This is a genomic window from Gemmata sp. (genome assembly GCF_051859125.1).
GTDB lineage: Bacteria > Planctomycetota > Planctomycetia > Gemmatales > Gemmataceae > Gemmata.
In genome coordinates, this window is sequence record NZ_JBHYGG010000242.1 from 1 (window position 1) to 57,671 (window position 57,671).

General features: G+C 70.3%; 42 protein-coding genes (1 of these 42 running past the window's edge). 14 read left to right on the forward strand and 28 right to left on the reverse strand.

Annotation, left to right across the window (positions count from 1 at the left end; all coding sequences use genetic code 11):
* The first annotated feature begins 50 nt into the window (after nt 1-50).
* Nucleotides 51-215 carry a hypothetical protein gene (locus ACTIGN_RS19780; RefSeq protein ID WP_439626972.1) on the forward strand — a complete coding sequence of 55 codons (165 nt, stop codon included), beginning with the start codon at nt 51-53 and terminating at the stop codon, nt 213-215.
* Nucleotides 216-522: 307 nt separating this feature from the next.
* Here ACTIGN_RS19780 and ACTIGN_RS19785 read toward each other — a convergent pair whose 3' ends face one another.
* The 4 genes from ACTIGN_RS19785 to ACTIGN_RS19800 all read right to left on the reverse strand — a co-directional run bounded on the left by ACTIGN_RS19785 (nt 523) and on the right by ACTIGN_RS19800 (nt 4,362).
* Nucleotides 523-807, reverse strand: coding sequence for an FAD-dependent oxidoreductase (locus ACTIGN_RS19785; RefSeq protein WP_439626974.1), 285 nt, complete (start codon nt 805-807; stop codon nt 523-525).
* An 87-nt stretch (nt 808-894) separates the two neighbouring features.
* Complete coding sequence (locus tag ACTIGN_RS19790; RefSeq protein ID WP_439626976.1) at nt 895-1,440, reverse strand: DsbA family protein; 546 nt, start codon at nt 1,438-1,440, stop codon at nt 895-897.
* Nucleotides 1,441-1,489: 49 nt separating this feature from the next.
* Nucleotides 1,490-3,292: a PAS domain S-box protein gene (locus ACTIGN_RS19795; RefSeq protein WP_439627054.1), complete on the reverse strand. Its 1,803-nt coding sequence runs from the start codon at nt 3,290-3,292 to the stop codon at nt 1,490-1,492.
* A complete protein-coding gene (locus ACTIGN_RS19800) occupies nt 3,199-4,362 on the reverse strand; it encodes an aldo/keto reductase (protein WP_439626978.1) in 1,164 nt (387 codons plus the stop codon). The genes ACTIGN_RS19795 and ACTIGN_RS19800 overlap by 94 nt, the downstream gene beginning before the upstream one ends.
* A 158-nt stretch (nt 4,363-4,520) precedes the next feature.
* Between ACTIGN_RS19800 and ACTIGN_RS19805 the strand changes: the two genes are divergently transcribed.
* Nucleotides 4,521-5,414, forward strand: a complete 894-nt coding sequence (locus tag ACTIGN_RS19805; RefSeq protein ID WP_439626980.1) for a formylglycine-generating enzyme family protein — start codon at nt 4,521-4,523, stop codon at nt 5,412-5,414.
* A gap of 25 nt (nt 5,415-5,439) precedes the next feature.
* Here the strand turns inward: ACTIGN_RS19805 and ACTIGN_RS19810 are convergent, their stop codons facing one another.
* The 8 genes from ACTIGN_RS19810 to ACTIGN_RS19845 all read right to left on the reverse strand — a co-directional run bounded on the left by ACTIGN_RS19810 (nt 5,440) and on the right by ACTIGN_RS19845 (nt 13,567).
* A complete protein-coding gene (locus ACTIGN_RS19810) occupies nt 5,440-5,589 on the reverse strand; it encodes a Fe-Mn family superoxide dismutase (RefSeq protein ID WP_439626982.1) in 150 nt (49 codons plus the stop codon).
* Between the two features lie 25 nt (nt 5,590-5,614).
* Nucleotides 5,615-6,940, reverse strand: coding sequence for a hemolysin family protein (locus ACTIGN_RS19815; RefSeq protein WP_439626984.1), 1,326 nt, complete (start codon nt 6,938-6,940; stop codon nt 5,615-5,617).
* Between the two features lie 76 nt (nt 6,941-7,016).
* Nucleotides 7,017-7,490, reverse strand: coding sequence for a cation diffusion facilitator family transporter (locus tag ACTIGN_RS19820; RefSeq protein WP_439626986.1), 474 nt, complete (start codon nt 7,488-7,490; stop codon nt 7,017-7,019).
* Nucleotides 7,491-7,632: 142 nt separating this feature from the next.
* Nucleotides 7,633-9,162 carry a SulP family inorganic anion transporter gene (locus ACTIGN_RS19825; RefSeq protein ID WP_439626988.1) on the reverse strand — a complete coding sequence of 510 codons (1,530 nt, stop codon included), beginning with the start codon at nt 9,160-9,162 and terminating at the stop codon, nt 7,633-7,635.
* Nucleotides 9,163-9,244: 82 nt separating this feature from the next.
* Nucleotides 9,245-10,912, reverse strand: coding sequence for a peptide chain release factor 3 (locus tag ACTIGN_RS19830; protein ID WP_439626990.1), 1,668 nt, complete (start codon nt 10,910-10,912; stop codon nt 9,245-9,247).
* 1,073 nt (nt 10,913-11,985) lie between these two features.
* A complete protein-coding gene (locus tag ACTIGN_RS19835) occupies nt 11,986-12,612 on the reverse strand; it encodes a DJ-1/PfpI family protein (protein ID WP_439626992.1) in 627 nt (208 codons plus the stop codon).
* Nucleotides 12,609-12,968 (reverse strand): nuclear transport factor 2 family protein, encoded by a 360-nt coding sequence (locus tag ACTIGN_RS19840; protein ID WP_439626994.1) that lies wholly within the window; start codon nt 12,966-12,968, stop codon nt 12,609-12,611. The genes ACTIGN_RS19835 and ACTIGN_RS19840 overlap by 4 nt, the downstream gene beginning before the upstream one ends.
* A gap of 95 nt (nt 12,969-13,063) precedes the next feature.
* Nucleotides 13,064-13,567, reverse strand: coding sequence for a hypothetical protein (locus tag ACTIGN_RS19845; protein ID WP_439626996.1), 504 nt, complete (start codon nt 13,565-13,567; stop codon nt 13,064-13,066).
* 440 nt (nt 13,568-14,007) lie between these two features.
* Between ACTIGN_RS19845 and ACTIGN_RS19850 the strand changes: the two genes are divergently transcribed.
* Complete coding sequence (locus ACTIGN_RS19850; protein ID WP_439626998.1) at nt 14,008-14,748, forward strand: hypothetical protein; 741 nt, start codon at nt 14,008-14,010, stop codon at nt 14,746-14,748.
* A gap of 31 nt (nt 14,749-14,779) precedes the next feature.
* Here the strand turns inward: ACTIGN_RS19850 and ACTIGN_RS19855 are convergent, their stop codons facing one another.
* From ACTIGN_RS19855 to ACTIGN_RS19880, 6 genes are all read right to left on the reverse strand, one after another.
* On the reverse strand, nt 14,780-15,652 hold the full coding sequence (locus ACTIGN_RS19855) for a hypothetical protein (protein ID WP_439627000.1): 873 nt from the start codon (nt 15,650-15,652) through the stop codon (nt 14,780-14,782).
* Nucleotides 15,649-16,338: a hypothetical protein gene (locus ACTIGN_RS19860; RefSeq protein WP_439627002.1), complete on the reverse strand. Its 690-nt coding sequence runs from the start codon at nt 16,336-16,338 to the stop codon at nt 15,649-15,651. The genes ACTIGN_RS19855 and ACTIGN_RS19860 overlap by 4 nt, the downstream gene beginning before the upstream one ends.
* Before the next feature lie 458 nt (nt 16,339-16,796).
* The gene (locus ACTIGN_RS19865) at nt 16,797-17,315 is read right to left on the reverse strand and encodes a hypothetical protein (RefSeq protein ID WP_439627004.1); all 519 of its coding nucleotides are present in this window, start codon (nt 17,313-17,315) and stop codon (nt 16,797-16,799) included.
* A 247-nt stretch (nt 17,316-17,562) separates the two neighbouring features.
* Nucleotides 17,563-17,718 carry a hypothetical protein gene (locus ACTIGN_RS19870; protein ID WP_439627006.1) on the reverse strand — a complete coding sequence of 52 codons (156 nt, stop codon included), beginning with the start codon at nt 17,716-17,718 and terminating at the stop codon, nt 17,563-17,565.
* A gap of 43 nt (nt 17,719-17,761) precedes the next feature.
* Nucleotides 17,762-18,187 (reverse strand): hypothetical protein, encoded by a 426-nt coding sequence (locus ACTIGN_RS19875; protein WP_439627008.1) that lies wholly within the window; start codon nt 18,185-18,187, stop codon nt 17,762-17,764.
* Nucleotides 18,188-18,755: 568 nt separating this feature from the next.
* Nucleotides 18,756-19,808 (reverse strand): hypothetical protein, encoded by a 1,053-nt coding sequence (locus ACTIGN_RS19880; RefSeq protein WP_439627010.1) that lies wholly within the window; start codon nt 19,806-19,808, stop codon nt 18,756-18,758.
* 368 nt (nt 19,809-20,176) lie between these two features.
* On the opposite strand from ACTIGN_RS19880, the gene ACTIGN_RS19885 reads away from it, so the two are divergent.
* From ACTIGN_RS19885 to ACTIGN_RS19905, 5 genes are all read left to right on the forward strand, one after another.
* Entirely contained in the window at nt 20,177-21,637 is a 1,461-nt protein-coding gene (locus ACTIGN_RS19885) for a hypothetical protein (protein ID WP_439627012.1), read from the forward strand.
* Entirely contained in the window at nt 21,634-22,950 is a 1,317-nt protein-coding gene (locus ACTIGN_RS19890) for a reverse transcriptase domain-containing protein (RefSeq protein WP_439627014.1), read from the forward strand. Before ACTIGN_RS19885 ends, ACTIGN_RS19890 begins: the two co-directional genes overlap by 4 nt.
* Before the next feature lie 195 nt (nt 22,951-23,145).
* Nucleotides 23,146-23,970, forward strand: coding sequence for a hypothetical protein (locus tag ACTIGN_RS19895; RefSeq protein ID WP_439627016.1), 825 nt, complete (start codon nt 23,146-23,148; stop codon nt 23,968-23,970).
* A 270-nt stretch (nt 23,971-24,240) separates the two neighbouring features.
* Nucleotides 24,241-24,645 (forward strand): hypothetical protein, encoded by a 405-nt coding sequence (locus tag ACTIGN_RS19900; RefSeq protein WP_439627018.1) that lies wholly within the window; start codon nt 24,241-24,243, stop codon nt 24,643-24,645.
* Nucleotides 24,606-25,256, forward strand: a complete 651-nt coding sequence (locus tag ACTIGN_RS19905) for a hypothetical protein (protein ID WP_439627020.1) — start codon at nt 24,606-24,608, stop codon at nt 25,254-25,256. The genes ACTIGN_RS19900 and ACTIGN_RS19905 overlap by 40 nt, the downstream gene beginning before the upstream one ends.
* A 645-nt stretch (nt 25,257-25,901) precedes the next feature.
* Here the strand turns inward: ACTIGN_RS19905 and ACTIGN_RS19910 are convergent.
* Together ACTIGN_RS19910 and ACTIGN_RS19915 are read right to left on the reverse strand one after the other, a co-directional pair.
* Nucleotides 25,902-28,358: a hybrid sensor histidine kinase/response regulator gene (locus ACTIGN_RS19910; RefSeq protein ID WP_439627022.1), complete on the reverse strand. Its 2,457-nt coding sequence runs from the start codon at nt 28,356-28,358 to the stop codon at nt 25,902-25,904.
* A 186-nt stretch (nt 28,359-28,544) separates the two neighbouring features.
* Nucleotides 28,545-35,942 (reverse strand): HAMP domain-containing protein, encoded by a 7,398-nt coding sequence (locus ACTIGN_RS19915; RefSeq protein WP_439627024.1) that lies wholly within the window; start codon nt 35,940-35,942, stop codon nt 28,545-28,547.
* Between the two features lie 931 nt (nt 35,943-36,873).
* On the opposite strand from ACTIGN_RS19915, the gene ACTIGN_RS19920 reads away from it, so the two are divergent.
* The 3 genes from ACTIGN_RS19920 to ACTIGN_RS19930 are packed head-to-tail and all read left to right on the forward strand — an operon-like array spanning nt 36,874 to nt 40,463.
* Nucleotides 36,874-37,308 (forward strand): hypothetical protein, encoded by a 435-nt coding sequence (locus ACTIGN_RS19920; protein ID WP_439627026.1) that lies wholly within the window; start codon nt 36,874-36,876, stop codon nt 37,306-37,308.
* A complete protein-coding gene (locus tag ACTIGN_RS19925) occupies nt 37,305-38,822 on the forward strand; it encodes an RAD55 family ATPase (RefSeq protein WP_439627028.1) in 1,518 nt (505 codons plus the stop codon). The genes ACTIGN_RS19920 and ACTIGN_RS19925 overlap by 4 nt, the downstream gene beginning before the upstream one ends.
* Nucleotides 38,823-38,831: 9 nt before the next feature.
* Nucleotides 38,832-40,463, forward strand: coding sequence for an ATP-binding protein (locus ACTIGN_RS19930; RefSeq protein WP_439627030.1), 1,632 nt, complete (start codon nt 38,832-38,834; stop codon nt 40,461-40,463).
* Between the two features lie 146 nt (nt 40,464-40,609).
* On the opposite strand, the gene ACTIGN_RS19935 is transcribed toward ACTIGN_RS19930, so the two are convergent.
* Together ACTIGN_RS19935 and ACTIGN_RS19940 are read right to left on the reverse strand one after the other, a co-directional pair.
* Nucleotides 40,610-42,853, reverse strand: a complete 2,244-nt coding sequence (locus tag ACTIGN_RS19935) for a bifunctional SulP family inorganic anion transporter/carbonic anhydrase (protein ID WP_439627032.1) — start codon at nt 42,851-42,853, stop codon at nt 40,610-40,612.
* 124 nt (nt 42,854-42,977) lie between these two features.
* Entirely contained in the window at nt 42,978-43,328 is a 351-nt protein-coding gene (locus ACTIGN_RS19940; RefSeq protein WP_439627034.1) for a hypothetical protein, read from the reverse strand.
* Nucleotides 43,329-43,573: 245 nt separating this feature from the next.
* On the opposite strand from ACTIGN_RS19940, the gene ACTIGN_RS19945 reads away from it, so the two are divergent.
* Nucleotides 43,574-45,625: a protein kinase domain-containing protein gene (locus tag ACTIGN_RS19945; protein WP_439627036.1), complete on the forward strand. Its 2,052-nt coding sequence runs from the start codon at nt 43,574-43,576 to the stop codon at nt 45,623-45,625.
* 46 nt (nt 45,626-45,671) lie between these two features.
* Here ACTIGN_RS19945 and ACTIGN_RS19950 read toward each other — a convergent pair whose 3' ends face one another.
* From ACTIGN_RS19950 to ACTIGN_RS19970, 5 genes are all read right to left on the reverse strand, one after another.
* Nucleotides 45,672-46,421 carry a DUF4058 family protein gene (locus ACTIGN_RS19950; RefSeq protein ID WP_439627038.1) on the reverse strand — a complete coding sequence of 250 codons (750 nt, stop codon included), beginning with the start codon at nt 46,419-46,421 and terminating at the stop codon, nt 45,672-45,674.
* A 62-nt stretch (nt 46,422-46,483) separates the two neighbouring features.
* A complete protein-coding gene (locus ACTIGN_RS19955) occupies nt 46,484-49,648 on the reverse strand; it encodes an efflux RND transporter permease subunit (protein ID WP_439627040.1) in 3,165 nt (1,054 codons plus the stop codon).
* 52 nt (nt 49,649-49,700) lie between these two features.
* Entirely contained in the window at nt 49,701-50,078 is a 378-nt protein-coding gene (locus ACTIGN_RS19960) for a four helix bundle protein (protein WP_439627042.1), read from the reverse strand.
* Between the two features lie 52 nt (nt 50,079-50,130).
* Nucleotides 50,131-51,285, reverse strand: coding sequence for an efflux RND transporter periplasmic adaptor subunit (locus ACTIGN_RS19965; protein ID WP_439627044.1), 1,155 nt, complete (start codon nt 51,283-51,285; stop codon nt 50,131-50,133).
* Between the two features lie 149 nt (nt 51,286-51,434).
* Nucleotides 51,435-52,163, reverse strand: a complete 729-nt coding sequence (locus ACTIGN_RS19970) for a TetR/AcrR family transcriptional regulator (protein ID WP_439627046.1) — start codon at nt 52,161-52,163, stop codon at nt 51,435-51,437.
* A gap of 722 nt (nt 52,164-52,885) precedes the next feature.
* Here ACTIGN_RS19970 and ACTIGN_RS19975 point away from each other — a divergent pair.
* On the forward strand, nt 52,886-53,866 hold the full coding sequence (locus ACTIGN_RS19975; protein WP_439627048.1) for a DHH family phosphoesterase: 981 nt from the start codon (nt 52,886-52,888) through the stop codon (nt 53,864-53,866).
* A gap of 107 nt (nt 53,867-53,973) precedes the next feature.
* On the forward strand, nt 53,974-55,734 hold the full coding sequence (locus ACTIGN_RS19980; protein ID WP_439627050.1) for a hypothetical protein: 1,761 nt from the start codon (nt 53,974-53,976) through the stop codon (nt 55,732-55,734).
* Between the two features lie 187 nt (nt 55,735-55,921).
* On the opposite strand, the gene ACTIGN_RS19985 is transcribed toward ACTIGN_RS19980, so the two are convergent.
* Nucleotides 55,922-57,671, reverse strand: the 3' portion of a protein-coding gene (locus ACTIGN_RS19985; RefSeq protein ID WP_439627052.1) for a protein kinase domain-containing protein. 473 nt of this gene lie beyond the right edge of the window; only the last 1,750 of its 2,223 coding nucleotides appear in the window; its start codon lies off the right edge, out of view; it ends in the stop codon at nt 55,922-55,924.

Consider the following 57,671-nt stretch of genomic DNA (forward strand, 5'->3'; position numbering starts at 1 on the left):
AAGTACTCCAAGGACTCTCCACGCATAGTGCGTAAGCCCTACCCCCGCCCGTGACCGGCGGCCCGGCCGGGCCGCGGGCGGGCGTCCTACTGGTGGACGACCACCCGTCCAACCTCCTCGCCCTGGGGGCGGTCCTGGGCGACCCGGGCCTCGACCTCGTCAACGCCGGGTCCGGCGAGGAGGCCCTGAACACTGCGAGCGACGACAGGCCGTGAAACACGAACGCGTCGGCGTGGCCGAGGCGGGCGAGCCGCCGATCTGCGGACCGACTGACAGGGGTCGTGTCGATCACGTTCAGCCCGGCGTCGAGTGCCCGGCGGGCCGTTGCCACGCACGTCTCGGCCGGCACCGCTCGGTCGGCCAGGTCGCCGATGCCGGGAGCGGGGGCGACGAACCCGGTGCGGCCGAGTTCCCGATGGGGGCGAATCATTCACGTTCGGTCACGACCGTCCCGTCCGAGGCGAAGGTGAGTGACGCCGAGTTCGGACCGGGCCGCAGGCCGCCCGGCGAGACGTGCCCGGGTCAGGGGCGGGCGTGGGCCGCCAGTGCCGACGCGGCCGCCCGCTCGCCGGACACGACCGCCCCCTCCATGCTGGCCACCCACGGCTGCTTCGTGTAGTCCCCGGCCAGGGACACCCCCGGCACCGGCGTCGCCGGGGTCGGCCGCAGGGCCTCCGACCCCGGCCGCAGGGCGTAGAAGTCGTGCGGGTGGCGGACCGCCCGGTACGCCCGCACCCGCCCGGCCAGCCGGACCCCGATCCGGTCGAGTTCCACCGCCGCCCGCTCCAGGATCTTCCCGTCCTCCATGCGGAGGAACTCGCCGGGCGGGTAGAGAATGACCGACAGCCGCCCCGGGGCGTGGGTGAACGTCGTCCGCGACTGCTCGGCGAAGCATCACGCCGCGGTGGGCGAGAAGTTCGTCCGGTCCGCCGGCAGGGCCGGGCCGTCCAACTCCAGTTGGAGGGTCACCGCGGACGGCGTCTCCAGCGACAGCATCGGGGCGAACCACGGGTGGCCCGGGAGGGCGGCCCGGATCGGTTCCTGGGCCGGCCACAGGGCGGTCGCCAGGACCACGTGCGCGGCCGGGACCACCTCGTCCCCGACGGCGACCCCGGCCAGCCGGATCAGCCGGTGGGCGTCGAGGGGTTCGGCGTCCGCTCGATCTTGTCGAAGGCGAAGGTGATGCCCTCGCCGGCCCCGACCGCCACCAGCTTGGCGTCGAGTTCGAGCGACCGCTCCTGGCTTCCGAACTTGGCGGTCCGGTACGCCCGCCGCGCGATCCCCTCGCGGGGGCATGTGCGGGTTCAACTGGAACGGGTGACACCGGACGACGACATCGTGCTTCCCGGCGACAGCCGCGACCGCCTTCTCCAGCCGCCGCTTGCCGATCCAGCACCGCGGGCAGATCACGTCCGGGATCACGGCCGCCATCGGCGTCATGCCGGCACTCCTCCGGTAAGAGTTCGCTCCTCGCCAGCCCCGGTGGCCGTCACTTCTTCGCCGCCGACAGTCCCTCCAGCAGCTTCATCAGGGTGTGCGGGTCCACCGGCTTGACCATGTGGTGGTCGAACCCGGCCTCGTGCGACCGGCGGCGGTCGCCCTCCTGCCCCCAGCCCGTCACCGCGATGAGCACGACCCCCGCCCCCCACGGCTGCCCCCGGATGCGGCGGCACGCCTCGTACCCGTTCAACCGCGGCAGCCCGATGTCCAGGAGCACCACGTCCGGCCGGAACACCCCGGCCAGGTCCACCCCGGCCTGCCCGTCGTGGGCCGTGCGGATGTCGTTGCCCATGATCCGCAGGAGCATCCCCACGCTCTCGGCGGCGTCCCGGTTGTCGTCCACGACCAGGATGCGGAGCGACGACCGGGGGGCGGGCGGCTCCGGCCCCACGGGGGCCAGCGGCCCGGACGCCTCCACGACGACCGGCAGCCGCACGACGAACTCCGACCCCCGGCCCGGCCCGTCGCTGCGGGCCTCGATCCGCCCGCCGTGCATCTCGACCAGCCGCTTGACCAGCGTCAGCCCGATCCCCAGCCCGCCCTGTGACTTGTCCAGCGAACCCTCGACCTGCGAGAACATCTGGAAGATGTGGGGCAGCTGGTCGGCGGCGATCCCGACCCCGGCGTCCCGGACCGACACCACCGCGTCGCTCCCCTGCCGCTCGACGGCCAGCCAGATGCGACCGCCCCGGTCCATGTACTTGGCGGCGTTGTTGAGCAGGTTGCAGAACACCTGCCCCAGCCGGGCCGGGTCGGCATCGACCGTGAGCGTCTGGCCCGGGGCGGACACGGTCAGCTCGTGGCCCATCTGGTCGATCAGCGGGCCGCTCGCCTCCATCGCCCGGTCGAGGACCGCCCGCAGCGGCACCCGCTCCGTGCGGAGTTCGAGCTTGCCGGTCGAGATGCGGCTCACGTCCAGCAGGTCATCGACCAGCCGCACCACCTGATCCAGTTGCCGGTGCATGAGGGCGTGTACCCGGTCCTGCACGTCCCGGGCGGGGGAGAGCCGGAGGATCTGCAGGGCGTTGCGGATCGGGGCGAGCGGGTTCCTCAACTCGTGGGCCAGGGTCGCCAGGAACTCGTCCTTGCGGCGGTCGGCCTCCCCCAACGCCTGCTCGGCCCGGACCCGGGCCGTGATGTCCGTGCCCGTCCCGAACCACCGGACGACCCGCCCGCCGCCGTCCCGGACCGGCTCGGCCCGGGTGAGGAAGTGGCGGAACTCGCCGTCCCGGCCCCGGATCGGGAACTCCATGTCGAACGGCCGGCCGGTGGCGATGCACCCCAGCCACCGGTCCAGCACCCTCGGCTGCACGGCGGCGTCGAGCACGGGCACCCACCGGAGCCCCTTCATCTGCTCGTGCCCCCGGCCGGTGTACTCGACCCAGCGGCGGTTGTACCACACGATGTGGCCGTCCGGGTCGGCCGTCCAGCACAGGTGCGGGATCGCGTCGGCCAGCGTGCGGGCCTGCTCCTCGGCGTCCTTCCTGGGGGAGATGTCCTCCACGACCGAGATGAAGTAGTCCGGCCGGCCCCGGGGCGTGCGGGCGAGCGAGACGGTCAGGTTGACCCAGACGGGCGACCGGTCCTTGCGGACGTACCGCTTCTCCATCGCGTAGGTCGGGATGTCGCCGGCCAGGAGCCGCTCGACGTGGGCGAGGTCGGCGGCGAGGTCGGCGGGGTGGGTGATGTCCTGGAAGGTCAGGCCCAGCAACTCGTCGTGGCCGTAGCCCAGGATGTCGCACAGCTTCCGGTTGACCCGCAGCCACCGCCCGTCCGGGCGGACGTGGGCGATCCCGACCGCCGCCTGCTCGAACGTGGCCCGGAACCGCTCCTCGCCCTCGTGGGCCGCGTCCGCGTCCCCGCCCCGTCGCAGTGGGTTGAACTCCGGCATCGGGCTTCCTCATTGGCCCGGCCGCACGCTCCAACCTGCGGCGTTTCGGCCGGGAACGGTAACATTATCACCATTCGACGCCCCGACGCCAGAGAATGCCCGGCGAGCACGCTCCAGCGGGCGGGACCGTCGCCCGTCAACGGTGCCGCCGTGCAGTTCGACCAGCCCCCGGGCCACCGCCACCCCAGACCGAGCCCGCCCTTCGTCCGGGCCAGCCCCTGATCGGCCTGCTCGAACGACCGGAACAGCCGCGGCAGGGCGGCCTCGCTCTCGTCGGACCCGCCGCTCGACGGCTTGCCCCGCGGCCGGGCCTTGAGCGGCTGGTTGTACCCGCTGGTGTCGCCCACCAACTTGCCGGCACCGAACGCCTTGAAGCACACCGTCCCGACGCCGAGCGACTTCGCCAGCGGCAAGACCTCGGTCACGTACCGCGTGTCCACGAACGGCCCGACCGGGAACAGGACCACGTCGCACACGCCCGCGTCGAGGGCCGCACGCAGGACCTCCGGGCTGTGCGACGAGACCCCGCGGAACCGGCACCTCCCGGCCCGCACCGCGTCGGCCAGTTGGTCGAACCCGCCGCCCGGCCCGCTCAGGCGGTCGAACGCGTCCATCGCGGACAGCCCGTGGAACACGAACAGGTCGGCGTGGCCGAGTCCGAGCCGGGCGAGGGAAGCGTCGATCTGCGGGCCGACCGGCCGGTCGTGGTGGTCGACCTTGTCGATCACGAACACCGAGTCCCGCGGCCGTTCCCGGACCGTCCGGCCGACGATTTCCTCGGAGTACCCGTCCTCGTAATTCGGGGCCGTGTCGATCACGTTCAACCCGGCGTCGATGGCCCGGCGTTCCTTGGCCACGCACGTCTCGATCGGCACGCCGCGGTCGGCCAGGTCGCCGATGCCCAGGGCGGTTGCGACGAACCCGGTCCGACCGAGTTCGCGTCGGGGAGCGAACGGCTCGTTCTCGACCATGACCACACCTGCCGGCACGGGACGTCGACGCCACGTCCATCCGACACGGCCGGGCGGGGGCGAGGCGTACACGCCAACACCCAGAGGTTGCGTGTGCGGCGTTCCGTCCGACCGTAAACTGTCTCACTTCCACTCGCCCTCGCACCGGAGTCGCCGTCATGCCGTCCCCAGGCCGCTGGGTCGCGTACGTCGTTCCGGCTTGCGCGGCACTCGCGACGTGTTTCGTCCCGGCGAGCGTTGCCCCGGCCGACGACAAGCCGAAGCTGCCCCAGGCCCCGCGGTTTCCGTTCGGCGAGGAGCAGGCGAAGACGTTCCGGGACGACTACGCGAAGGCGGCCGGGCTGCCGAGGGAGGTGACCAACTCCGTCGGGATGAAGCTGGTGCTGGTCCCGCCGGGCAACTTCGAGATGGGGCCGAACGGCAGCACGTACCGCGTCACGCTGGCGAAGCCGTTCCACGCGGGCGTCACCGAGGTCACGCTCGGCCAGTACCGGAAGTTCAAGGCGGGGCACAACGTCGAGGGGGCCGACGACGAGTTCAACGAGGACGATCGCCCGGCCGCGATGGTGAGCTGGGACGACGCGAGGGCGTTCTGCGCGTGGCTGTCGGCCCAGGACGACGAGAAGAAGGCGGGGCGCATGTACGCGCTCCCCACCGAAGCCCAGTGGGAGTGGGCGGCACGGGCCGGTACTTCCACGTCCCGCCACTTCGGCGAGACGGACAAGGAGCAGGCGAAGTTCTCGTGGTTCAACGCCACCTACACGCCCAACCCGAAGAATGAGGCGAAGGGCCGCGGGCGACAGCCCGTGGGCAAGTTGCCGCCCAACGCGTGGGGCCTGCACGACACGCTGGGAAACGTGTGGGAGTGGTGCGGCGACCGCCGCACCGACGAGGCCACGGGCGAGGCCCGCGACCCGGTGATGCGGGGCGGGTCGTGGCGGTCGGGGGCGTTCCACTGCACCGCCGTCGCCCACGACCCCGGCTCGCCCGGCACCAAGGGCGACAACATCGGGTTCCGCGTCGTCTGCACCGTCGCGGCGGGGGCCAAGTGACGCCGATCGACGCCCGGCCACACGGTCAGCCCTTGACCACCGCCCGGTACCGCTTCTCGGCCTCGGCCCAGTCGGCGAACGTGAGGAACGTCTCGACGTACTCGGCCCTGTTGTTCCGGTAGTCGACGGAGAACGCGTGCTCGTACGCGTCGACGACCACGAGCGGGGCGGCCACGGTGCGGCTCCCGGCCAGGGAACCGTCAGCGGGATCGTTTCTCGATTTGGGCTTCCAGAACCTTGTGCCGTCGCACCTTGCGGACCACGACCCGTATTCCGTCCTTCTCGATGACCTCGCCGCCCCGTAACGGCTGTGTCCGTTGCCTGCCAACCCAGTCACTCAGGTGCCGCAGCGGCTCCTGCCCGTCCGCGACGGGCAACTCGATCCCGGTCGCCCCGCGGAGCGTATCCGGCGAAATGCCGCCACCGACCACCCAGCCCCGCCCGCTGATGACGGCGTGGACGGGCAGGTGGTCGTACTCGTCCTCGATCTCTCCGACCAGTTCTTCGAGCAGGTCCTCAAGCGTCACCATTCCGATGACCGCGTTCTGCCGGTCGCGGATCAGGGCGATGTGGACGTGATCGCGGATCAGTCGCTCCAGACAGCGGGACACGGGCGTGTCGTCGGGGAAACTCGGGATCGCCCGCGAGATCGCCCTCACGGTCGGGCTGTGCGGGGCCAACCGCATGTGGGCCACGATGTCCTTGAAGTTGACGTACCCCACGATGCTCTGTGGGTCGCCTTTCCGCTCGGTCAGCGGGAACCGGGTGTGCATGTCGAGGTGGGCGGCGATCAGGCACTCGGCAACGGGGGCGTTCGCGTCCAGCACACTGATCTCGCCCGCCGGGAGCATGACCTCCCGCACCGGGCGGGAGGACAGCCCGGCGGCACCCAGGATGATCTTCTCCTCCTGGGTGCCGATCATGCGGGAGGTCCGGGCGATGGCCGCACTGGCACGCAGTTCTTGCAGTTCCGCCCCCTCGGACTTCTCCAGCCCGGCGATCCGCCCCTGGAGTCGCCGCTCGACCCAGGACATCAGCGTGCTGACGGTCGTTTCGAGGCACCAGACGACCGGCCGGACCAGGGACACGAACCACTTCATCGGGGGCGACAGTTTCAGGCAGACCCACTCCTTGTTCCGCAGTGCGAAGACTTTTGGAATCAACTCCCCGAAGATGATGGTTGCGACCGTCAGCGGCAGAACGACCGTGGCGATGGCGATGACCTCGGCCACGCCCGCCGACACCCCGAGCCACTGCTGGTACGTCGGGGCCAGTTGCTCTTCCGCCCCGGCCCCGCCGGTCGCCGCCGCGACGGCCCCGACCAGGGTGATCCCGAGTTGCACACCGGCCAGGCTGCCCTCCATGTTCTCCTTCATGTACGCCGCTGCCTTCGCCCCGTTCCGGCCCTCTCCCACGAGGACGTGGAGCCGGGCGAGTGTGACGGAGGCCAGGGCGATCTCGAACGCGGCGAAGACGCTGTTGAAGAGAACCATCACCGCCATGACCAGCAGTTCGATCCCGAACATCAGTTGTTACCCTCCGGAACTGTGTTGATCGGCCTTGGCGGCGATGGACTGGGCTTCCACGAAGAGGTGCCGGACGTCAGGGTGGGCCGCTCGGATCGCCTTGTCCATCCGGTCGATTGTCCTCGAACAGGACCGTGAAGGTGGTCGGGTCTTTGCCCTCGCGGACGACCTGGATGAACGACCTCCGCCCCTTGCGCTCCTGGAACGCCCGGAACGCGACGACCCACGCGGCCCCCTCGAAGAGAAATGCGAACCCCAGGACGGCGTCGTTCACGGTCGAGTTGGTCTGCTGGTCCGGGCGTCGGACGTGCTTGATGCCCTCGTAGATCGAAATGCCGCCGCCGAGTGCGAAGATCAGCACGGCCACGATGAGCGTCCAGAAGTACAGTTCCTTGCCCCGCCCGAACGGGTGCCGGTCGTCGGGCGGCTTCGCCGCCTGTCGGACACCCCAGAGGAGGAGCAAGCCGTTTCCGGTGTCGACGAGTGAGTGGACGCCTTCCGAGATCATCGCTGCACTGCCCGTAACGAACGCCGCGACAAACTTCGCCACCGCCACCGCCAAGTTACCAGCGATGGCCGCGAAAATCACCGGTTTGGAACCGCCCGCAGCCATGTCGCGTATCCCCATCGCACCCGGCCGACTGAGAACGCAGGTCGCCGGCCCCTCGAAGCAGCAGGCAGACGTCACCGGGTCAGTCGAGTTCGTCGTCGGCCACCTTGTACTTCGGGTCCTCGTGGATGTTCACCTCCACCATGTCCCGGGCGTCGTGCAGGAGCTTCCGGCAGTCCTCGCTCAGGTGCCGCAGGTGCAGGCTCTTGCCGTGCTTCCGGTAGCTCTCGGCCACCCACTGGACGGCCTCGATGCCGGAGTGGTCGAACACCCGGCTGTCCGCGAAGTCGATGACGACCTCCTGCGGGTCGCCGGCCGGGTCGAACAGCTTGCGGAAGCGGTTCGTGCTGGCGAAGAACAACGCCCCGTGCAGGTCGTACTCGCGGCTGCCGTCCGCGTGGTCCTTCACTTCTACCTCGATCTTCTTGGCCGACTCCCACGCGAACACCAGGGCCGACACGACGACGCCGAGGACGACCGCGACCGCCAGGTCGGACACCAGCGTCACCACGGTCACGAACAGGATCACGAAGGCGTCCGACCGCGGCACCCGCCGCAGGGTGCGGAACGTCGCCCACTCGAACGTGCCGATCACGACCATGAACATGACCCCGACCAGTGCGGCCAGGGGGATGCGTTCGATCACGGCCGCCCCGAAGAGGATGAACCCGGCCAGGAACAGGGCCGCGGCGACCCCGGACAGCCGGTGCCTCGCCCCGGAGTTGATGTTGATCATGCTCTGCCCGATCATCGCGCACCCGCCCATCGTGCCGCACAACCCGGCGGCGACGTTGGCGACCCCCTGGGCCACGCACTCGCGGTTCGGGTGGCTCCGGGTCTCGGTCATCTCGTCGATCAGGTTGAGGGTCATCAGCGTCTCGATCAGCCCGATGGCGGCGAGGATGCCGCTGTACGGGAGGACGACCCTCAGCGTCTCCAGGCCCCACGGGACGGCCGGCAGGGCCGGGGCGGGCAGGGTGCCGGCGATCCGGGCGATGTCGCCCACGACGCGGGTTTCCAGCCCGAACGCCCAGACCGCGAGCGTGGCCCCGGCGATCCCGACCAGACCGGCGGGGACGGCTTTCGTCAGCTTGGGCAGGAGGTGCATCACCGCCATCACGCCCGCGACGATCCCGAGCATCGTCCACAGGGTCGGCCCCTGCACCCACTGACTGCCGCCGTCCGGGGTGGCGGTGCGGAACTGTTCGAGTTGGGCCGTGCCGATCACCAGGGCCAGCCCGTTGACGAACCCGAACGTCACCGGCAGCGGGATCAGGTGGACGAACTTGCCCCACCGCATGACGCCGAACGCCAGTTGGAACACCCCGGCCAGGATCACCGCCGCGAACAGGTGGTGGACGCCGTGCTGCACGACCAGGCCGGTCATGACGACGGCCATCGCCCCGGTGGCCCCGGAGATCATCCCCGGCCGCCCGCCCAGCACGGACGTGGTGAGGCACACGATGACCGCCGCGAACAGCCCCACGAGCGGGTCCACTTTGGCGACGAACGCGAACGCGATGGCCTCGGGGACCAGGGCCAGGGCCACCGTGAGGCCGGTCAGAACCTCCAGTTGGGCGTTGGGAAACCACGACCCGATGCGATCCTTCACGAACCACCTCCATGGCGAACAACAGAAACAGCGGGCGGCGAACGAGGGGCCCCTTCAACGCGGTGCGGGGTCGGTTCGCCCCTCACTCCGAGGGGGCGAACAGGTTGTCCGCGAACGAAAGGAGGCCGAGACCCGGCTCCTGTTTTTGCAGGTAGCGGATGCTGAAAGGGTCTTCGGCCAGCACCACGGCCCGTCCCAGGTGGTCGAACGCGACCTTCATGTTGCGGACGAGGCCGTGGACCGCGAGGGCGTCCGCGGACGCCGCGACCCACGCCCCGGCCCGGTACGGGAGCGGGGCGATCTCGGCCCGGACGCCGTACTCCGACTCCAACCGGAACTTCACCACGTCGAACTGGAGCTCCCCCACGGCGGCGAGGATGAGTTCACGGACGGCCTCGCGGTCGGTGAAGACCTGAACCACGCCCTCGTCGGCCAACTGCCGGAGGCCGTCCGTGAACTGCTTCCGCCGCCCGGTGTCCGGGCACCGAGCGGCGGCGAAGCACTCCGGGCTGAACTGCGGCAACGCCTCGAAGTGGCACGTCGGCCCCGCGCAGAGTGTGTCGCCCAGCCGCAGCCCCCCGGTGTCGGTCAGGCCGATGATGTCGCCGGGGTACGCCTCCTCCATCGCCTCCCGCTCCCGGGCGAACAGCCGGTGCGACCCCTTGATGCGGAACTTGCCGCCCGTGCGGGCCAGCGTCAGGTCGGCCTCCGGGTCGAACCGCCCGCAGCACACCCGCACGAACGCCACCCGGTCCCGGTGCCGGGGGTTCAGGTTCGCCTGGATCTTGAACACCTGCCCGGCGAACGCCCGGCGGTCGGGCGGGACCAGCCCCCGGTCGCTCTTCCGCGGGCCGGGCGGCGGGGCCAGCCGCAGGAACGCGTCGAGGAACGGCCCGACGCCGAAGTTGGTCATCGCGCTGCCGAAGAACACCGGGGTCATCCGGCCCGCGAGGAACCGCTCGCGGTCGAACGGCACGCCGGCCCCGTCGAGGAGTTCGAGTTCCTGTCGGACGCGGTGGGCCGTCACGGGCGGGCCGCCGTCCAGGGCGGCGGCGAGGTCGAGTTCGTCGGTCGGCACCTGCGTGGAGCCGTGGCCCGCGGGCCGGAACAGCAGGGCCGACCGGCGGCCCCGGTCGTACACGCCACGGAACTCGTCCCCCAGGCCGAGCGGCCAGTTCATCGGCACCGCGTCGATGCCCAGCACCTGCTCGATCTCGCTCAGCAGGCTCATCGGGTCGCGGCCCAGCCGGTCCATCTTGTTGATGAAGGTCAGGATCGGGACCCCCCGGACCGAGCACACCTTGAACAGCTTCCTGGTCTGCGTCTCGATCCCCTTGGCCGCGTCGATCACCATGACGGCACTGTCGGCGGCGGCGAGGGTCCGGTAGGTGTCCTCGCTGAAGTCCTGGTGGCCGGGCGTGTCGAGCAAGTTGACGACGCGGCCCTGGTAGGGGAAGCTCAGGGCGGTCGAGGAGATGGAGATGCCCCGCTCCCGCTCCAGGTCCATCCAGTCGGACGCCACCGCCCGCTGGGTCTTTCGCCCGCGGACGGCCCCGGCCACGTCGATCTGGCCGGCGTAGAGCAGGAACTTCTCGGTGAGCGTGGTCTTGCCCGCGTCCGGGTGGGAGATGATGGCGAACGTCCGCCGCCGCGACCCCTCGTCCCGCACGGTCGGGTCGAGGGTGCCGGGCGGTCCCTCCTCCCCACCGCCTCGTTGACAGTCCCCACCGGCATCACTGGTCGATCGCATCGGAAACCCCGCCGAAGGCAGCACGCGGAACGTCCCGTCGCGGTCGGACCGCGGGGACGATGGGTGGGTGGACCGGGTGAATACGTTGCCCCGCGAAGGCCCGCGGGGAAAGCGACACGAACGCTCTGCCGGCGGCGGCAAAACGAACGACGGGGTGCTCGTGCCGACCCGCCCGGTGCGCAAACCCGACGACAACGAACCGGGGACGACGACGGAGTCGTCAGCCACGCATCCGGGCGAACCGGGCATCAACGGTTAGGGTGGAGAGACGGCCGAGTGGCGGTCCAGAGCCGGGAACGACGAGATCACGGGGGATGTGGTGCGGCTGCGATCCGGCAGGGGTCGTGCGCTAACGAGTCGATCAGCAGTTGTCAGGATGTCGAGGGCCATGTCGCCGGAGTGTCCGAGACGCGAGTTGGGAAGCTGGAATCATAGGAACGCGTGCGGCAAAAGCAAGCAGCCTTCACTTTGCCAGAGGGGCTCGGTGCGGAGAACGTCGGTCCGCATGAGGGTCCTGCGGGACTGCGACGACCCCGACGCGGACCCTGGTGAAGACCGAGGCCGTCACCGTGGTCCGCATGGTGGTTCTGGCCGGCAAGGAGATCCCGACGCACAGGGCGAAGGGCGAACTGGTCGTGCAGAGTCTGGAGGGGAAGATCGCCTTAACTGTCCGAGCGGTCATCAACGGCCGGGAAGGAACGGCACGCGGGATCGGGCCCAAACTCAAAAGTGGTTTTGGAGAGTGCCCTCGGAACACCGGGAGGTCCGGGGGCCGGGATCGCACCGTCTGCCGGAGGGCGATTTGAGGCCCCTAGGAGGCTCCAGGAGGGCCAATCGCCATCCCGATGCGACCTTCCGTGGCATCATCGCGAAAACCAGCCCCAGGGCCTCCCCAGCCGCTGTACCTACACAAGAAAATTATTGCTATGGCGTAATTTCAGGGCCAATCACCGGAATGGCGGAATGTCGGAAACCGAAACGGTCGGGTCGAGGTTTACGCTTCCGGGTCGGGGTTCCACCGAGTACCGCCGCCAGCAGACGTGGCCGGGTTGGCACCGCGTCGCGTCCGGCCCTCAGGTCGGCACCCGGCGGTCGTTCCCCTCCGGGTACGGGTACTCCATGTGGGGCGCGGTCGCCCGTGCGACCGCCTCCCCGCAGACCTCGGCCACCACTCGCAACGCCAGGTCGATCCCGGCCGCGATCCCGGCCGAGGTCCACACCGCCCCGTCCCGCACGACGTGCAGCCGGCCCTCGACCGCCACGCCGGGGAACGCCGCCCGCATCCGGTCGAGCGACTTCCAGTGGGTCGTCGCCCGCTTCCCGTCGAGCACCCCGGCCGCCCCGAGCAGGAACGACCCGGTGCAGACCGATGCCGTCAGCCTCGCCCCGGCCGCCTGCCGGCGGACCCAGTCGATCAGCCGCGGGTTGTCCACCTCCCGGCGGGTTCCCCACCCGCCGGGCACCACCAGCAGGTCGAGCGGCGGACAGTCGTCGAGCGCGTGGTCCGGCAGCACCCGCAGCCCGCCGGATGCGGGCACCGGCCCGGCGGCCTCGGCAATCACCCGCACATCAAACGGCGATGGCCCCTCCCGTCGCCGGGCCTCGTCCCGCCGAACGGCGGCGAACACCTCGAACGGCCCGCAGAAGTCGAGCACCTCGACCTCGGGGAACACCAGGATGCCGGTCAGCAGGCGGGTCACGGGCGGGCCTCCGCGACAGTCCAAGCGTAGTGGCCGTTCACCCGACCGACCTTCCCACGCGCGTCGAACTCGAACGCCTCGGCGGCCGGCAGGTCCTCGACGCTGTCGTACACGAGGACCAGGCTGTTGACGCCCGAGAGGGCGTGCCGCAGGCGGAAGTGCGAGTCGGGGAACTTGCTCAGGGCGGCGGCGAAGTAGTCCCGCAAGGCGTCCGTCCCGCGAACCGTCCCGTCGCCGGTCGGCCGCACCCCGAACGGGGGCGTGAACACCACGTCGTCGGCGTCGTGCGTCAGGACGGCGTCGAGGTCGTGGCGGTTCCAGGCCGCGACCCACTCGACCGCGAACGCATCGGTCATGTCGGCTCCAGGGCGGTGGGACGGCGGGAGACGGGTCGGACACGTCCCGGCCGCCGCGGGTTCACGGCCGCGGGTCACTCCACATCCCGCAACACCTACGCGGCGGTCACCCGGTTGTGGGGGTGCACGCGGCCGTCTACGCCAATGTAGAGGCCGCACGCCCGGCCGAGCAACTGCACCGTCCCGCCGTCGTTCGGGAGGCACCGGACGGCCCGCAGGAACCGCTCCCGCCGCTCGCGGGGTGCGAGCGCGACCGCCACGCCGCCCGCCGACGAGGCCAGGAGGAGCGGCAGCACCCGCCGCGTGGTGCGTCTCGTCGTGTCCGTGCCGACGCCGAACATCAGCCCGACCTCCGGCCCGGCCCGGAACCGGGCCTTGATGAGGGTGAGGAGGAGGCGGTCGGCGACGCGGAGCCGCGGCCTTCGCCCGCCCCCGGGAGCCCGCCGCCGGTCGGGGCGGTCCAGACGGGCCTCCTCGGCGTCGTCGAGGGCGAGCCGGACCTCCGCGACAAGTGCGGAAAACGCGGCGGGCGACATGCCGGCGAGGGCCTCGAAGGCGACCGGGTAGCGGGGGAAGGTGCCGGCGTCGATGACGTCCATGTCTGCCTCGAGGTCTGGGGTTGTCGAGTTCTTGTACTCTGCTTGGTCACGGGGCTGATACCTGGCGTTACCCGCTCGAACCGCCAGGGGGAGTCCTGGGGCGAGGGGCGACCGGGCCGGGTCGCCGGTGCGAGCTATCGCACGAGTAGTGCACACGCGTGCCGGCCGTGCTCCGGCCGTGCCCCGAACCGTCGTGCATTCCAGCTAAAACCTACCCTCCGTGCGGGTCGTTGGGCAATGGGAACGAGCCGTTCTGCGGCTGCAAACGCCCCCGGCCCCCACCGACGGAGCACCTTCCGAGGGCGAACTCACCTCCGCGAACCGTCCGGGGTCTCGAAATGCACTCCGGCGCGCGCCGCCGGTCGGGTGCTATCCTGTCCTCGTGCCGCCACCAACTGACGTCCGACGCCCGGTAGCCACGGTCCTGCGAGGGGGAAGCGATGAGTACGGCGAGGGGCAGGCGTGTCGCGGAGGCCGTCCGTGCGATCCGGGAGCTACACGCCGCCGGCCGCAAGGTGCCGCCCAAGCAGTCGCACCGCGACGCATACAACCAGGGGACCGTGCAGGTGGCCGGCGAGCAACTCGGCCTGAGCGCAGAGGCCGCCCGGCAGGCCCGGCAACTCGCCGACCCGGCGGCCGGGTACACCGCGGACGAACTCCGCGAGCTGTGCGACCTGATCCGCGAGGTGCAGCCCGGCCAGGGCGACGACCTGCCGGTGTTCGGCAAGACGCACCTCGTCAGGATGCTGACGGTGCCCAAGCCGCGGCGGCCCGTCCTCCAGCGTGCGGCGGTCCGCGGGGCGTGGTCGACCGCGAGGCTGGAGTCGGAGATCGCGGCCAAGTTCGGCAGCCGGCGGGCCGGGGGCCGGAAGCGGCGGGTTCCACAGGACGCAAACGGGCTACTCATCCAGATCGAGGGCATGTGCGAGGCGTGGCGGCGGCTTCTGACCGAGATCGACGTGGACGTCGGCGAGGAGAACCCTGGGCACGCCGTTCTGGCTGACCTGCCGGTTGCCGTCGCCCGGCAGGTCCGGGCCGCGGGGCGCACCGTGGCCGCACTCCAGGAGGTCGTGACGGAGGAGCTGCGGGAGCGGCTCCCCGCCCGGCACGTGCGGCACCAGTTCCGCGACGACGAAGGGGATGCGGGCGAGCCACCCCGAACAGCAGCCCGCCGGGCCTGATGCGCCGACCGCGGCGCAACGTCACCTCAACTCACACCGCATCCGGGGGCACGATCACGATGTTCGTGACGCCGTCGCCGCGGTCGGAGATGATCAGCCCCTCCTGCCTGAGCCTTCGCATCCCGCTCTTGACCTGGTCGCGGCTCAGCCCCGTCTCGGACGCGATCTCCTCCTGCGACGCGGCGACGTACCGCCCGCCGCCCGCCGAGCGGCGGACCCAACTGCGGTCACGGGGCGCGTCGGACGCGAGGACCGCGTACAACCAGCCGAGGGCGATGGCCGGGCCGGTGCCCAGGCGTCGCACCATCCACGGCTGGACCGCCGCCGCCAGTGGCGGCCTGGGTTGAGCGACCGGCAGGGCGACCGGAACTTCGGAGCCCGGCGACCAGTCGCCCCCGGACAGGTGGGAGAGCAGCCGGGCGAACGGCTCGACAACAACCCGGTGCGGCGGCCCGTCGGCGAGCCCGTACGTGTACCAGTCGCTCCCGGATCGGAACGCCCCGTCGTGTAGAACTACCCCGCCGCGGAGCCTGCCGAACGGCAGGACCAGGGCGACGGGGCGGTCCCCGGCCTCGTCCGCGTGCGTCGCGTACGCCTCCAGGTAGAGGTCGGTCATGAACACCTTGCCGGGCCGGCGGAACAGGTCACGCCGCTCGACGGCATCCACGAGTCCACCGACGTGCCGGGCGTCCAGCACGACCGGGAACGTGGGGAAGAGTTGGCGGAACCCGGCGAACGTCAGCCGGCGGGAGCCGAACTCCTGCTCGTGGGCGTCGAGCAGGTCCCACTTCTTGTCGGCCAGCCCGAACGCGTCCAGGACCATCTTCACCCGGCCCTCCTCGAAGTGATGCTGCGCGAGGGTCGGGCTGAGTGCGGACTGGAACGTCTGGTCGCGTGACTTCATGACTTCACCCCCTCCGCCACCCCACGGGCGTGCTGCGCGATGATCTGGGCGTAGAACCGGGCCGCCTTCTCTGCGAACCCGTCCGGCAGTGCGTCGTCGCTGTCGTAGGCCGCTCCGTACTCGTCCGGGTCGCGGCTGAACTGGAACAGGGCCTCGTCCTCGTACTTGCCGGCCACCCGCATCATGCGATCGCCGCCGATGCTGCGGGCCAGGGCGAACCGGAACAGCGGGCTCAGGTCGAGGGAACTGGTCGTTACCGTGAACAGGTTTGCGACGGCGGGTTCGTCCCCGTGCGCACCCTGTCGGCACAGGATCATGGTGCGTGCCTCCCGCTTCTCCAGGGCGAACTTCGCCGCGATGCGCCCGCGCACCTTCGGCCGGTCGGCCGCGTAGCGTTCCATCCGCGCGCGCTCCAAGAGGCGGTTGGGCTCCGGCACCTCCGGGGGGTAGCCCACCTGCGGGACGTCGAGCGACCAGCGGACGTAGCGGGCCGGGTCGATGCGGTGGTTGCGCGCGAAGGTCGCGAGCTTCCGCCAGACCGGGTGGCCCGGCCGCCAGCACGGGGGCAACCTGTACCCGTCGCCGCCGACGGGGAAGTTCTTCGCCAGCAGGTCGCGCTCGAACTGGTACACCCAGGCCAGGAAGCCGACCGTCCGGTCGGGTGGTGTGATGTTGCGTGTCGCCAAGGTATGTCCTCAAAAGTGATTTTTGGATCGTGGTAAGTGGGAAGGACTCTGCCGGTCGGTGCCCGAAGGATCCGATAGTGTCGGGCAGATGCTCCGCGTCGCGTGCTGAACGAGGTCGGTTTGGCGGCTGCGCGCTCCCGGGCACTGCGCTGGTCCCCAGCGGGGGACCGGGGGGCCGTCGGGTGAATGGCACCGTGGCGAGCGCACCGTCGGGTTGGTAATGCAGTTCATTCTTCGACATGAGAGAACTGGGTCGGGCTCCCGGCGGAGCCGGAGCCCTGTTCTGTTTCTCCTCTTCAAGGTCATCATGGTTGTAGTCTCTTGGGTATTCTCTCTTAGATGGACTGGCGGACCACACCACCCCCCTGGCGTGGTACGCCACACCCCTGGCGTACCACGCCACCCCCTCCCGGCGTACCACGCCACCCTCTCGGTGCGATTTCGCACTGTCACGCCGATCAGTTTTCGTCGCCGCCGACGTCCCGGCCCTTCCGCATCGCCTCTGCGATCCGCCGCTCGGCGGCCTCTTCCAGTTCGGCGACCACCACCGGGTCGATGCGGTACAGCTTCAACTTCCGCCGCGACGGGTCGTAGTCGGTGATCAGGATGCCCTTCTTCGTGAGCGACCTGACCGCCCAGCGCACCTCGTGGGGCGTAAGCACGCGCACGTCCTTGGCGAGGCCCCGGTAAAATTTGTATAGCCACCACCGATCATTCCAGAACTCACGGACGTAAGGCTTGCCGCTCTTCGACTCGGCGAACCACGACGCGATGCGGGCGAGCACCAGATACTCGGCCTTGTTCGTGCCGGTGACGAGGGCGACCCAGTCGTGGGCGAAGGTGCCCTGTCGGTCGTCGCCGACGACTCGCTGGTACTTACTTCGGACGAAGTCGGGGGGCCGGTCCTCGTCCTCGTCCACCGACAGCGTGTTGACGGTGATGGACTGCCGCGGGAGCCGGGTCGGCTTGTTGCCCACGGCCGGGGCGGGCGGGGGCTCCGGGGGGCACGGCTTACCGCCCGAGGCACCGCTGCCTGCCGATCCAAAATTCGCTTTTTGAGTCTTGGGCTTGGGTGGCCGTTCTTGACGCCACCCCCGTCATGGGGTACGCTCACGACTGACTCCTCTGAAACGCCGGTCGAGCGACCTCGCCAAAGACAGCTCGGCCGGCGTTCTTCATTGGTGGTTTCGAGCGGGTCAGCCTATCCCAAGGCCCGCCCGGCGGTCAACAGATGCGGCCCCGTGCGAGCGGCATCAGCTGGTCGTACCAGCCCGCCGCGGCCCAGCGGCCGACGCGGTTGGGCACCACCTTCTCCCATGCCTCGCGCAACCCGTGGCGGCGATCTCGGAGCAACTGGACGAACCCCGGGGTCAGCGGCACGCCCTCGGCCTTCAAAAGGGAGACGATGTCCTCGCAGATTCCTTTAGCCGCTGTGATCTGCGGATGTCGAGATGGCACCGTCCACGACTGCGGCGAACTCCGCGTACTCTGGTTTCTTGAGAACGTAGGGCATGAAATCGTGCCGCATGATTGCCCGGAAGCGGTCCGCGTCACAACACATCAGTTCGCGAAGCCAGCGTGCCCCGACAGGCGGGGCCACGGCGCAGTAGAGGTACAACGGCACTTTCTGGACTGTGCGAGAGGCTCGCAGCGACCGCAGTGCGATCGCTTTCCAGCGGTCGAGCCCGAAGAGTGGAAACAGGAACCGCCCCCGGCAGCAGTCCAGGGCCGAGCGAATCTTCTCCTTGCTTTGCCGTTTCGCCGAAATGCGGTACGCCAACCGATAAGGCGACAGGTCCCATCCCCATTCGTCGTCTTGGCCCGTGACCGAGCGGATCGCGGCGGCCACGGGTGCCGGGGTACACCCGCCCCCGCACGCCGTTGACCCGGCGGACGGCACACCACTCCCGCCCGGCCGCGAGCGGGATCTCCTCTCCCGCACGGGGCACGACGTCCGGGACGACGCCGGGGGTAGCCAGGTCCGCCGCCAGGTCGGCCCGGTCGTCACCCCGGTCCCGCAGCCAGTCCGACAGGACGCCGATCGCGGTCGCGTCGCGGGTCGCCCGGTAGAGCAGTTCGACGAGTTCGGCGTGATCGTCGGGGACGGTCAGCCGCCCGACCCCCGGCACCACGCGGACCTCAGGTCCTACGTTGAGGGCCGTTGCGTTCAGTTCTCGACTTGTCATTGTTGCCTCTAGCAATGAGGGATGGGGCTGGTGAGTTTCAATAGGCATGAGCACCGTGGGTGTTGGGGACGAATCCGCGACGAAGCCAAGGCACAGTGGGTGGTGAGCCTGGCTGCTTCGTTCGTGGACTGGGCGGCCGGTACACGGCAGGGGCAACTCCGGGTTTCCGCGTTTCCGACTTTTGGGATCGTGAGTCGGAAACGCGGAAACCCGGAAAGCCGGAACATCGTCTCAGGCTCCTTCGACCTCGGCCTTGCGGGCGTAGAACGCGCTCTGCTCAAGGCCCGTGCGCTCACGCCACAGCCGCAGTTGCTCTTTAAAGTCCTTTGCCTGCGCGAGGATCTCCCGCACGATCTGTTGGTGTTCCGCCTTGCGTTCCGCACGACTCGGCGGCTTGTGCACCGTCACCGGCCGCGTGAACACTTGGGGCGACTGCTCGCGGACGATCGCCCGGATGACGTCCCGCCAGTGCACACCGCTGTTCCCCATCGCGTGCTGGACGAACGCGGGGAACCCACCGTCGATGAGCAGACGCATGCTCAGGGGCGACCGCATGGCGTGCAGTTCCTCCTCGACGCACGCACAGACCTCGCCGCACTGCTCCGGGGTCATCGAGTACCCGTTGAGTACAAAACCCTTCGAGCTGACGCTCCGCATCAGGGCGCGCAGCTCCTCGTCGGTCATGGCCAGTTGGAGGGTTTTGAGCCGCGTCTTGAGGGCCTGCACTTCGGGCTTGTGCGACGGCAACTCCGAGTTGCTGAGGATGATGATGCCGCCGGAGAAGAACACCTCCTTCGGCTTCTTCGCGGCACTGTCGCCGCTCCACGTCACCCACCGCTCGATCGGCCCGCCGGCCTCGCCCCGCTGGCCGTCGAGCGCGCTCCGCAGGACGCCGATCGCCCGCGGGTCGCGGTACATGCTCTCCGCGTCCTCGATCAGGTGCACGTGGCTGGGGTACTTCTCCAGGTTGTTGATCAGCCCCCAGCCCGTCACCCGCGAGTTCCACACCTTGTAGTTGGCCTCCAGGGCGGCCAGCTCGCGGGTGACCGTGTGCGTCTTCCCGATCCCGCCGCTGCCCCACAGGAAGAAGCCGGTCATAAAGTGCTCCGCCACCGCACGGGTGAAGGTCCGCACGAGTTGCAGCTTCTTCTCCAGGGCTTCGAGGTGCTTGTTCGAGAACTGTGCCGGCCCCGGCTGGTTGGGGTCTAACTCGGCCGGAAGCAACTGCGCCAGCGTCGCGTGCTGTCGAGGCCCCGTACCGTTCCGATTCATTCGCGTCGTCATGCTGTCGTCTCCTGTCGGTGTGCGGCGAGCCCCTCGACTTGAGTGACACCGATCGCCTGCACGTCGCCCGGCGTTGTTGCCGGGCAGATGATCACGCTACCACCGCCATCCAAACGAGAGCGAGCGTTCCAGCGTTCCGAAACACGGCCTCTGCGAAGGTGGCCAGGCACCGCCCCAAGTTGGTTGGGCGGGACTGAGTACGGAACGCTGGAACGCTCGCGGCAGGTTCGCGGCCGTGTTCCCATGGCTGGCGACGGGCTGGCGGCGTGGCCCGACCGCCCCGCCGGGGCGGACACGCCGCCGCGTCAGTTGCGAGGGTTCGTGTGGGAGTTGCAAAGAAGTCAATGGAGCCACAGGCGGGGCGTGTGGTGCTCCAGCGAGACGGGCAGTACGTCTCACTGGAGCCGGTCGAGGGACTGGCTGAAGATTTCTTAACCGTTCGGCATGTACCCGACCCGGACGGCGGGCGGGTGCTGGCGGTGCCCCACCCGCTCGTGTGGACGCAAGACGTCCGCCGCGGACGCCGCCTACTCCAGACCTTCGCGGGACTGGAGCCGCTTCTTGCTGACTGGCTCGAACGCCGGGGGCATCAGGTGGAGTTGACAGGGGACCGCCCGCCGGCATGGCCCGCACCCGACTCCGGTCGGCTGGCCGACTACGAAGGCCCCCTCGACGCGCACCTGCTCGACTTCGTCAGCGGCCGGGATCGCGGGCTGGTGCGCCACGGCCCGGCCGTCGATCCCGCCCGGCTGGTCGCGCAGGTCGCCCTCGGCTGGCGGCGGGCACGTGTCCTGGTGATGGCCACCCGGCGGCGGGACGCGAAGGACTTCCGGGACCGCCTGCTCGCGTTTCTCCCCAACGTGTCCCTGTTCGCGGGCACCGCCCCGGTGATGGCGGGCCGCGTGACGGTCGCAACGGCGGGCTATGCGCGAGCCGGGGCGATCGGGATCGAATCCAGGACCGTGCTCGTGGCCCTTGACCCGGCCGAGTTGTTCCCCACCGGGGAGCTGGCCAGTCCTGTGGACGCCTTGCGCCAGGCCCGGCGGGCACGCCTGTACGGGATCATGCCCGTCGGTCACGAACTGCCGCCGTACACCCGGTCGCTCGCCACGGCCCTCTTCGGCACCGACGAAGTTGTCGTCCCCCGCCACGGCCACGTCGTCCGGCGGATCGAGGCCGCGTTCGTCCGCGTCGAGGGCGGGCCGCGGGTACAGGACGACGACCCGGTTCGCCTCATGCGCTCCGGCGTCTGGCAGCACCCGGTCCGCAACCGGCGGATGGCTCGACTCGCCGGCCTGCTCGCCGCGGGCCGGTCCGCAGAGGTACGGGAACAACTCCCGCAACTAGCCGATGTTCGTCTTCGACGGCACGGAGGCCGCGTCGTACTGCTGGCGGCCAACGTCGAACACGCCCTCGCCCTGGCCGACTACCTGTCGGACGCGCCGATTGCGTGCGGAAGCGACCTGTTTCGGGCGGGCCTGAAGCCCGAACAGAAACTGACGCTGACGCGGAGCGGGTGCGCCGACGACGCCGAGCTGGTGATCGCCACTCCCGCCGGGCTGCCGACCGTCGGGCTGATCGACGTCCTCGTGCGGGCCGACGCCGGCCGCGGGCTGCCGCCGGTCCCGGACGACCACCTCGTCGTCCCGCACGGGACGGAAAACCGCCTCCTGGTCATCGACACCGCGGACCGCCACCACCCGGCACTCCGCACCGCCGCCGGGAACCGGAAGGCAGCGTACCGGGCGTCCGGGTGGAGCATTGTCGGCGAACCTGCGTTGTCGCCGCTGGACCGCTTCCTGGCCGAGCGGCCGGAGGTGCGGGCATGATGAGCGACTTCTGGAACCGCCGCCGCAGGCCGGCGAAGACGCCCGAAGACCACTACCGCGAGCGGCGGGCACGGCGGCGGCGGCAACTCACCGTGGACTCCGTGTTCCCGGTCACGGTCGCGATGATCGCCGACCGCGACAACCTGTACCACTGCTACCGAGAGCTTCGCCGCGAGGGCGGACAGGCTCCGGGCATCGACGGGCTGTGCTACCCGGACCTGAGCCCCGGCGAGACCGGCGAGTTGCTCGCGGACCTGTCGCGGCGGGTGATGACGTTCTCGTACCGGCCGCAGCCCGCCCGGCTGGTCGAGATCCCCAAGCCCGGCACCACCCGAACGAGGACGCTGTCGATCCCGGTGCTCCTGGACCGCGTCCTGGCCAGGGCCGCGTACGAGGCACTGTCGCCGTTCTGGGAGGACATCTTCCTGGACTGCTCGTGGGGGTTCCGGCATGGGCGGAACGCCTGGGGCATGCTGCTGGCGGTCGAGGAGGTGATGGAACTGACCGGGTTCTCGGTGCTGGCGATCGACGATGTAAAAAGTGCTTTTGAGAAAACGCCGCTCGACCCGGTCCTGGACTGCCACCTCCGGCTCCTGGACCGGATCGGGACGAACGCCCCGCCGGTCACCGGCCGGACCCAGGTGACGCGGCGGGACGAGAAGAAGAAGGTGCTGTGGCTCGTGAGGACGGTACTGGCCGGCGACGACCCCTCCCGCACCCGCGGGATGCCGCAGGGGAACAACTACTCCCCGACCGGACTCAACGGCCTTTTTCACGACTACCTCGACGTGCCCGCTGCGGGTACACTGAAGCATCCACTCTGGAACAGGTACGCGGACAACGTCTGCCGCCTGTGCCGGAGTGTGGCCGAGGGCGAACAGGCCCTCGCCGCGATCCGCCAGCACCTCGCCCCGCTGGGCATGTCCCTGAAGGGCGAGGACGGCGTGTTCGACCTGAAGAACGGGGACGAGGCCCAACTCCTGGGCTTCACCCTCTCACTCGGGGAGAAGAAGTTGACCCACGGCCTCGGCAAGAGGGCACGGGGTCAACTGCGGCGGGGTCTGGAAAGGGCGCACGAGACCGGCCACCCGGACCAGACCGCCAGGCGGGCACTGGAAGGGTGGATCACCTCGTGCGGCCCGGCCTTCGAGACCGGCGAGGCCGACGTCGCGACGATCCTGTCCGACGCCGCCGAGTACGGCTTCCGGGAGCTTGCCACCCCACAGGAAGTCCGGCGGCTCGCACAGGAAGCACGCGACGCCTGGATCGGGTTCCGTAAACGGGGCCGGGTCCAGTCACGTCCGTCGGGGTAACACCCGTGGGGCGTGCGGCACAGCCGCCGCTACCGGCCGGTTCTGCCCACGCAGAGCCGAGGCCGGAGTGCCGGGATGACCGGCACCCCGGCTACTTTTTCACGCCCCAGTTGCGCGGCCCCTCCATCTCGAAGAACACCTACCCCGGCTCACGATTCACCGGGAGCAGCCGAGTGACCTCGGCCGGGGGTGCGGATGGCGGGTCAGCAACTCCACGAGTACAGCCTCGACCTGTGCGATTACGTCCTCGGCCAGTTCCGGCCCCACCTTCGTGCGCTCCCCGAACGGCCCCGGCCGCCGCTCCCGAAACTCGACTACGGCGGGTTTCAAGGCCTCACCCTCGCCGAGTGGCTGGGGCGGGGAGTTGCGTCGCTACCCGGCCCGCTCGCCGATCACGTGTGGGCGGGGGTGACCGGCGACAAGATCCTGTTACCCCTCAACGACCGTGAACTCTTCGCCCTGGCGAGCGTCGTCGATGACCCGCCGATCCGCTGCGAGGACGATGCCCGCTGGGAACCGTTCCCCGGACTCCACCGACGAGCCGTCGAGTACGTGTGCGACATCCGGTCGAGGTTGACCGAGTACCACGTCGAGGAGTGGGCCAGGGACTCCGCAACGTTCAGCGACCGTCTGTGCGAGGAGGGGCTGTCACTCGCCGACGGCGTGGCCACCGTCCACGAGTGGCTGTGGTGCGTCCGCCGTCTGCTCCAGGCCATGGGTGCGGCGCAGTACCTGCCCGCCCCGATCGGGTTCCACCCCACCCCGACGATCCCCGTGGCCGCTGCGGCCCCGCCGAGCGACCTGGACATCACCGAGGAACGGTTCGCGGAAGTCCTCGGAGACCTTCGGAAGGCGATCAGCGACTTACCCGAAGGGAGGACAGCGATCCCCGATGTCGTCGTCAAACAGGCGATGGTTCAAAGGACGATCGGGCGGCTCGTACTGCGCTGGCTGGAAGCCCGCGGCGAGTACAGCGGCTTCACCCGAAAGAAGCCGGCCCGCTATCGCCGCAGCGAGTGACCCATCTTTCCATTCAACTCGACCCAGCGTTCCCATTTAGGGAACGCTGGAACGCTCGCCGTCCCCACTTCCGCACGAGTACGCTGACCAATGTGGCGGTTTCCCTGCCACGGTACGACGAATCCCGATTCGATGCCCGCGAAGCAGGGGGGAGCGCACCGCGATGATCAGCAAGTGCTCCCTGGTAGACGAGTGAGATGAGATGAACACGTGCAACCAGCTACTCAGGACGCGAACGAACGAGTCGGAGAAAGACGTGGCGGTCGTCGGATGACACAAGGCGAACTCCTGGGCGGCCACGCCCACGAGACTGCGAGCGGGAAGACGGTGTACGTCTGGCGGCGGGGCGAGCGCTACCTCGCCAGGGGACGCTGGAACGGCCGGTACTTCGGGGAGACACTCGGCAACGACACGGCGACCGCCGCTCGGAACCTGCGCCGGCTCCTGAACGCCGTCGAGGACGGCGCGTACCGGCCGCCGAGCGAAGCACGGGCGAGGCAACTCTCGGACTCGCCCGTGCCGAGGCTCACCTTCCGCCAACTCGCTGATGAGTTCCTGACGGCCAAGCGGAAGCAGGTCGGGGTGCAGACCGCCGCGGACTGCCGGTGGAGGTGCGGGCCAGGCTCGTGGGGCGGATGGACTGCTGGCAGCTCTGCACCCTCGCCCCCTCTCTGATCCTTCCCATGCGGCCCGACGAGGCGGTCGGACTGCTCATCCAAGACGTCGACTTCGATCACCAGGAGTTGCTGTTCGGGGTGAACCTGGGGGACGTCAACTTCACCAAGAAGAAGGTGTCGTTCCGGCTGCCGTTCCCGGACGAGTTGCGTCCGATCCTCATCACGGCGATCGGCGATCGTGGGGGCGGGCCGCTGCTGCGGAGCCGCCGTGTGTTCGACACCGACGCGCAGGGCGTCGCCTCACTGGAGGAGTTGAAGACCCTGTTCGACGAGCGGCTGCTTGCCGCGAAGTCCGGCGTCGTGCAGACCGACCACGCCCGGAAGTTACATTTCCGCCGCCTGCTCCGGGAGCTGGGAGGGGCCTCGGAGGACGCCATGAACTGGGAGTTCAAGTCGCTCCTGGCCGCGGCGGGGATCAGTAACGGGGCGACGCTGTACACGCTCCGGTCGTCGGTGACGACGTCCATGAGCACCGGGGCGAAGCTCGCCCACCTGGAGCTGACGTACCTGACGTCGCACAGCACGAAGGACATCCTGAACCGCTACACGAGCCTCGACGTCCACGGGGAGATGCGGCGGTACTTCGACCACATCCGCCCGCTGCTCTAAGCGGTGAAGGCGAGGTGGGAGACGCTACGTGATGTCCCGGGCTGAGTTCGACGACATGGTTTCGCGGCACCCGTGAGGAGGCGGGTGCCGTCGCTGTTGGAGGACCCTTCTCCGCGTTTACGCGGTGCACAGTTGGTGCACGTTTGGTGCACACGGAACCCGTTATGGCCCCTACAATGGCCCTCGAGCCGGGCTCGTAGCTCGGTCGATAGGATGCTGCGAACGCCTTGTTTTTCCAGTGGATCAGTGCGATCAGGCGGTAGTCATCGGGTGGGGCAAAAAGTGGGGTTGGGAGATTCCCGCCCTCTCCGCTGAGTTGGCGACGGGACACTCGGAAGCCCCTGGGAAACCAGGGGCTTCTCATTCTTCACGGCGGTGGGGCTTCGCGACGCCTCGGGGCGAGCCGAAGCCGAGGCCCGGTAGGCGACCGCCCCGGCGACCGCCCCGACCACACCACGCGACGACCTCGCGGGCCACGCCACGAACTCACTGGTCCCACTTCGCGCGCGACCCTCACCACTCGTAGGGATTTGTCGGGCACCGTTGGAGGTGGCACGCGAGCGCACGGCCGCGGGCGGGAGTGGCCGCCCACGACGCCAACCGTCGCTCCGGCCAACGGGCGGGCGCACGCCCGAGCGCGCCCCGTTACGCCCTCACGCCGTTCAACCCGGACAGCATCGTCATCAAGGTTTGCGGGTCCACCGGCTTCACCATGTGGTGGTCGAACCCCGCCTCCTGCGACTTCCGCCGGTCCTCGTGCTGGGCCCACCCCGTCACGGCGATGAGGACCACGTTCCTCCCGAACCCCTGCGCCCGGATCTGGCGGCAGGCTTCGTACCCGTTCAGCTTCGGCATGCCGATGTCGCACAGGACCACGTCGGGCTGGAACTCCGCGGCGGCCGCGACCGCCGCCTCGCCGTCGAACACCGTGTGGACGCTGTTGCCCATCATCCTGAGAAGGACCGCCAGACTCGTGGCGGCGTCCCGGTTGTCGTCGGCCACCAGGATGCGGAGGGCGGAGGTCGGCATGGCGTCGACCGGGTCCGCCCCGCGGAGGGGGGCCTGGTCCGGGACGATCGGCAGGCGGACGGTGAACACGCTGCCCTTGCCCACCCCCTCGCTCCTGGCCTCGACCGACCCGCCGTGCAACTCGACCAACCGCCTCACCAGGCACAGGCCGATGCCGAGGCCCCCCTGCGACCGGGACAACGCGCCCTCGACCTGGGAGAACATCTCGAAGATGGTCGGGAGCTTGTCGGCCGGGATGCCGATGCCCGTGTCCCGGACCGACACCACCATGTCGCTGCCCTGCCGCTCCGCCCGCAGGTCGATCCGCCCGCCCCGCTCCGTGTACTTGGCGGCGTTGTTGAGCAGGTTCAGGAACACCTGGGCCAGCCGGGTCAGGTCGGCCTCGAGGACCACGGGCTCGGTCGGCAGCGTGGCCGCGAGTTCGTGGCCCATCTGGTCGATCAGGGGGCGGCTCGCCTCGACCGCCCCCTGCACCACCTTCGCGAACTCGACGCGCTCCCGCTTGAGTTCGAGTTTGCCCTGGTTGATCCGGCACACGTCCATCAGGTCGTCGATGAGCCGGGCCATCTGCCGGATCTGCCGGTCGATGACGTCCCTGGCCCACCGCACCTCCTGGGTCGGCGGCCCCTTGACGTGGAGGACGTGCGCGGCGTTCCGCATCGGTGCGAGCGGGTTGCGGAGCTCGTGGGCCAGGGTCGCCAGGAACTCGTCCTTGCGCCGGTCGGCGTCCTGCAGGACCGCCTCGACGCGCTTCCGCTCGGTCAGGTCGGTGTGGAACCCGATGCACCCCCGGACGGTGCCGGCGGCGTCGAACAGGGGGACCGAGCTCTCGCTCAGGACGCGGGTCGTCCCGTCCGCGAACACCACGTGCAGCTCCTCGTCGATCACCGGCCGGCCGCTGGCGACGGACCGCCGCATCGGGAGGTCCTGGGGCGGCACCTCCGCGCCCTGCCGCAGCACCCGGAACGGGGGCCGCTCGCCCGCCCCCAGCCCCGCGGACGGGTCGGACCCCTCGGGCATCCGGAGCAGCGCGCGGAGGGCGGGGTTGGCCCAGACGGTGCGGCACTCCGGGTCCCCGGCGACGGCGATCCCGACCGGGCTCACCTCGAGGATCGTCTGCAGCTCGCGGACGCGGTGCTCGAGCCGGCGGTTGAGGTCGGCGACCCCCTCCTCGGCCCGCTTCCGCTGGGTGATCTCGATCGACGTGCCGATGATCTGCCGCACGCCCCCCGCCGCGTTGCGGGCGAAGACGGCGTCCCGGCTGTGGAACCAGTGCCACTCGCCCGCCCGGTCGCGCAGCCGGTGTTCGAAGTCCACGACCGCGCCGTCCGCGAGGGTGCCCACGACCCGCAGGTGCTCCTCGAACCGCGGCACGTCGTCGGGGTGCATCAGGGCCGGCAGGGCCCCGGACCCGGCCGCCTGCACCTCGGCCGCACTGTACCCCAGCACGGCCGCGACCGAGCGGTTGACGAAGACGCTGCGGCGCTCCTCCACGTCGAAGATGTGGATCACGCCCGGCGTCACCTCGGTGACGCGCTGGAGGAAGTGCTCGCTCTCCCGCAGGGCCCGGGTCCGTTCCTCCACGCGCTGCTCGAGCGTCTCGTTCAACTCGCGCAGGCGCTCCTCGGCCCGGCGCCGCTCGGCCACCTCGGCGAGCAGGGCGCGGTTGGCCGCGACGGCCTCGCGGTTCTTCCGGTGCAGCTCGGCGAAGACGGCGACCTTCGAGCGGAGCACGGCCGCGTTCACCGGCTTGTGGAGGTAGTCCACGGCGCCGGCCTCGTAGCCCTCCAGGACGTGCTGGTCCTCGTTGTGGTACGCGGTCAGAAAGATGATGGGCACGCGGGCGGTCTTCTTGCGGTCCTTGATCATCTGGGCCAGCTCGAAGCCGCTCATGCCGGGCATCCGGATGTCCAGGATGAGGAGGGCGAACTCCTCGGCGACGAGCGCGAGCAGCGCCTGGTCCGCCGACCCGGCCCGGACCAGGCGGTAGCCCGGGTCGCTCAGGACGGTTTCGAGGACGATGAGGTTCTTCGCCTCGTCGTCGACGATCAGAATGTTAATCGGTTGATTCATGAATGCGGCGCGGTGGTGCCAGGGTCGTCGCGGCGGAACGGCGGCGGTCAGCTCCCGGTAGGCAGTGTACGGCCCCCGGGGCCCGGGTTCGTAGGGATCTTCAGGAGCCCGGGGCCCTCCCCCCGCGGGGCCGCGGCCTTTCACCGGTGCGGTTCGGCGAGGGCCGCCCCCGGCCCCGGCCCGGCGTCACCGGAACAGCCACACCCGCATCAGGGACAGGAGCTGGGAGGTGTTCACCGGCTTGGCGATGTAGTCGCTGGCGCCGGCGTCGAGGCACTTCTCGCGGTCCCCCTTCATCGCCTTCGCGGTGAGGGCGAGGATCGGGAGCGTGCTGAACTCGGGCGCCTTGCGGATCTCCCGCATCGTCTCGTACCCGTCCATCTCGGGCATCATGATGTCCATCAGCACCATGCTCAGGTCGGGGGTGCTCTTGAGGAGGTCGATGGCCTGGCGGCCGTTGGTCGCGCTGACCACCTCCACCTCCTGGTTCTCGAGCAGGGAGGTCAGGGCGAAGATGTTGCGGGCGTCGTCGTCGACCACGAGCACCTTGCGGCCCCGCAGGACCTCCTTGGAGCTGTGCAGCTGCTCGAGCATCCGCTGCTTCTCCGGCGGCAGGTCGGTGACGACCCGGTGGAGGAACAGGGCGGTCTCGTCGAGCAGCCGCTCGGGCGACCGGACGTCCTTGAGGACGATGCTCTTGGCCAGCGCCTTGAGCTGCGTCTTCTCGTCCGCGGCCAGGTCCTTGCCGGTGTAGACGACGACCGGCACGTCGGCCAGGGCGGGCTCGGCGTGCATCCGCTCGAGCAGCTCGAACCCCGTCATGTCGGGCAGCCGCAGGTCCAGCACCATGCAGTCGACGGGCCCCGTGAGGAGCACCCCCAGGGCCTCCGCGCCGGTGGCCGCGGTGACCACCTCGATGTCCGTGTGGCCGAGCAGCTCGACGATCGCCCGCCGCTCGATGTCGTGGTCCTCGACGACCAGGAGCCGCTTGGCGCGGGGCGCGGTGAAGTCCTTGATGCGGTCGAACGCCGCCTCCAGGCCCTTGGTGGTCGGCGCCTTGACCAGGTAGGCGAACGCCCCGTGCGCGAGGCCGTGCTGCCGCTCCTCCTCGAGGGTCACGATCTGGACCGGGATGTGCCGCGTGGCCGGGTCGAGCTTGAGCTGGTTGAGCACCGTCCAGCCGAGCATGTCCGGGAGGAAGATGTCGAGCGAGACGGCCGCGGGGTGGTACTGGCGGGCGAGGGACAGGCCCGCGGCCCCCTTGGCGGCCACGAGCCCCTTGAACCCCTTGTCCCGCGCGAGGCCCAGGAGGATGCGGGCGTAGTGCGGGTCGTCCTCGATGACGAGCAGGACCGGGTCGCCGTCCTTGATCGTGTTGCGGTCGTCCTCGACGTGCTCCTCGCGCGCGACGGGCAGGACGGTGAGTTCGCGGGGGGCCGCGGCCCCGCTGGTCGCCGCGGGCGCCGCCCCGTTGGGGCCGGCGTAGTGGACCGGCAGGTAGAGGGTGAACACGCTGCCCTGCCCGTGGACGCTGACGAGCTTGATCTCGCCGCCCAGCAGCACGGCCAGTTCGCGGCTGATGGCCAGGCCCAGGCCGGTGCCGCCGTACTTGCGGGCGGTCCCGGCGTCGGCCTGCTGGAACGCCTCGAAGATGAGCCGCTGCTTCTCCGGCGCGATGCCGATGCCGGTGTCCTCGACGGCGAACGCGACGACCTGGGCGGCCTTGCCCAGCACCGGGTGGTCCGGGGTCCACCCCTGCGTGGCGAGCGCGACCCGCACGTCGACGTGGCCCTGCGCGGTGAACTTGACGGCGTTGGACAGCAGGTTCTTGAGGATCTGCTGGAGCCGCTTCGGGTCGCTGTCCATGTACGGCGGCAGGTTGTCCGCGAACTGCACGCGGAACGGCAGGTTCTTCGCCTCGGCGACGTGCCGGAAGTTGCGGTCGATGTTGTCGCGGAGTCCGGCGAACGAGATCTCCTCGACCTCGACGGTCACCGTGCCGGACTCGATCTTCGAGAGGTCCAGGATGTCGTTGATGAGGTGCAGCAGGTCGGACCCGGACGAGTTGACGTTCCGGGAGAACTCGATCTGCTTGGGGGTGAGGTTGCCCGTCGAGTTCTCGGCGAGCTGCTGGCTGAGGATGAGGATGGAGTTGAGCGGGGTCCGCAGCTCGTGGCTCATGTTCGCCAGGAACTCGGACTTGTACTTCGAGGTGAGCGCCAGCTCGGCCGCCTTCTCCTCGAGCGCGTGGCGGGCCTGCTCGACCTCGGCGTTCTTCCGCTCGACCTCGGCGTTCTGCTCGGCGAGGAGCCGCGCCTTGGTGCCCAGCTCCTCGTTGGTGTTCTGGAGCTCGCTCTGCCGGGACTGCAACTCGGCCGTGAGCTGCTGGGACTGGGTGAGCAGCCCCTCCGTCCGCATCGTCGCCTCGATGGTGTTGAGCACGACGCCGATGGACTGTGTGAGCTGGTCGAGGAACGTCAGGTTGACCTCGGTGAACCCGTGGAACGCGGCCAGCTCGATCACCGCCTTGGCCTCCCCCTCGAAGAGCACGGGGAGTACGACGACGCTGACCCGGCTGGCCCGGCCGAGGCTCGACGAGATGGTGACGAAGTCCGGCGGCACGTCCGTCAGCAGGATCCGCTTCTTCTCGACCGCGCACTGGCCGACGAGCCCCTCGCCGAGGCGGATGGTCTCGCTGAGCCGGCCGCCGCCCCCGTGCGCGTAACTCGACAGGAGCCGCAACTGGGCCCCCTCCTCGGTGCCGCTCAGGTGGTAGATGGTGCCCTGCTGCGCCCGGACCAGCGGGGCCAGCTCGGTGAGGAGCATCTGGCCCACGGTGTTCAGCTCGCGCTGGCCCTGGAGCATGCCGGTGAACTTGGCCAGGTTCGTCTTGAGCCAGTCCTGCTCGCGGTTGCTCTCGGTCGTCTCCCGCAGGTTGGAGATCATCGTGTTGATGTTGTCCTTCAGCTCGGCCACCTCGCCCTTCGCGTCGACCTGGATGGAGCGGGTCAGGTCCCCCTTGGTGACGGCCGTGGCGACCTCGGCGATGGCCCGCACCTGGGTCGTGAGGTTGGCGGCGAGGAGGTTCACGTTGCCGGTGAGGTCCTTCCACGTTCCGGCGGCACCGGGGACGTTGGCCTGGCCCCCGAGCCGCCCGTCCACGCCGACCTCGCGGGCCACGTTGGTCACCTGGTCGGCGAACGTCGCCAGCGTGTCGGTCATGTTGTTGATGGTGTCGGCGAGGGCGGCGACCTCGCCCTTGGCCTGCACCGCGAGCCGCTGGGTCAGGTTCCCGTTGGCCACGGCGGTGACGACCCGCACGATGCCGCGGACCTGCTCGGTGAGGTTCGAGGCCATGAAGTTCACGTTGTCGGTGAGGTCCTTCCACGTGCCGCCCACGCCGGAGACCTGGGCCTGGCCGCCGAGCTTGCCCTCGGTGCCCACCTCGCGGGCCACGCGGGTCACCTCGCCGGCGAAGCTGTTGAGCTGGTCGACCATCGTGTTGATCGTGTTCTTCAGCTCGAGGATCTCGCCCTTCACGTCGACGGTGATCTTGCGGTTGAGGTCGCCGCGGGCCACGGCGGTGGTCACGGTCGCGATGTTGCGGACCTGGGCCGTGAGGTTGGTCGCCATCGCGTTGACCGAGTCGGTCAGGTCCTTCCACGTGCCCGCGACGCCCGGCACCACGGCCTGCACCCCCAGCCGCCCTTCGGTGCCGACCTCGCGGGCCACGCGGGTGACTTCCGACGCGAACGACCGGAGTTGCTCCACCATCGTGTTGATGGTCTCCTTGAGCTGCAGGATCTCGCCCCGCACGTCGACGGTGATCTTCTTGGACAGGTCGCCGCTGGCCACGGCGATCGTCACCTCGGCGATGTTGCGGACCTGGCCCGTGAGGTTGGACGCCATCGAGTTGACGTTGTCGGTGAGGTCCTTCCACGTGCCGGCCACGCCGGAGACCTGGGCCTGGCCGCCGAGCTTGCCCTCGGTGCCGACCTCGCGGGCGACGCGGGTGACCTCCGACGCGAACGCCGAGAGCTGGTCGACCATGGTGTTCATGGTCTCCTTGAGCTGGAGGATCTCGCCCTTCACGTCGACGGTGATCTTGCGGTTGAGGTCCCCCTTGGCGATGGCGGTGGCGACGTCGGCGATGTTGCGGACCTGGCCCGTGAGGTTCGAGGCCATCGAGTTGACGTTGTCGGTGAGGTCCTTCCACGTGCCGGCCACGCCGGGCACCTGGGCCTGCCCCCCGAGCTTGCCGTCGGTCCCGACCTCGCGGGCCACCCGGCTCACCTCCGCCGCGAACGAGCGGAGCTGGTCGACCATCGTGTTGATGGTCTCCTTGAGCTGGAGGATCTCGCCCTTCACGTCGACGGTGATCTTCTTGGACAGGTCGCCGCTGGCCACGGCGATCGTCACCTCGGCGATGTTGCGGACCTGGCCGGTGAGGTTGTTGGCCATGGAGTTGACGTTGTCCGTCAGGTCCTTCCAGGTGCCCGCCACGCCGGGCACCTGGGCCTGGCCGCCGAGCTTGCCGTCGGTCCCGACCTCGCGGGCCACCCGGCTCACCTCGCCGGCGAACGCACGCAACTGCTCGACCATGGTGTTCATGGTCTCCTTGAGCTGCAGGATCTCGCCCTTCACCTCGACGGTGATCTTCGAGGAGAGGTCCCCCTTGGCGATGGCGGTGGCGACGCCGGCGATGTTGCGGACCTGGCCGGTCAGGTTCGACGCCATGAAGTTGACGTTGTCGGTCAGGTCCTTCCACGTGCCGGCGACGCCGGGCACCTCGGCCTGGCCGCCGAGCTTGCCCTCGGTGCCCACCTCGCGGGCCACCCGGGTCACCTCCGACGCGAAGCTGTTGAGCTGGTCGACCATCGTGTTGATGGTGTTCTTCAGCTCCAGGATCTCGCCCTTCACCTCGACCGTGATCTTGCGGCTCAAGTCCCCGCGGGCCACGGCGGTCGTGACGTCGGCGATGTTGCGGACCTGGCCGGTCAGGTTGTTGGCCATGGAGTTGACGTTGTCCGTCAGGTCCTTCCACGTGCCCGCCACGCCGCGGACTTGGGCCTGGCCGCCGAGCTTGCCCTCGGTGCCCACCTCGCGGGCCACCCGGGTCACCTCCGACGCGAAGCTGTTGAGCTGGTCGACCATCGTGTTGATGGTGTTCTTCAGCTCCAGGATCTCGCCCTTCACCTCGACCGTGATCTTGCGGCTCAAGTCCCCGCGGGCCACGGCGGTCGTGACGTCGGCGATGTTGCGGACCTGGCCGGTCAGGTTGTTGGCCATGGAGTTGACGTTGTCCGTCAGGTCCTTCCACGTGCCCGCCACGCCGCGGACTTGGGCCTGGCCGCCGAGCTTGCCCTCGGTGCCCACCTCGCGGGCCACCCGGCTCACCTCGGACGCGAACCCGTTGAGCTGGTCGACCATCGTGTTGAGCGTGTTCTTCAGCTCGAGGATCTCGCCCTTCACGTCGACGGTGATCTTCTTCGACAGGTCGCCGTTGGCCACGGCGGTGGCGACGTCGGCGATGTTGCGGACCTGACCCGTGAGGTTCGACGCCATGGAGTTGACGTTGTCGGTCAGGTCCTTCCAGGTGCCCGCGACGCCGGGCACCTGGGCCTGGCCGCCAAGCTTGCCCTCGGTGCCGACCTCGCGGGCCACCCGGCTCACCTCGCCGGCGAAGCCGTTGAGTTGGTCCACCATCGTGTTGATCGTGTTCTTCAGCTCAAGAATTTCTCCGCGCACCGCGACGGTGATCTTCTTGGACAGGTCGCCGTTGGCCACGGCGGTGGTGACGTCGGCGATGTTGCGGACCTGGCCCGTCAGGTTGGTCGCCATCGCGTTCACGGAGTCGGTGAGGTCCTTCCACGTGCCGGCCACGCCTCGCACCTCGGCCTGGCCGCCCAGTTCGCCCTCGGTGCCGACCTCACGCGCCACGCGGGTCACCTCGGACGCGAACCCGTTGAGCTGGTCGACCATCGTGTTGATCGTGTTCTTCAGCTCGAGGATCTCGCCCTTCACGTCGACAGTGATCTTCTTGGACAGGTCGCCGTTGGCAACGGCCGTCGTCACCTCGGCGATGTTGCGGACCTGACCCGTGAGGTTGGAGGCCATGAAGTTGACGTTGTCGGTCAGGTCCTTCCACGTGCCGGCCACGCCGCGGACCTCGGCCTGGCCGCCGAGCTTGCCCTCGGTGCCGACCTCACGCGCCACGCGGGTCACCTCGGACGCGAACCCGTTCAACTGGTCGACCATCGTGTTGATGGTGTTCTTCAGCTCGAGGATCTCGCCCTTCACGTCGACGGTGATCTTGCGGCTCAGGTCGCCCTTCGCCACGGCGGTGGTCACCTCGGCGATGTTGCGAACCTGACCCGTCAGGTTTGAGGCCATCGAGTTGACCGAGTCGGTGAGGTCCTTCCACGTGCCGGCCACGCCGCCCACCTGGGCCTGGCCGCCGAGCTTGCCCTCGGTGCCGACCTCACGGGCCACCCGGGTCACCTCGGACGCGAACCCGTTCAACTGGTCGACCATCGTGTTGATGGTCTCCTTGAGTTCGAGGATCTCGCCCTTCACGTCGACGGTGATCTTGCGGCTCAGGTCGCCGCGGGCCACGGCGGTGGTCACGGTCGCGATGTTGCGGACCTGGGCCGTGAGGTTGGTCGCCATCGCGTTGACCGAGTCGGTCAGGTCCTTCCACGTGCCCGCGACGCCCGGCACCACGGCCTGCACCCCCAGCCGCCCTTCGGTGCCGACCTCGCGGGCCACGCGGGTGACTTCCGACGCGAACGACCGGAGTTGCTCCACCATCGTGTTGATGGTCTCCTTGAGCTGCAGGATCTCGCCCCGCACGTCGACGGTGATCTTCTTGGACAGGTCGCCGCTGGCCACGGCGATCGTCACCTCGGCGATGTTGCGGACCTGGCCCGTGAGGTTGGACGCCATCGAGTTGACGTTGTCGGTGAGGTCCTTCCACGTGCCGGCCACGCCGGAGACCTGGGCCTGGCCGCCGAGCTTGCCCTCGGTGCCGACCTCGCGGGCGACGCGGGTGACCTCCGACGTGAAGACCGAGAGTTGCTCGATCATCGTGTTGACGAGGTTCGCCGAGCGGAGGAACTCGCCCTGGAGCGGGCGGCCGTCGGCCTCCAGGTCCATCGACTGTCCGAGGTCGCCCTTGGCCACGGCCCCGATGGTGCGGGCGACGTCGGCCGTCGGGCGCACCAGGTCGTCGAGCAGGGTGTTCAGTGAGTCGACCTTCTCCGCCCACCCGCCGACCGCCCCCGGCACCGACATGCGCTGCTTGATCCGCCCCTCCTTGCCGACCGTCACGCTCAGCCGCGCCACCTCCCGCGCGATGCGGTCCTCGTGCCCGATGGTCTGGTTGAACGCCTCCGCGATGCGCCCGTCTGTTCCCGACCAGTCCGCCGGGAGCCGCGCGGAGAAGTCGCCGTCGCGAAACGCCGCGATCGCGGCGAGAATTTTTCGCGACCGGGCGTCGGCGGCGAGGAGCTCCGTTTTCCAATCGGCGGATGCGCTCTGGGGGGCGGGAACCGGTCGGTCGAGGAGCTGATCCGGCTGTTGCATGATTTCGCCCAATTGCGGCTGCTGACCGGGAAGGGGGCTGTTCATTCGTCTGATTGCGGGCGACCGGGCGCGGTCACGAGGGCCCGAGCAGTACCACCACCGGGCTCCAGATCGTTCGAGCCGTACGTGACTCAGCAAACGAACGTGTGGGGAGGCGAGCGAGCCGGGGCACGCGGGACCGCGACAGGTCCAACTGCAGCACCCACCGAGACAGCCCCGCCGCGGGCAACCGCTGCGGCCCGGAATCAGGAGAACGTGTGGCGGAAGTGGCCCCTGCCACTGCGACCATCGGCCTACCGCGTTTCGGCCCGTCACGCGCCGGCCGGCTCCGCCTAGTCCCGTACGGGTGCGAACGCGGTTCGTCTCGAACAGCTTACGCTACGCCGCGGGGTTTGAAAACCCACAGCAGGGGCAATGACGCTGAGAAGCCCCGGTGGTCAAGTAAGCAGGCTTACCGAACAGAACCCGGGTCGAACTCACGCGCGGGTTCCAGTGCGAGTTAGTTCCCGTCGCAAGGATCTCTAGACCACGTCCGGTGAATTGCAAGTCGCGACCCCGCTCTCCATTCGGGCACGACGCGACACGAGCACCCGTGGAAGGTCCGGCCGGGGTGAAGGGCGCGGGCACTTGCCGTTCCGGTGGGCCGCGGACTTCGCGCCGTGCTCGCGGACGCGGCCCGATCCGGTGCCCGTCCGCTCCGCCGCGTCCGCTCGGATTTTTTGTCACCTGCGGATTGTCCCGGGCGACCGCCAGCGCCGCGGGGCTTACACTATCGCGGTGCGGCCGAGGCGCCCGGCGACCGCCCCCAAGGGATGACGCCGATCGGACCGACATTTGCGAGTGAGAACGCACCGGGTCGTGGCCGCCACGACCCGGAGGAGAGTGGGAGCACCGGTCCGTCGGCCACGACCCGGCACGAGACACGCACTCGATGAGCACGCCCCCGCCCAGAACCTGGGACTTCGCCCGGCGGTTAGTCGCCCTCGAAGCGGCGCGCGGCGAACAGCCCGGGGACGGGAGTGCGGCGGTGCGGGTGTGCGAGACGTTGCGGGTGCGGCTCGCGCGGTTGGCCGGCACCGAGGGGTACCGCACCCTCCTGTCGCGGGCGGTGACGCTGGCACAGGCGGACGTCCCCTCGCTCGCCGCCGTGGTGAGGGCCGACGGCTCGCTGGGCGGCCTCGACGAAGCCGGGCACACGGGCGCGGGGGCACGCGGGGACGGGGCGGGGGTCGCGGTCGTCGCCCATTTGCTCGGCCTGCTGGTGGCCTTCATCGGCGAGCCCCTCACGCTGCGACTCGCGGGCGACGCGTGGCCCGGGGCGACCGCGACCGGACCGAACGCTGAAAGTGGGGGGGGAGGGGTATGAGTGCGGGGGACAAGGTCACGATCCGGAAGCTGCCGACCGGGGTGCCGGGCCTGGACGAGATCCTGGGCGGCGGCCTGCCCGAGTACTCGTTCAACATCATCGCCGGGGCCCCGGGGGGCGGGAAGACGACACTCGCGCACCAGATCCTGTTCGCCAACGCCACGCCCGAGCGCCCGGCCCTGTACTTCACCGTGCTCGGCGAGCCGGCCCTCAAGATGCTCCGGTACCAGCAGCAGTTCCAGTTCTTCGACCCGGCCAAGTTGTCCCACGAGGTCCGGTTCATCAACCTGAGCCGCGTCGTCCTGGACATGGACCTGGAGGCGGTACTCGCCGAGATCGTGCGGGAGGTCGAGGCGGCCAACCCGGCCGTCGTCGTGGTGGACTCGTTCCGGACGGTCGTGCGGAAGGCCGGGGGCGGCACCGGCGAGGCGGAGCTCCAGGGCTTCGTGCAGCGCCTCGCCCTGCACCTGACGGGCTGGCAGGCGACCACCTTCCTGATCGGGGAGTACACCGAGGGGGAGATCCGCAACAACCCGGTGTTCACCGTCGCCGACGGCCTGTTCTGGTTGTCCCAGCAGGTCGAGCGGAACTCGATCGTGCGGAAGCTCCAGGTCATGAAGCTCCGGGGCCAGGCGTCGGTGCCGGGGCTGCACACGTTCCGCATCACCGACGCGGGCGTGCAGGCGTTCCCCCGCACCTTCGGCCTCACCGGCCGGGCGCCGAAGCCCCGCGACCGGCGGCGGCTCTCGACCGGGGTCGCCGACCTGGACGCGATACTCGGCGGCGGGATCCCGGAGGGGGACAGCCTCCTGATCGCCGGCCCCGCGGGGTCCGGGAAGTCCGTCTTCGCCACCCAGTTCATCGCCGAGGGGCTCCGCCGCGGGGAGCCGGGGATCCTCACCATATTCGAGGAGCGGCCGGAGGAGTACGCGGCCCGGGCCGCGGCCCTCGGCATGGATTTCGCAACCCCCGAGAACGACGGCAAGCTGAGCGTCCTCTACCTGCGGCCCCTCGACCTGTCGGTCGACGAGACGATGCGGGAGGTCATCGACGCGGTGCAGCGCACCGGGGCGAAGCGGGTGGTCATCGACTCGCTGGCCGGGTTCGAACTGGCCCTGGCCCCCGGGTTCCGCGACGACTTCCGGGAGTCGCTGTACCGGATGATCGGGGCCCTCACGCGGACCGGCGTCACGATCGTGAGCACCGTCGAACTCGTCGAGAGCTTCACCGAGCTGGCGCTCAGCCCGTACGCGATCTCGTTCCTGAGCGACGACATCATCCGGCTGCGGTACGTCGAGATCGACGGCCAGCTCCGCAAGGTGCTGGTGGTCGTCAAGATGAGGGGCAGCGACCACAGCAAGGACATCCGCGAGTACGAGGTCACGTCCGGCGGGTTGCGGATCGGCGGGCGGCTGAGGGGCTACCACGGCCTCGTCACCGGGATCCCCGAACCGCTCGCCCCGGGGGCCCGGGACGGCAGCCGGGGTCCCGGTCCGGCCGCCGGAGAAGAATAGGGGCCGGTAATGATTGGGGAACACGAACTCGGGGCCGCTGGTCCGACGCCCCCGCTCTCGCGCCTCTCCCGGTACCTGTCCGAGCAGTCGCCGCTGCCGACGGTCGCCCTGCAGGGGGCGACGCACGTCGTGTCGTACCTCAACCCCGCCTTCGCGAGGCTCGTGGGCAAGGACCGGAGGGACCTCGTCGGCCGCTCGTTCGCCGAGGTCGTGCCGGAGGGGCCGGAGAACGGCTGCCTGGCGCTGCTCGACCGCGTGTTCCGCACGGGGGCGCCGGAGAACCTGGCCGAGCAGGAGCACCGCCAGCGGGAACCCGGGCCCGTGTACTGGTCCTACGCGGTGTGGGCGATCCTCGGGGAGGGGGACCTGCCGGCGGGAGTGATGGTCCAGGTGACGGACTCGACGGAGACCGCCGTCTACCGCCAGCGGGCGGCGGCCGTGAACGAGGCGCTGCTCGTCTCCGCGACCCGGCAGCACGAACTGGTCGAGGAGGCCGAGAGCCTCAGCACGCGGCTCCGGGCCGCCGTGCGGTCACGGGACCACTTCCTCGCGGTCCTCAGCCACGAGCTGCGGAACCCCCTCGCCGCGATGAGCGGAGCGGTGCACCTCCTCAAGCTGGCCGGGACCGAGCCGGCCGCGGCCGAGAGGTCCCGGGGCATGATGGAGCGGCAGCTGAAGCAGATGGTGCGGCTGGTGGACGACCTGCTCGACATCAGCCGGATCGCGACGGGCAAGCTGGAGATCCGCAGGGAGCGGGTGGACCTCGCGGCGGTGCTCCGGGACGCCGTTGAGGCGAGCCGCCCGCTGATCGACCGCCTGGGCCACGAGCTCACGGTCGCGCTGCCGCCCGACCCGCTCCCGCTGGACGCCGACCCGACCCGGCTCGCCCAGGTCTTCTTGAACCTGTTGAACAACGCCGCCAAGTACAGCGACCCGGGCGGGCACATCCGCCTGTCCGCCGCGCGGGACGGGACCGAGGCGGTGGTCCACGTCCGGGACACCGGGATCGGCATCCCCGCCGTCCACCTGCCCCACGTCTTCGAGGTCTTCGTCCAGGTGGACACGCACTGGCAGCGGGCGCAGGGCGGGTTGGGGATCGGGCTGTCGCTGGTCAAGGAGTTCGTCGCGCTGCACGGCGGCCGGATCGAGGCCCACAGCGAGGGGCTCGGGAAGGGCAGCGAGTTCGTCGTCCGCCTGCCCGCGGCGGTCGAGGCGCCGGCCCCCGAGGCGCCCGCCGCTGCGGCCGAGGAGGCGCGCGGGCCGCAGCGCCGCGTCCTCGTGGTGGACGACAACGGGGACGCGGCGGAGTCGCTCGCCCAGGTCCTGGGGATCATGGGTCACGAGGTGCGGACGGCCCACGACGGGGAGGCCGGGGTCGCGGCGGCGGCGGAGTTCCGGCCGGACGTGGTCCTTATGGACCTCGGGATGCCGAAGGTGGACGGCTACGAAGCCGCCCGCCGCATCCGGGCCGAGCCGTGGGGGCGCGCCCCGTACCTCGTGGCGCTGACCGGGTGGGGGGCCGACGACGACCGGCGGCGGGTCCACACCGCCGGGTTCGACCGCCACCTGGTCAAGCCGGTGGCCCTCGACGCCCTCACCGAGTTGCTCGCCGCCCTCGACCCCGCACCCCCCCGGCACTGATACCGAGTCCGGTGGAACCGGAACCGTGGTGGACGGGTCCGAGCCCGAGCGCCGAGCGAGGGTCAACGTGAACCTTCGCTCGGCGCTCGGGCTCGGATCAACACGACCCCAACAGATCCGGTATCACTCGTCATCACGGTTCGGCGTCACCCCTGGGGCAGGAACTCGAGGCCGCCGGTGGCCACGTCGTAGAGCGCGCCGACGACCATGATCCGCCCGTCCCGGACCAGCTCGGCCAGGGTCGTGCTCTGCTCCAGTGCCCGCCGCACCACGAGCTGCACGTTCTTCCGGGCCACCGCGTCCACGAACGCCTGGCGCTCGTCCGGGGGCAGCTTGTCCACGCCCCCGCACGCGGGCACGTCCACGGCCCGCTGGACCTCGTCGACAATGTGGTCGAGGTGCTGGCACCCGGTCGCCTCGCGGGCCGACTTCCCGGAGCACGCCAGGCCCACCGCGGCCGACACCGCCCCGCACCGGGTGTGGCCCATCACCACCACCAGCTTCGTGCCGGCCACGGCGCACGCGTACTCGACGCTCCCGAGCACGTTCGCGCTGGTCACGTTCCCGGCGATGCGGACGCTGAACACGTCGCCCACCCCGAGGTCGAAGATCAGCTCGACCGGGGCCCGGGAGTCGATGCAACTGAGGACCACGGCGAGCGGGTGCTGACCCCCCGCTGTCGCCAGCACCTGCCGGCTCAGGTCCCGGGTGATCCGCCGCCCGGTGTGGAACCGCTCGTGCCCGTCCTTGAGGATCTGTAGCACCTGCACCGGGGTGAGCGCCTCTTGCAGGTCCCGGGTCGAGTGGTCCACGTACTGGAGGCGGTCCTCCAGGTGGTACCGCTTGCGGAACCCGACGAGGCTCACCTGGACCCCGCGGGCCGGGCCGGTCACCTCGTCGAAGTCGCGGATCAGGTCGAGGATGTCCGGGTCGATGTAGTCGGTGCCCCGCGCGTCGAGCAGCACGTGCCCGCCGGTCGGCACCTCGTCGAAGATCTTCGCCAGCGCGGCCCGGTTCAGGAAGCTCACCTGCGTGGCCAGCTCGACGTGGACCACCTCGCCCCGGAGGTGCTTCTCGCGGAACACCCGGAGCGGCCGCCGCGCGTTGCTCCACAGGATGAACCCGGCGGCGACGGCCAGCCCGAGCATCACGCCGACGAGCAGGTCGGTGAACACGATGGCCACGACGGTCGTGGCGAACGGGACGAACTGGTGCCTCCCGCCGGCCCACATCTGCCGCACCAGGGCGGGGCTGGCGAGCTTCAGCCCGGTGACCAGCAGGATCGCCGCCAGGCACGACAGCGGGATCACGTTCAGCCACGCGGCGAACAGCGCGACGCTCACCAGCAGCAGCACCCCGTGGAACACGGCCGACGCCTTCGTCTGCCCGCCGGCGTTGATGTTCACCGAGCTGCGGACGATCACCGACGTGACCGGGAGCCCGCCGATCAGCCCGGACGCGACGTTCCCGACCCCCTGCGCGATCAGCTCGCGGCTCGGGGGCGAGTTCCGCTGCCGCGGGTCGATCTTGTCCACCGCCTCCAGGTTCAGGAGCGTCTCCAGCGACGCGACGGCCGCCAGGGTCAGCGCCGCGAAGTACACCGCGGGGTTGCTCAGGTGCTCGAACGCCGGGTGCCGCAGGAACCCGAGGAACTCGGAGAAGCTGCCGGCCACGGGCACCTGGACCATGTGCTTCGGCTCGATGGCCCACTCGCCCCCGAGGGTCCGGAACAGGGCGCTCAGGCCGACCCCGAGCAGCACCACGAGGAGCGGGGCCGGGACCGGCGACTTCTTCAACCGCTTCGAGCGGTCCCACCCGAACAGCAGGAGCACGGACAGCACCCCGACGACCGCGGCCCCCGTGTGGAAGTCGTCGACCGTGTCGATCAACTCGGTGAACGTGTTCCGCTGGTCGGGCTGGAAGAACGAGAAGTCGCCCTCCGGGTCCGGGTCGTGGCCGACGACGTGCGGGATCTGCTTCAAGATGAGGATGACGCCGATGGCGGCGAGCAGCCCCTTGATGACGCTCGAGGGGATGAACGCGGACAGGAACCCGGCCCGGGCCACCCCGAGCGCGATCTGGACCACCCCGGCGAGGACGACCGCGACGAGGAACGCCTCGAACGAGCCGAGCGCGGCGATCTGCGCGGCGACGACGGCCGTGAGGCCGGCGGCCGGGCCGGCGACGCTGGTGTGCGACCCGCTCAGCAGGCCGACGACGATCCCGCCGACGACGCCGGCGACCAGGCCGGAGAACAGCGGCGCGCCGGACGCGAGGGCGATGCCCAGGCACAGCGGTAGGGCGACCAGGAACACGACGAGGCCCGCGGTCAGGTCGCGGCGCGGGGAGAGCGGCGGCGGCGGCGGCGGGGGGAGAAGGCTTTCGGGCATGACGCAACGGTCCCTTGTCTCGGGTAATGAACGGGCGGGCAGCGGGGTCGGGCAGCGACGGGCGCACGGCCCCGGGCCGCGCGGGGGCGCGGCCGGGCGGGCGCGGGGAGGGACGTGACGGGGGCTAGCAGCGCAGCGTGGCCGACCGCACCGGCCGCGTGCGGGGCGCGGGCGGGGTGCCGCAGCGGATCTGAAGGGGGAGCGGGAGGAGGGCGACCGCGACCGGCCGCGCGCGGCGGAGGTCGCGGGCCGCACGGGCGGGAACGGGCGGGTCGTCGTCCGCGGCCGCGGAGCCGTCGCCCCCGGGCTCGCCCTCGGGGGCGTCGGCCTCGGACCCGGGGGCCGTGCGGGCGGTCCCGAGGACCACGGGCAGCGGGAGGAGGCCGGACGCGAACAGGCCGACGAACACCGCCAGCGCGCGGAACGCGCGGCAGGGGCGGTGACGGGCAACAGTCGTTCGCGTGGGAGACTCCATAAGGGTGCATTATCGCGGCCCGATTCGCCGGAGGCTACGGCAACCCGGATCGCTTTGCCTGGTCCCGCCCCCGCCCGCCGCAAGATTCGCTTTGCCCGCCGCCCTGCCCGGCCGGTAGACTTGCAGACCAGCACCGCACGTCTCGGCGGTTCCTTGTGTCGATCCAAACAGCGTGCCTAGTACTCGCACCGCCCGCCCCGCTCGCGGTCCCGCGGGCGTGGCCGGACCGGGAGCCGCCGCCACCAATGCCCGAATCCGAGCCCGAACCGCCCACGCAGCCCGACGGCCGCACTCCCCACGACGGGGCCGCGGACCGGCCCGCCGAGGTCGTGGGCGAGTACGAGTTGCAGTGCGAACTCGCGGCCGGCGGGATGGGCGTCGTGTACCGGGCGCGGCAGCGGAACCTGAACCGGGTCGTCGCGCTCAAGATGCTCCTCCCCGGCCGCCTGACCTCCGACGTGGGCCGGGCCCGGTTCCGGGCCGAGGCCGAGGCCACGGCCGAACTCGACCACCCGAACATCGTCCCCATCTTCGAGGTCGGGGAGCACGCCGGGCGGCCGTTCTTCACCATGAAGCTGATCGACGGGGGCACCCTCGCGGACCTGCTCCGCCGGTCCCCGCGGCCCCCGCTCCGCGACCTGGTGGCCGCGGTCGCCAAGGTGTGCCGGGCGGTCCACTTCGCGCACCAGCGGGGCATCCTGCACCGCGACCTGAAGCCCGGGAACGTGCTCGTCGACGCCGCGGGCGAGCCGTTCGTCGCGGACTTCGGGCTGGCCAAGCGGGTCGGGGCCGACGACGGGCTCACGGCGACCGGGGCGCTGCTCGGCACCCCCGCGTACATGGCCCCGGAGCAGGCCGGCGACACCGGCCACGGGGTCACCACGCTCACCGACGTGTACGCCCTCGGCGCGATCCTCTACGAGGTGCTCACCGGCCGCCCGCCGTTCGCGTCACGGGACCTCGGGTCGCTCCTGGCCCAGATCCGCGGCGACGCTCCGGTGCCGCCCTCGTCGGTCGGCGGCGAGGTGCCGCGCGACCTGGAACTGGTGTGCCTGAAGTGCCTCGGGAAGGTGCCGGCCGACCGGTACGCCTCGGCCCGTGAACTGGCCGAGGAACTGGACCGGTGGCTCCGCGGGGAGCCGGTCGAAGTCCGCGCCCCGGGTGCCCTCGCCCGGGCCGCGGCGTGGCTGCGGCACAACTCGCGGGCGGCCGTGTGGGTGTCGCTCATCGGGGTCGTCTGGGGGGTGTGCGGGCCGCAGCTCCCGATTGTGCTCGCGACACTCGGGACCATGATGCACGGGGCGGCCGACGCGGCGGCGCGGTTCCCCGGGGCCGACCCGCCGTGGCTCCTCCGGGTTCGTTGGGCGGTGCCGCCCGGCGCGTTCGTTGCGGTACTCGCCGTGAGTGCGGCCCTGCACCTCCTGGTCGGCATGGCCACGCACCTGGCGACCCGCTCGGGCGACCGGGACGCGCGCCTGGGGTGGGCAGCGGCCGCCGGCCTCATCGCGGGGGTCCTCGCGTTCACCCTTTACATTGGACCGGCGGCCGTGATCGCTACCGCGGTGGTCCCAGCAATCGGAGACCTGGACCTCCTCGCGGAAGCGTCCGCCCGTAATGCGCCGCCGGCCGGGGCAACGGGGCCCACCCCGGACCGGGTGCTGGAGCAGTACCCCGAGCTCGCCGCGGTCCCGGAGCGGGACCGCGGCCGGTTGCTCCGAGGCCGGGTGCTCGTGGCGAACATCGTGGGTGTCTACGAGGGGCTCGTGCTGGGGATGGTGCTGACCCTGGCCTACGCGATGCCGGTGGCCGTCGGGGGCACCCTGCTCGCGGCCGCGGTGGTGCGACGGACCGGGTCCCCGGCAGCCGCCCTGGTCCCGTACCTCGAGGTGTCGATGGCCGTGTCCGTCGGCTGGCTCGACCTGGTCATCCTGCTGCTCGACGCATCCGGCAGCATCCGGCTGCGGGGCATCGGGTTCGAGGGGTGGGTGATGACGGTGTTCCTCCTCACCGCACCGCCGTGGGTCGTCCTGCGCGGGTGGCAACTCCGCGACCGGTGGCGGACCTACGGCCTGGGCATGGGGGCCGTCATTCTGCTCGACCTTTGGACCTCCGACCCGGAGGCACACGTGGCGGGGGCGCGGTGGGCCGGGCTCGCCGCGTTCGCCCTGGTGGCCGCGGCGACGGCACGCCGCTGGTGGCGAGCCGCACCGGTACCGCCGCCGCACGCCCCGCACGCCGACCCGACCCGCACCCTCACCGCCCCGCCCGCGGTGCCGCCGACGAGGACCGATGCGTGACCGACGAACCCGCCCTGCGGGAGCGGCGGCGTGAGCCGCGATCAGCTTACGTGGGCGAAGTGTGTGCGGCGGGCGGTTCGAGCAGGGCACGGTCCTGCGGCACGACCGCGGCCCACGCCGCGAGGTACGTCGCCTCGACGGGCAGGTCGATCGAGTAGTCGGGTTCGAGGAACAGCGGCATGTCCGGGAGCGGCTGGCCGGCCGCGACGGGCTCGACGTAGCACCGCGGGGCCGGGTCAGCCGCTTCGTACGCGGCGAGCGTGAGGGGCTGGTCCGCGGGCTGGTCGAACCGCTCGCCCCCGAGTTCCTCCCAGATCAGCGAGTGGAGCCCGTGCGGCGTCCGCCGCGTCGCAGGGAACGGGTCGATCACCAGCGCGTGTACGCCCTCGTTCACCGCCCGCACCACCTTGCGGACGAACGACCCGACCGGGTAGCGCCCCGCCTTGTTGCCGGGCGAGACCAGTTCGATGATGGCGACCAGGCGGTCGCCGCTGGCGTGGCGAATTCCGATCCGGCGCTGGCGGAGGTGGGGCACCCGAGGCGTGGCGGTCGCTCGGTAGTGGACCCGGCCAGCGGCCGTCGCGGTGGGCGCGGGCCTCTGCGTGGGCGGCGGGGCCGGTTGCGTCTGAAGCGTCAGGACGTCTGGTCCCATCGTCCGCATCATCTGCTCGGCGCGGGCGTAGTACCCGGGTGGCAGGAGTCCGTTGTTCAGCGCGGCGCGGATCGCCACGAGCCACACCGTGTGGAAGTCGTGATACGCGCCAGGGGCGACGCGGGTCCAGTCATGGATCGGCATGGCGGCCTCCGGGGGTCACCCGCAGTTTAGCACCGCCGCGCCGCCGCACACAACGCCCCCCGTCACGCGGCGGCGGCCGCACCGGTCTTCGGCCGGGCGGGCGGCTTGGGGCGCTTCGCCCTCACGCGGGCGAGCCACCCGCCGGCGCGGCGCACGCGGTCCGAGAAGTCGTCCCACAGCGAGTACGCGACCGGCGTCACCAGCAGCGACAGCAGCAGCGACAGCAACTGCCCGCCGAGGATCACCTTCGCCATGCTCGCCCGCGCCCCGGCCCCCGGCCCCTGCCCGGTCGCGATCGGCACCATCGCCGCCACCAGCATCACCGTCGTCATCAGGATCGGCCGCAGCCGGGCCTCGTTGGCCCGCAGGATCGCCTCGTCGCGGGGCAGCCCCTTGGCGCGGAGCACGTTCGTGTAGTCCACCTGCAGGATGCCGTTCTTTTTCACGATGCCGAACAGCATGAACAGGCCGATCATCGCGTACACGTCGAGCGGCGTCTGGAGCACGAGCAGCGACAGCAGCGCGAACGGCAGCGTCAGCGGCACCGCGAGCAGGATCGTGATCGGGTGGACCAGGCTCTCGAACTGCGCCGCCAGGATCATGTACATGAACACGAACGCGAGCAGGAACGCCATCGCGAAGTTCGAGTTCGAGTCGGCCAGCAGCTTTGCCTCGCCGAGGAACTCGTACCGGTAGTCGGGCGGCATCTCCAGCGGCGTCACGTACCCCTCGACGACCGGCAGCGCGTTCCCGAGCGCCACGCCGGGGGTCAGGTTGCACTGGATGCCGATCTGCCGCTGCCGGTTGTACCGCTCGATGGTCGCCGGCCCCTTCTCGTGCTCGACCTTCGCGAACAGCCGCAACTCGACCGGCTTCCCGCCGGTGCCGGGGACCGTGAGGGCGGCGATCGCCGCGGGCCGGTCGCGGGACGCGAGGTCGGCCCGGAGCCACACGTCGTACTGCTCGCTCCCCTCCTTGTACTTCGTCACCGGCTCGCCGCCGACCAGCACCCCCAGGGCGGTCGCCAGGCCGCGCATGTCGGCCCCCTGGTCGGCGGCACGCTCGCGGTCCACCACGACCTGGAGTTCCGGGCTCCGGGTGGCCGCGTTCGTGTCCACGTCGGTGAACAGGTCGGGCCGGGCCCGCATCTCCTTGACGATCCGGGCCGCGTACTCCTCGAGCTTCTGCGAGTCCGGCCCGCGGAGGCTCAGGTCGAGCTGCGCGTTCTTGAACGCGCTGGAGCTGAACAGCTTCACCTCCTGCACCGCCGTCCGCAGGTCCGGGTAGTCGGCGAGCACGTCGCGGGCGTCCTGCATCGCGTCGCGCTGGTGGAACGGGCGGGCGTGCAGGTCGGTCATGCGACAGTAGATGTTCACCGCGGTCACGTCGCCCTGCCCCTTCGGGGCCTTGCCGTCGGTCGGCCCGATCGTGGTGAACACGTTCGTGACCCCGCGGACCTTCTTCAACCGCTCCTCCAGCTCGGCGCACTGCTTCTCGGCCTGTGCGAGCGTGGTCCCCTCTTTAAGGGTGATGGCGACCTCGAACTCGCTCTGGTCGTCCTTCGGGACGAAGTCGGACCCGACCGCGACGAACAGCGCCGGCGTGCTGAGGAACGTGAGCCCCGTGGCGACGACGATGACCCACCGGTGCCGCAGCGACCACGCCAGCACCGCGATGTAGCCGCGGGTCATCAGGCCCGTGCGGCGCGGGCCGTGGGCCGCGTCCGGGCCGGCGTGGACCGGCTTCAGGAACCGCGCGCACAGCATCGGCGTGAGCGTGAAGCTGATGACCATGCTCAGGATGATGGCGAACCCGACCACGAACCCGAAGCTGTTGAAGAACCGCCCGACCTGCCCCGACATGAACGCGATCGGCGCGAAGATGACGGCCAGCGACAGCGTCGTCGCCAGCACCGCCAGCGCGATCTCCTGCGTCGCGGAACTGGCCGCCTCCCACCCCGTCTTGCCGTACTCCTCCATGTGCCGGAACACGTTCTCCAGCACCACCACCGCGTCGTCGATGACGATGCCCACGGCCAGGATCAGCCCGAGGAGCGTCATGTTGTTCAGGCTGAACCCCATCAGGTCCATGAACGCGAACGTGCCGATGATGCTCGTGGGCACCGCGGTCGCCGCGATGAGCATGGTCCGCACGTCGCGGATGAACAGGAAGATCACCCCGGCGACCAGGAACGCGGCCAGCACGAGGTGGAACTTGACCTCGTCGATCGACCCCTTGATGAACTTCGACTGGTCGCGGATCACTTCGAGTTGGATGTCGGCCGGGAGCGCGGCCCGGATCTTCTCCAGCCGCGCCTTCACCGCCTCGGCCACGGCCACCGTGTTCCCGCCGCTCTGCTTCTGGATCACGAGGCTCACCGCGACGTTCCCGTCGAGCCGCGACTTGCCCCGCGGCTCCTCGACGCTGTCGGTCACCGCCGCCACGTCCTTCAGCCGCGTCGTGTACCGGGTGCCGTCGTCGCCGACCCGGTTGATGATGATCTCCTCGAAGTCCCTCGGGGTCCGCACGCGGCCGACGACCCGCAGCCCGAACTCGGTCGCGCCGGTCTCGACCTTGCCGCCGGGCAGTTCGAGGTTCTGGTCGGCGAGGGCGCGGCGCACGTGCTCGACCGTGAGCCCGCGGGCGCGGAGGTCGGCCGGCCGCACCACGACGTTCACCGCCCGCGTCTCGCCGCCGACGAGCACCACCGCCCCGACCCCCGACACCGCTTCGAGGTCCTCCTTGATGAGCTTCTTGGCGATCTCGGTGACCTCCTTGAGCTTCCGCCCCGGGCCGCCGGACACCGCGACCGTCACCACCGGCGCGGCGTCGAGGTTGAACTTCTCGACGACCGGCGGGTCGGTGCCGACCGGGAGCCGCGGGAGCAGCGTTGAGACCTTGTCGCGGACGTCCTGGGCGGCGATGTCGCCGTTCTTCTCGAGCTTGAACCCGACGACGACCGTGGACACCCCCTCCCGCGTGGTGCTCCGCAACTCGTCGATGCCCGAGACGGTGTTGACGGCCTCCTCGACCGGCTTGGTGACGGCCGACTCCATCTCCTCGACGCTCGCGCCCTTGAGCGTGGTGGTGACCACGACCACGGGCACGTCGACGTTGGGGAACAGCTCGACCCCGAGCCGCGCGTACGACGCGATGCCGAGCACCACCGGCCCGAGGACGAGCATGGTGGTGAACACCGGCCGGCGGATGCAGACGTCCCAGATCATGAGTCGTCAAGGCCTCAAGTCGTCAGGTCATCAAGTTAAAGACGCCGCGTCGTCAGCCGCCGGTTCGCCTCGCGAGGTACGAGATGAACCGGCTGAGCATGCGGGAGACTTCCAGGCACAGCGCGTACAGTTCCTCGAACTGTTGGTCCGTCACGTGCTTCGCGTCGTGCGCGATGATGAGCTGGCTCCGGACCTCCCCGGCGGACCCCTTGGCCATCGAGAGGAAGTGGCGGAAATCCTTGTCCCCGCTCTCGCGCTCGAACCCTTCCGCGATGCACGACATCGTCGAGATCGCGGCGTTCCGGATCTGGTCCCGCAGCCCGAAGTCGCGGGCGAAAGCACCGGCGCTCGACACCTCGTACAGCTTGCTGGTCAGTACCCGCGCCCGCTTCCAAACGTCCAAGTCCTCGAACCGCTGCACCGTGGCCATGCCGGCTCCTCGTCTTGACCTGACGACTTGACGACCTGAACACCTGACGACCTCACCGCACCCGTACCGGTGACCCGTCGACCAACTGCGACTGGCCGCTCGTGATCACCCGCGCGTCGGCCTTGAGGGGGCCGCGGACCTCGGCCCAGTCCTTCTCGCGGGCCCCGACCTCGATCTCGATCCCCTTCGCGACGTCACCCTCGACGACGTACACCTTTGTCACCCCGGCGAACGTCACCACCGCCTCGGGCGGGACCGTCAGCACCGCGGCGTCGGTCCGCACCAGCACCTCGGCGTTCGCGAACCCGCCGGCCTTCAGCTTCCGCCCGCAGTTCGGCACCTCGACCTCGGTGACGAACGTGCGGTTCTCCGGGTCCACCGTCGGGAACACGCGGGCCACCGTGCCGGGGAACACCGCACCCGGGTACGCCTCGACCCGCACGTCGACCGGGAGCCCGACCCGCACGTCCGGCGAGTACCGCTCGGGCACCGCGACCCGCAGCTTCAGGACGTGGTCGGTCACGAGCCGGTAGGCGTTCGTCACCCGCATCGGGCTGATCGTCGCGCCCTTGCTCACCATCCGCGCCGCGACCGAGTACCGGACCGGGTTCGCGGCCGCGCCGAGCACCGCCGACCACGCGGGCCAGTCGTCGGGGACCGGGGCGCGGAGCTGCGTCTCGCGGAGCCGGTCCTCGGCGTCGTCGAGCGCCGACTGGAGCCGCCGCGCGTGCGCCAGCGTCACCCGGGCCTCGGTCTCGGCGAGGTCGACCCCGACCCGGGCGACCTTCGCCTTGGTCCGGGCCGTGTCGAGCGTCTGAACGGAGCCGACGCCCCGCTTCATTTCCTCCTCGATGCGCGCGAAGTCCTTCTCCGCGAGTTCCAGGTTCGCACGCGCCTGCGCGACCGAGTCGACGACCGGCAGGTGCGACAGGAACGCGGCGTCGCTCGCGGGCAGCGCGTCGAGCCGGAGCTTCCTCAGCTCGGCCTGGAGGGCCGGTTCGGCCTGGCCGATGGCGAGCTTCGCGTCGGTCGGGTCGAGTTCGAGCAGCACCTCGCCGGGGAACGCCGTGTCGCCCGCGTCCTTGAGGACGCGCAGGACCCGGCCGTCGATCTTCGGCGCGAGCAGCACGTCTTCATGGGCGTACAGCGTACCAACCCCCGCCACCGTCCGCCGCAACGCGACCGGCTTCACGGGGGCGACCGTCACCGCGGTCGCCTGCGAGCCGGCCCTGCCCGTCGGCTCGGCCTTCGGGGCGCAAGAACAGACAAGGAGAAGGGGAGACAACGAGACAAGGAGATAGATCACCCGCCTGGTGCGAGGACGCGGTGCCCGGTGATCGGATGCGGTGCGCTGGGTCATGGCTTCTTCTCCCCCTCTCCGTGTCTCCCGGTCTCCCCCTCTTCCGCCCCCGGTCCGCGTGTCCCCGAGTGCGTGGCCAAAATGCCGTTCAGGATCACGTCGGTCACGTCGCGGGCCTGCGCCTCGGGGTCGGCCGGGCGGCCCGAGAGCAGGTTCGTCAGGATCGTGCCGTAGAGCAGGTCGCCGATGACCGCGAACAGCCGCTCCATCGGCATCGGACGCACGGCCCCGGTGTCCACCAGGCGGCGGAAGAACGCGGCGTGCTTGCAGGTGTGCTCGTCGTCGCTCTGGGCGGCGAAGTACAGCGGCCGGTGGTGGTGCGGGAACGCGGCCCGCTCCTGGATGAACAGTTCGGCCATCTCCGGGTGCCGGTGGAAGTACCCGAGGTACGTGCGGATCGCCAGCACCAGGTGGTCGAGAGGGGCGAGCGAGGTGTCCAGCACCCGGTCCATCTCGTCGGTGAGCAACCGCAGCCCGCGCTCGACGGCCGCGAGGAACAACCGCTCCTTCGTCTCGAAGTACCGGAACACCGTGCCGTTCCCGACGCCGAGGTGGTTGGCGATCGTCTGCACCTGCGTGTTGGCGAACCCGTACCGGGCAAACTCGCGGCCGGCGACGTCCAGGATTTGCTCCTTGCGACGAGCTTCCAACTCCGGGTTCCGCGGCCGCCCGCGAATCGGCCGGGCGTTCGCCTCCCCTGGTTTTTCGAGCGAATCGGTCGACATGAGCGACGCACCGCGGGAGGAGAGTTCATTAACGGACTGATCCGTCCGCTAAACTATACCCCCTAGTTACGAAAGCGACAAGCCCAACCATCCCCAGGTTCGCGAAATCGCTGTCCGATTGTCAGGCGCTCGAGGCGTGCCCCGGGCTTCCCCTCCGGGCAAAGGTGTAGCGGACACAACCCCGATTCCGAGCGGACCGCCCGTGGCGCGTTAGCCGGGCGTTTCGGTGGGTTCGCTGCGGAGCAGTTGAGGCCGGATGTGTGCCCGACGCGAGCGGCTCGTGCGGGGCGTCAGACGTCTTCGCGAGGCCCTCCCCCTCGTTCGCGAGGAGCCGGGGGTCGTGTGCGAGGCTCGCCCCCCCGTTCGCGAGGGGTCCGACGCGCTTGCGAGGAGTTGGGCGTCTTCGCGAGGAGTCGGCGTCGATTGCGGAGACCCCTCCCCCGACCCGCCGCACAAGGTTCACGCCGCACCTCAACGGCCCGGCAGTCGGAACCCGCGGGCTCGGAACCCGCGGACCCGAGTCTCCGGCACGCGCCCGCGGGCGTCGCGGAGCCCCAAAAACGGCACATTCGCCTCGCTTCGCCGTGCGCGTCAGTCTTTTTCTGGCGGCTTCGTGGTGCCGCTCTCGCTGGGAGTGGTGAGGCACACCAGCGCGTGCGTTTTCCTTGTAGCGCCGGAACGGGACACCTAGAATACCCACTCCCTCGCCACCGGTACGCATCATGCCCCTGGACTGGTCCCCGCTCGTCGAGTTCCTGCGAACGCACGACCGCCCGCTGCTGATGACGCACATCCGCCCGGACGCGGACGGCCTCGGCTCGCAGCTCGCGGTCCACTCCGCCCTCACCGCCCTCGGCAAGAAGCCGCGGGTCGCCATCGCCAGCAAGCTCCTGCCCCGGTACACCTTTTTGGACCCGCAGCGCCAGATTATTGAGGACTTCAAGCCCGCGGCGTTCGCCGAGTGCGACTGCGTTGTGGTGCTCGACACGGGCACCTGGAACCAGCTCGGCGACTTCGGGGACTGGCTCAAGGGGTCGCCGGTGCCGCGGGCCGTGGTCGACCACCACCGCACCCAGGACGACCTCGGCGGCCTCCAGCTCGTGGACACGGCCGCCGAGGCGACCGGCCGGCTCGCCTACGAGATCATCAAGGCGCTGGGCGCGCCGATCGACAAGGCCGCCGCGAACAACATGTTCATGGCGCTGGCGACCGACACCGGCTGGTTCCGGCACCCGAACGCGACCGCCGCGACGTTCGCCCTCGCGGCGGTCCTCACCGACCTCGGGGCCGAGCCGACGAAGCTGTACGAGCACCTGTACGAGGCCGCGCCGCTCGCCCGGTTCCGGTTAACGGGGGTCGCGCTCGAGCGGTTGCAGGTGCGGGCCGGCGGGCGGGTGGCGTACACCGAGATCTACCTGACCGACTACGCCGCGACCGGCTCGGTGCCGGGCGACACCGAGGACCTCATCAACTACCCCCGCGGCGTCGAGGGGGTCGAGGTCGGCCTCGTGTTCATCGAGCAGCCGGGCGGCGGGACGAAGATCAGCTTCCGCGCCCGGTCTCTGGTGGACGTGTCGAAGGTCGCCGAGCAGTTCGGCGGCGGCGGGCACCGGCTCGCCAGCGGCGCACGAACGAACCTGCCCCTGCCCGAGACCCGCGACCGGGTGCTCGCGGCGATCGAAGCCGCCCTCCGGGGCGAGTAAATTCGAAGCACGAAATCCGAAATCCGACACCGGAGCCCGGAACGGAGGCCGCCTTCCGTTCGGATTTCGTGCTTCGAATTTCGAGTTTATTCCCGAAGGGGTTTGCGATGTCCGCTCCCGCCGCCGAGTCCCGGTTCACGCTCCGCGACCTGCCGATCCCCGCGAAGCTCGTCGCGACGTGCTTCCTGCTGTCCGTCGGGCTCGGGTACACCACCGCGATGGTGCAGCTCCACTTCCAGGACTCGAAGTCCGGCGAGCCGATGCCCACGCTGCACGACGTGGTGCTGAAGTTCACCGGCAAGAAGTGGTTCGACACCGAGCCCCCGCGGCCGGTGAGCAAGTTCACCCAGCTCATCACCGCGTCGAGCGGCACGTTCGGCAGCAACGGCACCATGCTCCCGGCGTTCTTCGAGAAGGACCCTGCGTTCAACAAGGCGCTCCGCGGCGGCATCGACGCCACCAAGCTCCGCGGCGAGCGCGAGGGCGAGCGGGACGCGCTCGTGCTGTGGGCCAACGCCCCGCCCGACGAGCGCAAGGCGGCGTACGAGGCCGACGGCTTCGTGGTCGCCGCCGACAAGATGCCCAGGGCGATCACCGGCAAGTTCGTGACCGGCGACGCGGTGAAGGTGAAGACCCTCATCGACGCCCGGTGCGCGAACTGCCACCGGAACGGCGGGGACGATTCCAAGGCCGCGGCGTTCCCGCTCGACACGTACGACGCGATCGCCAAGTACCTCGCGGTGCCGGCGTCGGCCCCGTTCCCGCCCGGCGGCGGGTGGGTGCGGGTCGAGGAGCCGATCAGCCTGGAGAAGCTCACGCAATCGACGCACGCCCACCTGCTCAGCTTCGCGGTGCTGTTCTCCCTCACCGGGCTCGTGTTCGCGTTCTCGTCGTACCCGACCGTGGTGCGGTGCATCGTGTCGCCGCTCGTGCTGCTCGCCATCGTCACCGACGTGACGTTCTGGTGGGTCGCCCGGCTGAGCGACGGCTACGGCGTGTACTTCGCGATGGGCATCATGGGGACCGGCGGGGTCGCCGGCCTGGGGCTGACGGCGCAGATCGTCCTCGGCGTGTGGAACATGTACGGCCCGAAGGGGAAGCTCGTGCTCGCGCTGCTGTTCCTCGCCGCGGGGGCGCTCGGCGGGCTCATCATGCAGAAGATCGTGATGCCGGGGCTGGAGGCGAAGAAGGCCGAGGCGGTGGCGAAGGTGCGGGCCGAGGCGGAGAAGAAGCCCGACGAGAAAAAGGAGCCGCCGAAGAAGGAGCCCGAGAAGAAGGTCGAGGACACGAACCCGCCCGAGAAGAAGGACCCGGACCCGAAGCCCGAGGACAAGAAGGGGCCGGACCTCACCCAGCCGCCCAAGAAGGGGACCGAGGTGATCGTGCCGAAACTCGTCGGCGGCGTGAGCGTCATGGACCGGGCGCTGGAGTTCCCGGTCAAGGACGCCGACGGCAAGGAGATCCCGCTCCTGAAGTTGCCGTTCGACAAGGGCGGCAAGAAGAACATGGTGCGGGCGTTCTTCGACAAGGACGCCGGCGACTACGCCGCCGCGGTGAAGGCGAAGGACCAGGAGGCGCTCGACAAGCTGACGCCCGAGCGGCACGCGGAACTGGCTGCCCTGCGGGAGTGGATGCAACTCCCCGAGGCGCAGCGCAAGAAGACGTTCGACGACGACGCGTTCCCGATGCCGGCCGAGCTGGCGAAGAAGCCGTTCACCGCCGACTACGTGAAGGACGGGAAGGTGATGATCAAGGCCATCGTGACGGACCGGTGCGTGCGGTGCCACGACACCGAGGAGAAGACGACGTTCAACAACTACGCCACGCTCCGCCCGTATCTGGAGCCGAAGCCGCCCGAGAAGAAGTGACCGGGTTCACAAAGTAGGCGACTCGCTCCGCGAGCCGCGCCCCGGCGCAACACCAGGTCTCGGACCTGGTGGCACAGGCCTCTGGCCTGTGAAAGCGAACACAGGCCAGAGGCCGGTGCCACCGGACCCTGACCGCGCCGATCAGGCGCACGGTGTCTCTCGCGGAGCGAGTGACCTACCTTCAAGATCACTCCTTCTTCATCACGAGCCGCGCCATCGCGTCGGCGAACGCGGCGGCGTCGCGTTCGCCGCCCGCGGTGACGATGTTCCCCGCGACAACGACCCGCTCGTCCTTCCAGGTGATCGTCTTCTCCGCCGCGAGCCCGGGGAAGCCCTTCTGGAGCATTTCGCTCTTCGCTGCGGCCTTCTCTCGAAGAAACCCGTGAACGACGAGCACGCGCTCGCCCACGCAGATGGCCCCGATCGGCTTCCCCGCGTCGTTGAACCTCTTGATGAGTTCCTTCGTCTGCTTGGGGAGCGTGTAGTCGCCGTCCTTCGGCTCCACGTACTCGCTCACGTTGTACCCGCAGAACATGACGCCCGAGTAGTGGGCGGCGTCGGCGTTCTCGAGGCGGACGTCCACCGGGACCGAGCGGAGCGGCTCGGCCGGGCCGTTGCGCACGAACGTGGCGTGCCCGCCCTGCCCCGAGGCGACCGCGACCCGCACGCCGTGCTGCCGCAACTGGTTGACGACCGGCCCGAAGTCCGGCCCCCACAGCCCGTCGCTCGGCACCACGTACAGCAGCGGCCCCGGCCCCTTCCCGGGCGGGAACGGCAGCGGCGGCTCCTTCTTCGGGTAAGGCGGCCCCTTCTTCTCCTCGCCGTTGGGGAACTTCTTCTCGTCGCCGGCGGGCCACTTCGGGTCGGTGTTACCCGCCGGCGGCTTCTTGTCGGTCCGGGTCGGCGTCGCGCTCGCGACCGGGCCGGGGGTGGTATCGGGCGACACCTTCGGCGGCTCCGCCTTCTTCCCGCCGGTCGCGGCGATGGCCAGCGCCACCAGCATGAGCCCCGCCGCGACCGCCCCGATCTTCGCCGCCGGGTGCGCGTACCACGGCTTGGTCTTCTGCCGCTTCGCCTTCTTCTTCCGCGGGCGCTGTTCCTCGACGAGCGTGCGCTGCCGGTCCTCGGGCTCGGTGTCGAGCGTCTCGACGTCCGCGACCTGCTGGAGCCCGACGCCGGACGCGGGTGCGGTCGCGCCGTCGAGCGCCTCGAACCGGGGCTCGACCTCCGCGGCTGCCCGCACGAACGGCTGGAGCGCGACGGCCGCGTCGCCTGCGGTGTCGAACCGGTCGCCGGGCTTCTTCGCGAGCATCTTGTCGAGCACCGCCGCGAGCCCCTCCGGAACGTCGGGCCGCAGCTCGCGGACGTCGGGCGGGGGCTGCTCGGTGTGCGCGAGGAGCTTGTCGATCAGCGACGGGGCGGCCGCGAACGGCGGCTTCCCGACCAGAAGGAAGAACAGCGTGCAGCCGAGGCTGTAGATGTCGGACCGCGAGTCGACGGCGTGCGAGTTCTTCGCCTGCTCGGGTGACAGATAGTCCGGCGTTCCCATGAGCAGGTTCGGGTTGGTGAGCGGGTCGGCGACCGGGCGGCCCGCGCCGAACGGGAGCCGGCCGCCGGGGGCGGTGCTCGCGGCCGCGCCGTCCCCGTCGTCGGTGTGGACGAACCGGGCCAGGCCGAAGTCCATCACCTTCACCTGCCCCTTGCGGGTCACCATCATGTTCTGCGGCTTGATGTCGCGGTGAACCATCCCCTTCTCGTGCGCGTGCTGGAGCCCGAGCGCCGCCTGCCGGGTGAACGCGGCCGCGAGCTGGACCGTCGCCGGCCCCTTCTTCGCGACGAACCGGTCGAGGCTCACCCCCTCGACGAACTCCATGACGAGGAAGTGGAGCCCGCCGGCCTCGTCGGCGTCGTGGGCGGTGACGATGTTCGGGTGGTTG

Bases quoted from the DNA above. Each gene is read 5' to 3' on its own strand.
- ACTIGN_RS19785 (WP_439626974.1), bottom strand. From the start codon at position 807: ATGGAGGACGGGAAGATCCTGGAGCGGGCGGCGGTGGAACTCGACCGG.
- ACTIGN_RS19790 (WP_439626976.1), bottom strand. From the start codon at position 1,440: ATGACGCCGATGGCGGCCGTGATCCCGGACGTGATCTGCCCGCGGTGC.
- ACTIGN_RS19800 (WP_439626978.1), bottom strand. From the start codon at position 4,362: ATGGTCGAGAACGAGCCGTTCGCTCCCCGACGCGAACTCGGTCGGACC.
- ACTIGN_RS19805 (WP_439626980.1), top strand. From the start codon at position 4,521: ATGCCGTCCCCAGGCCGCTGGGTCGCGTACGTCGTTCCGGCTTGCGCG.
- ACTIGN_RS19815 (WP_439626984.1), bottom strand. From the start codon at position 6,940: ATGTTCGGGATCGAACTGCTGGTCATGGCGGTGATGGTTCTCTTCAAC.
- ACTIGN_RS19830 (WP_439626990.1), bottom strand. From the start codon at position 10,912: ATGCGATCGACCAGTGATGCCGGTGGGGACTGTCAACGAGGCGGTGGG.
- ACTIGN_RS19840 (WP_439626994.1), bottom strand. From the start codon at position 12,968: ATGACCGATGCGTTCGCGGTCGAGTGGGTCGCGGCCTGGAACCGCCAC.
- ACTIGN_RS19845 (WP_439626996.1), bottom strand. From the start codon at position 13,567: ATGGACGTCATCGACGCCGGCACCTTCCCCCGCTACCCGGTCGCCTTC.
- ACTIGN_RS19850 (WP_439626998.1), top strand. From the start codon at position 14,008: ATGAGTACGGCGAGGGGCAGGCGTGTCGCGGAGGCCGTCCGTGCGATC.
- ACTIGN_RS19855 (WP_439627000.1), bottom strand. From the start codon at position 15,652: ATGAAGTCACGCGACCAGACGTTCCAGTCCGCACTCAGCCCGACCCTC.
- ACTIGN_RS19880 (WP_439627010.1), bottom strand. From the start codon at position 19,808: ATGACGACGCGAATGAATCGGAACGGTACGGGGCCTCGACAGCACGCG.
- ACTIGN_RS19890 (WP_439627014.1), top strand. From the start codon at position 21,634: ATGATGAGCGACTTCTGGAACCGCCGCCGCAGGCCGGCGAAGACGCCC.
- ACTIGN_RS19895 (WP_439627016.1), top strand. From the start codon at position 23,146: ATGGCGGGTCAGCAACTCCACGAGTACAGCCTCGACCTGTGCGATTAC.
- ACTIGN_RS19900 (WP_439627018.1), top strand. From the start codon at position 24,241: ATGACACAAGGCGAACTCCTGGGCGGCCACGCCCACGAGACTGCGAGC.
- ACTIGN_RS19905 (WP_439627020.1), top strand. From the start codon at position 24,606: ATGGACTGCTGGCAGCTCTGCACCCTCGCCCCCTCTCTGATCCTTCCC.
- ACTIGN_RS19910 (WP_439627022.1), bottom strand. From the start codon at position 28,358: ATGAATCAACCGATTAACATTCTGATCGTCGACGACGAGGCGAAGAAC.
- ACTIGN_RS19915 (WP_439627024.1), bottom strand. From the start codon at position 35,942: ATGCAACAGCCGGATCAGCTCCTCGACCGACCGGTTCCCGCCCCCCAG.
- ACTIGN_RS19920 (WP_439627026.1), top strand. From the start codon at position 36,874: ATGAGCACGCCCCCGCCCAGAACCTGGGACTTCGCCCGGCGGTTAGTC.
- ACTIGN_RS19925 (WP_439627028.1), top strand. From the start codon at position 37,305: ATGAGTGCGGGGGACAAGGTCACGATCCGGAAGCTGCCGACCGGGGTG.
- ACTIGN_RS19930 (WP_439627030.1), top strand. From the start codon at position 38,832: ATGATTGGGGAACACGAACTCGGGGCCGCTGGTCCGACGCCCCCGCTC.
- ACTIGN_RS19935 (WP_439627032.1), bottom strand. From the start codon at position 42,853: ATGCCCGAAAGCCTTCTCCCCCCGCCGCCGCCGCCGCCGCTCTCCCCG.
- ACTIGN_RS19940 (WP_439627034.1), bottom strand. From the start codon at position 43,328: ATGGAGTCTCCCACGCGAACGACTGTTGCCCGTCACCGCCCCTGCCGC.
- ACTIGN_RS19945 (WP_439627036.1), top strand. From the start codon at position 43,574: ATGCCCGAATCCGAGCCCGAACCGCCCACGCAGCCCGACGGCCGCACT.
- ACTIGN_RS19950 (WP_439627038.1), bottom strand. From the start codon at position 46,421: ATGCCGATCCATGACTGGACCCGCGTCGCCCCTGGCGCGTATCACGAC.
- ACTIGN_RS19955 (WP_439627040.1), bottom strand. From the start codon at position 49,648: ATGATCTGGGACGTCTGCATCCGCCGGCCGGTGTTCACCACCATGCTC.
- ACTIGN_RS19960 (WP_439627042.1), bottom strand. From the start codon at position 50,078: ATGGCCACGGTGCAGCGGTTCGAGGACTTGGACGTTTGGAAGCGGGCG.
- ACTIGN_RS19970 (WP_439627046.1), bottom strand. From the start codon at position 52,163: ATGTCGACCGATTCGCTCGAAAAACCAGGGGAGGCGAACGCCCGGCCG.
- ACTIGN_RS19975 (WP_439627048.1), top strand. From the start codon at position 52,886: ATGCCCCTGGACTGGTCCCCGCTCGTCGAGTTCCTGCGAACGCACGAC.
- ACTIGN_RS19980 (WP_439627050.1), top strand. From the start codon at position 53,974: ATGTCCGCTCCCGCCGCCGAGTCCCGGTTCACGCTCCGCGACCTGCCG.